The sequence below is a fragment of the Fructilactobacillus sp. X2R6C1 genome, from assembly GCF_059901295.1.
This window is the reverse complement of the sequence record NZ_JBWXUZ010000001.1, coordinates 1-57,671: the sequence shown is the minus strand read 5'-3', so window position 1 is coordinate 57,671 and position 57,671 is coordinate 1. Positions and strand designations below refer to the sequence as shown.

46 protein-coding genes (1 of these 46 running past the window's edge) are annotated in these 57,671 nt (G+C 41.8%); 25 read left to right on the top strand and 21 right to left on the bottom strand.

Going from position 1 to position 57,671, the window contains the following annotated elements; genetic code table 11:
• Together AC6UDF_RS00230 and AC6UDF_RS00225 are read right to left on the bottom strand one after the other, a co-directional pair.
• Positions 1-192, bottom strand: partial view of a hypothetical protein gene (locus AC6UDF_RS00230; protein WP_500706159.1) — the 5' portion only. Its footprint begins 366 nt before the window's first position; 192 of the gene's 558 nt are visible here — the first part of the coding sequence; it begins with the start codon at positions 190-192; its stop codon lies beyond the left edge, outside the window.
• 57 nt (positions 193-249) lie between these two features.
• Positions 250-1,515, bottom strand: a complete 1,266-nt coding sequence (locus AC6UDF_RS00225; protein ID WP_500706158.1) for a LysM peptidoglycan-binding domain-containing protein — start codon at positions 1,513-1,515, stop codon at positions 250-252.
• 402 nt (positions 1,516-1,917) lie between these two features.
• On the opposite strand from AC6UDF_RS00225, the gene AC6UDF_RS00220 reads away from it, so the two are divergent.
• The 5 genes from AC6UDF_RS00220 (at position 1,918) to AC6UDF_RS00200 (ending at position 7,530) form a co-directional block, all read left to right on the top strand.
• A complete protein-coding gene (locus tag AC6UDF_RS00220) occupies positions 1,918-2,175 on the top strand; it encodes a TetR/AcrR family transcriptional regulator (RefSeq protein WP_500723724.1) in 258 nt (85 codons plus the stop codon).
• Entirely contained in the window at positions 2,172-2,486 is a 315-nt protein-coding gene (locus AC6UDF_RS00215) for a TetR/AcrR family transcriptional regulator C-terminal domain-containing protein (protein WP_500706157.1), read from the top strand. Before AC6UDF_RS00220 ends, AC6UDF_RS00215 begins: the two co-directional genes overlap by 4 nt.
• Positions 2,487-2,630: 144 nt before the next feature.
• Positions 2,631-3,350 (top strand): hypothetical protein, encoded by a 720-nt coding sequence (locus AC6UDF_RS00210; RefSeq protein ID WP_500723722.1) that lies wholly within the window; start codon positions 2,631-2,633, stop codon positions 3,348-3,350.
• Between the two features lie 177 nt (positions 3,351-3,527).
• Positions 3,528-5,402, top strand: a complete 1,875-nt coding sequence (locus AC6UDF_RS00205) for an acyltransferase family protein (protein ID WP_500723720.1) — start codon at positions 3,528-3,530, stop codon at positions 5,400-5,402.
• A 1,129-nt stretch (positions 5,403-6,531) separates the two neighbouring features.
• On the top strand, positions 6,532-7,530 hold the full coding sequence (locus tag AC6UDF_RS00200; protein WP_500693285.1) for a LacI family DNA-binding transcriptional regulator: 999 nt from the start codon (positions 6,532-6,534) through the stop codon (positions 7,528-7,530).
• A gap of 878 nt (positions 7,531-8,408) precedes the next feature.
• Here AC6UDF_RS00200 and AC6UDF_RS00195 read toward each other — a convergent pair.
• Entirely contained in the window at positions 8,409-9,320 is a 912-nt protein-coding gene (locus tag AC6UDF_RS00195; RefSeq protein WP_500693284.1) for an alpha/beta hydrolase, read from the bottom strand.
• Between the two features lie 225 nt (positions 9,321-9,545).
• Here AC6UDF_RS00195 and AC6UDF_RS00190 point away from each other — a divergent pair, with 225 nt between their 5' ends.
• The gene (locus AC6UDF_RS00190) at positions 9,546-10,493 is read left to right on the top strand and encodes an NAD(P)H-dependent flavin oxidoreductase (RefSeq protein WP_500693283.1); all 948 of its coding nucleotides are present in this window, start codon (positions 9,546-9,548) and stop codon (positions 10,491-10,493) included.
• Positions 10,494-10,627: 134 nt separating this feature from the next.
• Positions 10,628-12,676, top strand: a complete 2,049-nt coding sequence (locus AC6UDF_RS00185) for an LTA synthase family protein (RefSeq protein WP_500723718.1) — start codon at positions 10,628-10,630, stop codon at positions 12,674-12,676.
• Between the two features lie 43 nt (positions 12,677-12,719).
• On the opposite strand, the gene AC6UDF_RS00180 is transcribed toward AC6UDF_RS00185, so the two are convergent.
• From AC6UDF_RS00180 to hdcB, 3 genes are all read right to left on the bottom strand, one after another.
• Positions 12,720-13,904, bottom strand: a complete 1,185-nt coding sequence (locus tag AC6UDF_RS00180) for an aminotransferase-like domain-containing protein (RefSeq protein ID WP_500696346.1) — start codon at positions 13,902-13,904, stop codon at positions 12,720-12,722.
• 141 nt (positions 13,905-14,045) lie between these two features.
• Positions 14,046-14,591, bottom strand: coding sequence for a GNAT family N-acetyltransferase (locus AC6UDF_RS00175; RefSeq protein WP_500696345.1), 546 nt, complete (start codon positions 14,589-14,591; stop codon positions 14,046-14,048).
• A gap of 12 nt (positions 14,592-14,603) precedes the next feature.
• Complete coding sequence (gene hdcB, locus AC6UDF_RS00170; protein WP_500696344.1) at positions 14,604-15,146, bottom strand: histidine decarboxylase maturation protein HdcB; 543 nt, start codon at positions 15,144-15,146, stop codon at positions 14,604-14,606.
• Positions 15,147-15,197: 51 nt separating this feature from the next.
• Here hdcB and AC6UDF_RS00165 point away from each other — a divergent pair, with 51 nt between their 5' ends.
• The gene (locus tag AC6UDF_RS00165) at positions 15,198-15,866 is read left to right on the top strand and encodes an MmcQ protein (protein ID WP_500723716.1); all 669 of its coding nucleotides are present in this window, start codon (positions 15,198-15,200) and stop codon (positions 15,864-15,866) included.
• 8 nt (positions 15,867-15,874) lie between these two features.
• On the opposite strand, the gene hdcA is transcribed toward AC6UDF_RS00165, so the two are convergent.
• Positions 15,875-16,810, bottom strand: coding sequence for a histidine decarboxylase, pyruvoyl type (gene hdcA / locus AC6UDF_RS00160; RefSeq protein WP_500723714.1), 936 nt, complete (start codon positions 16,808-16,810; stop codon positions 15,875-15,877).
• 261 nt (positions 16,811-17,071) lie between these two features.
• On the opposite strand from hdcA, the gene AC6UDF_RS00155 reads away from it, so the two are divergent.
• From AC6UDF_RS00155 to cydC, 5 genes are read left to right on the top strand one after another with little or no spacing between them, the layout of a single operon-like run.
• The gene (locus AC6UDF_RS00155; protein ID WP_500723712.1) at positions 17,072-18,250 is read left to right on the top strand and encodes an NAD(P)/FAD-dependent oxidoreductase; all 1,179 of its coding nucleotides are present in this window, start codon (positions 17,072-17,074) and stop codon (positions 18,248-18,250) included.
• A gap of 26 nt (positions 18,251-18,276) precedes the next feature.
• Positions 18,277-19,716: a cytochrome ubiquinol oxidase subunit I gene (locus tag AC6UDF_RS00150; RefSeq protein WP_500693275.1), complete on the top strand. Its 1,440-nt coding sequence runs from the start codon at positions 18,277-18,279 to the stop codon at positions 19,714-19,716.
• The gene (gene cydB / locus AC6UDF_RS00145) at positions 19,713-20,738 is read left to right on the top strand and encodes a cytochrome d ubiquinol oxidase subunit II (protein WP_500693274.1); all 1,026 of its coding nucleotides are present in this window, start codon (positions 19,713-19,715) and stop codon (positions 20,736-20,738) included. Before AC6UDF_RS00150 ends, cydB begins: the two co-directional genes overlap by 4 nt.
• Before the next feature lie 20 nt (positions 20,739-20,758).
• Entirely contained in the window at positions 20,759-22,501 is a 1,743-nt protein-coding gene (cydD, locus tag AC6UDF_RS00140; protein ID WP_500693273.1) for a thiol reductant ABC exporter subunit CydD, read from the top strand.
• Positions 22,494-24,233 carry a thiol reductant ABC exporter subunit CydC gene (gene cydC / locus AC6UDF_RS00135; protein WP_500693272.1) on the top strand — a complete coding sequence of 580 codons (1,740 nt, stop codon included), beginning with the start codon at positions 22,494-22,496 and terminating at the stop codon, positions 24,231-24,233. The genes cydD and cydC overlap by 8 nt, the downstream gene beginning before the upstream one ends.
• An 8-nt stretch (positions 24,234-24,241) precedes the next feature.
• On the opposite strand, the gene AC6UDF_RS00130 is transcribed toward cydC, so the two are convergent.
• Complete coding sequence (locus tag AC6UDF_RS00130; protein ID WP_500693271.1) at positions 24,242-25,219, bottom strand: polyprenyl synthetase family protein; 978 nt, start codon at positions 25,217-25,219, stop codon at positions 24,242-24,244.
• A gap of 105 nt (positions 25,220-25,324) precedes the next feature.
• On the opposite strand from AC6UDF_RS00130, the gene AC6UDF_RS00125 reads away from it, so the two are divergent.
• Positions 25,325-26,239, top strand: coding sequence for a prenyltransferase (locus AC6UDF_RS00125; RefSeq protein WP_500693270.1), 915 nt, complete (start codon positions 25,325-25,327; stop codon positions 26,237-26,239).
• A 23-nt stretch (positions 26,240-26,262) separates the two neighbouring features.
• Positions 26,263-27,183, top strand: coding sequence for a prenyltransferase (locus tag AC6UDF_RS00120; protein WP_500693269.1), 921 nt, complete (start codon positions 26,263-26,265; stop codon positions 27,181-27,183).
• Between the two features lie 70 nt (positions 27,184-27,253).
• Here AC6UDF_RS00120 and AC6UDF_RS00115 read toward each other — a convergent pair whose 3' ends face one another.
• Both AC6UDF_RS00115 and AC6UDF_RS00110 read right to left on the bottom strand, forming a co-directional pair.
• On the bottom strand, positions 27,254-28,135 hold the full coding sequence (locus AC6UDF_RS00115) for a glycosyltransferase family 8 protein (RefSeq protein WP_500693268.1): 882 nt from the start codon (positions 28,133-28,135) through the stop codon (positions 27,254-27,256).
• Positions 28,135-29,370, bottom strand: coding sequence for an aminopeptidase (locus AC6UDF_RS00110; protein ID WP_500693267.1), 1,236 nt, complete (start codon positions 29,368-29,370; stop codon positions 28,135-28,137). The genes AC6UDF_RS00115 and AC6UDF_RS00110 overlap by 1 nt, the downstream gene beginning before the upstream one ends.
• Positions 29,371-29,597: 227 nt before the next feature.
• Between AC6UDF_RS00110 and AC6UDF_RS00105 the strand changes: the two genes are divergently transcribed.
• Complete coding sequence (locus tag AC6UDF_RS00105) at positions 29,598-30,797, top strand: MFS transporter (RefSeq protein ID WP_500693266.1); 1,200 nt, start codon at positions 29,598-29,600, stop codon at positions 30,795-30,797.
• A 17-nt stretch (positions 30,798-30,814) separates the two neighbouring features.
• The gene (locus tag AC6UDF_RS00100) at positions 30,815-31,456 is read left to right on the top strand and encodes an NAD(P)H-binding protein (protein ID WP_500693265.1); all 642 of its coding nucleotides are present in this window, start codon (positions 30,815-30,817) and stop codon (positions 31,454-31,456) included.
• A gap of 82 nt (positions 31,457-31,538) precedes the next feature.
• Here AC6UDF_RS00100 and AC6UDF_RS00095 read toward each other — a convergent pair whose 3' ends face one another.
• Genes AC6UDF_RS00095 through AC6UDF_RS00080 form a run of 4 tightly spaced genes read right to left on the bottom strand, consistent with a single transcriptional unit; the run spans position 31,539 to position 34,361 of the window.
• Positions 31,539-32,309, bottom strand: coding sequence for an ABC transporter permease (locus AC6UDF_RS00095; protein ID WP_500693264.1), 771 nt, complete (start codon positions 32,307-32,309; stop codon positions 31,539-31,541).
• 18 nt (positions 32,310-32,327) lie between these two features.
• Entirely contained in the window at positions 32,328-33,086 is a 759-nt protein-coding gene (locus tag AC6UDF_RS00090) for an ABC transporter permease (RefSeq protein WP_500693263.1), read from the bottom strand.
• A 1-nt stretch (position 33,087) separates the two neighbouring features.
• Positions 33,088-33,963, bottom strand: a complete 876-nt coding sequence (locus tag AC6UDF_RS00085; RefSeq protein WP_500693262.1) for an ABC transporter ATP-binding protein — start codon at positions 33,961-33,963, stop codon at positions 33,088-33,090.
• 20 nt (positions 33,964-33,983) lie between these two features.
• Positions 33,984-34,361, bottom strand: coding sequence for a helix-turn-helix transcriptional regulator (locus AC6UDF_RS00080; RefSeq protein ID WP_500693261.1), 378 nt, complete (start codon positions 34,359-34,361; stop codon positions 33,984-33,986).
• A 247-nt stretch (positions 34,362-34,608) separates the two neighbouring features.
• Between AC6UDF_RS00080 and AC6UDF_RS00075 the strand changes: the two genes are divergently transcribed.
• Positions 34,609-35,136, top strand: coding sequence for a DUF308 domain-containing protein (locus tag AC6UDF_RS00075; protein WP_500693260.1), 528 nt, complete (start codon positions 34,609-34,611; stop codon positions 35,134-35,136).
• 27 nt (positions 35,137-35,163) lie between these two features.
• Positions 35,164-35,316, top strand: a complete 153-nt coding sequence (locus AC6UDF_RS00070) for a hypothetical protein (protein ID WP_500693259.1) — start codon at positions 35,164-35,166, stop codon at positions 35,314-35,316.
• Positions 35,317-35,378: 62 nt separating this feature from the next.
• Here AC6UDF_RS00070 and AC6UDF_RS00065 read toward each other — a convergent pair whose 3' ends face one another.
• Positions 35,379-36,227 carry a hypothetical protein gene (locus AC6UDF_RS00065; RefSeq protein ID WP_500693258.1) on the bottom strand — a complete coding sequence of 283 codons (849 nt, stop codon included), beginning with the start codon at positions 36,225-36,227 and terminating at the stop codon, positions 35,379-35,381.
• A gap of 122 nt (positions 36,228-36,349) precedes the next feature.
• On the opposite strand from AC6UDF_RS00065, the gene AC6UDF_RS00060 reads away from it, so the two are divergent.
• On the top strand, positions 36,350-36,925 hold the full coding sequence (locus AC6UDF_RS00060) for a hypothetical protein (RefSeq protein WP_500693257.1): 576 nt from the start codon (positions 36,350-36,352) through the stop codon (positions 36,923-36,925).
• Between the two features lie 10 nt (positions 36,926-36,935).
• The gene (locus AC6UDF_RS00055; protein ID WP_500693256.1) at positions 36,936-37,058 is read left to right on the top strand and encodes a hypothetical protein; all 123 of its coding nucleotides are present in this window, start codon (positions 36,936-36,938) and stop codon (positions 37,056-37,058) included.
• Between the two features lie 88 nt (positions 37,059-37,146).
• On the opposite strand, the gene AC6UDF_RS00050 is transcribed toward AC6UDF_RS00055, so the two are convergent.
• Positions 37,147-38,088: a dihydroorotate oxidase gene (locus AC6UDF_RS00050; protein WP_500693255.1), complete on the bottom strand. Its 942-nt coding sequence runs from the start codon at positions 38,086-38,088 to the stop codon at positions 37,147-37,149.
• A gap of 380 nt (positions 38,089-38,468) precedes the next feature.
• Between AC6UDF_RS00050 and AC6UDF_RS00045 the strand changes: the two genes are divergently transcribed.
• Positions 38,469-39,419, top strand: coding sequence for an aspartate carbamoyltransferase catalytic subunit (locus tag AC6UDF_RS00045; protein ID WP_500693254.1), 951 nt, complete (start codon positions 38,469-38,471; stop codon positions 39,417-39,419).
• Complete coding sequence (gene pyrC, locus AC6UDF_RS00040; RefSeq protein ID WP_500723710.1) at positions 39,416-40,690, top strand: dihydroorotase; 1,275 nt, start codon at positions 39,416-39,418, stop codon at positions 40,688-40,690. The genes AC6UDF_RS00045 and pyrC overlap by 4 nt, the downstream gene beginning before the upstream one ends.
• Positions 40,691-40,744: 54 nt before the next feature.
• Here the strand turns inward: pyrC and AC6UDF_RS00035 are convergent, their stop codons facing one another.
• Entirely contained in the window at positions 40,745-41,251 is a 507-nt protein-coding gene (locus tag AC6UDF_RS00035) for a type 1 glutamine amidotransferase domain-containing protein (protein ID WP_500695500.1), read from the bottom strand.
• A gap of 178 nt (positions 41,252-41,429) precedes the next feature.
• On the opposite strand from AC6UDF_RS00035, the gene AC6UDF_RS00030 reads away from it, so the two are divergent.
• Positions 41,430-42,059, top strand: a complete 630-nt coding sequence (locus AC6UDF_RS00030; protein ID WP_500696321.1) for a hypothetical protein — start codon at positions 41,430-41,432, stop codon at positions 42,057-42,059.
• Entirely contained in the window at positions 42,052-42,741 is a 690-nt protein-coding gene (locus tag AC6UDF_RS00025) for a hypothetical protein (RefSeq protein WP_500723708.1), read from the top strand. Before AC6UDF_RS00030 ends, AC6UDF_RS00025 begins: the two co-directional genes overlap by 8 nt.
• A 58-nt stretch (positions 42,742-42,799) precedes the next feature.
• On the opposite strand, the gene AC6UDF_RS00020 is transcribed toward AC6UDF_RS00025, so the two are convergent.
• The 4 genes from AC6UDF_RS00020 to AC6UDF_RS00005 all read right to left on the bottom strand — a co-directional run.
• Positions 42,800-43,906: an MFS transporter gene (locus AC6UDF_RS00020; protein WP_500706131.1), complete on the bottom strand. Its 1,107-nt coding sequence runs from the start codon at positions 43,904-43,906 to the stop codon at positions 42,800-42,802.
• A gap of 268 nt (positions 43,907-44,174) precedes the next feature.
• Entirely contained in the window at positions 44,175-47,141 is a 2,967-nt protein-coding gene (locus AC6UDF_RS00015; RefSeq protein WP_500723706.1) for a bacterial Ig-like domain-containing protein, read from the bottom strand.
• Between the two features lie 571 nt (positions 47,142-47,712).
• Positions 47,713-51,723 carry a mucin-binding protein gene (locus AC6UDF_RS00010; protein ID WP_500723704.1) on the bottom strand — a complete coding sequence of 1,337 codons (4,011 nt, stop codon included), beginning with the start codon at positions 51,721-51,723 and terminating at the stop codon, positions 47,713-47,715.
• A gap of 335 nt (positions 51,724-52,058) precedes the next feature.
• The coding region (locus AC6UDF_RS00005; protein WP_500723701.1) for a mucin-binding protein at positions 52,059-57,671 on the bottom strand (5,613 nt) is incomplete at its 5' end.

Sequence of the window (57,671 nt, the reverse complement as noted above, 5' to 3'; positions counted from 1 at the left end):
TTTAGAAACATTTTCAAAGGCATGATTAACTGACTGAGAAGCATTCTGAGAGGTATGTTCTCCCTTAGTTTGATTTCCCTGATTATTGGAATTGGTCGAACCCGTCAGTTTACGTCCACAGTGCGGACAAAAATCAGGGTCACCCTCAATGGGTTTGCCACAATACGGGCAAAAATGATTGTGATTTTCCATAATATTTTTAAACTCCCAAAATTGTAGTATTTTTTTTGTGAAAATTAATTATTGCAATTATGATTCAGAAACTGCCAATGCGAATGTTGCGTGAACTTTACCATTTACAACATTAACGGAAACATTTTGTAAGTTTAATGCCGTGATAAAACTCAAGGAATTTTGGATCAATGATGCATTACTGTTATCCCACAACAAATCAGCTAACTGTTGATCGGATGTAATCATGGATACATCTCCATCGACACTACCATTAATAGATAAATGACCAGCATTTGGATTTGGATCAACTTGTGGCTTGCCAAATGAAGCTACCTTAGCTTGTAAGGCAGCTCTGACACCAGCTTCATCAGGAGTGAAAGCTGGTTTTGGTGTATTGCTTCCATTATTTGTTGAGCCACCGTTGTTAGAAGGATTAGTAGGCGTAGTTGAGCCACCATTGCCAGTACTTCCACTACCATTGTTGTTAGCAGGTGGAGTCACTTGGCCGCCGTTGTTAGTGTTTCCACCGTTATTAGATGGATTGGATGGAGTCGTGCTTCCACCATTGTTGGTCGAACCATCATTACTAGTGGAACCTCCGTTTTGTGACGGGGTAGTTGAACCACCATTATTAGTTGATGGAATTGGAGTAGTGTTTCCGCCCATTGATGGTGCTACCTGACCACTGTTATTTGAGGGGGTAGTTTGATTGCCATTGCTGGTACTTTCGCCATTTTGTGATGGTGTTACTGAACCATTGTTGTAAGTTGGAGTGGTTGGGGTACTTTGACTTGTTCCGTTATTCTTTTGTGACTGAGTTGGAACTTGTGTGTTAGAATTCGTCTTACCAGCTGTTTTTGAACTAGCTACCGCTCCATTACCAGTGGTTTGACCAGCAATTTTGGCAGGAGTTTGAGCAGTTGCTGCGGAATTTTGGCCATTAACTCCGGCTTTCTGACTAGCTCCAACAACTGATTGAGCTTGAACGTCTCCAGCACCATTTTGGAGGTTGTTCCAACCGGAATAAATACTTTCGCCAGGTTTACGGGAGTTCACTGGAATCACAATCTTTGACCCAGCGTAAATCAGGTTAGCATTTTGTAAATGGTTGGCGTCGGCAATGTCCTTTACAGTACTGTTGTACTCTTGAGCGTAACCAGATACCGTATCACCCCATTGAATGGTAATAACCTTTTTGTTACTAATTTTTGATGAACTAACTTGGTTGTCAGTCGTCGTGGTTGAGGCATTCGTTGAAGCGGTGTTAGCGGTCACAAATACTCCTAATGCTAATGAACTAAGTAATAATCCTTTAAGAACGTTCTTTTTATTAAATTCCATCATTAATCTTCCTTTCAAAACCAGTTTCTAAACAGCAAAGTAACTCTTGAATTAACACGCTTATTCAAATACAACAGGGAACTACGCTATCCCATTAACTTTTCATCATCTACCTTCACCTCAAAATTAGAATCGTTAATCAACATAAAACATCCCCCCTTTTTGTATTTCCCACTCCGTTTTAGAAAAAAATTACAAAAAGGCACGAGTGGCTTTATTAAAAATTAACAATTTGTTTTATTATTTACAAACTCCCAATTTTTGAACAAGGTGTCTAAGTATTGTCATAATCGGCTTTTAGGGTTGAACATTCGTCATAAAAGTGATTATCATTTAGACATAATGTATATTATTTAACAATAATATTCTTAACTAAATCTTAATATTTGAGGAGTCGGTACCGTGATTGCTTTAAACACGAAACACTTAATTGCACAAGCATTTCTAGAGTTATCTGTCACAAAGCCACTTTATGAAATCAGAATCACCGATGTAATCCAAAAGGCTGACTTGTCCAGAGGAACTTTCTATAATAATTTCAATAGTATCGACGACATCTTGGTTTATATCGAACGTGAAGTAGATAATCCAATTATCAGTGGCCTAAAGGCCATGGCTACCCCCCCCCCAGCAATACCGAGCGTTCTCCATTTGAGTTGATTGCCGATTATTTACTACCTGCCCTATACGATAAAAGAGAGATTTTAAAAATTCTCTATAATCCCAATCTACGTGGTCATTGGACTGAATTTTTAAAAAAGCGTTACAAGGAATGGGCAATGAAAAATATTTTTAACAAATCGTCATCAAACAACAAAAATATTTCTACCAATCTTTCGTGTGAATTTTGCGTCAATATGTATCTCTCCATCATTGAAATTTGGATGACCCAACCCATTCCAGAAGACCCAGAGCATTTTAAAGTGACCTTTCTTTTCTTTGTGAATACCCCGATAACCTTAATGATTTAAAAAGGTAAGTAGCTTATGACTAAAAAAGAGCTATTTCCACTAACTTTGGAAATGGTTCTTTTGATGATTGTACTAGTTACCCCCCTATTTTGATGTATACTTATCCTTGGATTTTATATCAAATACATAACGAGGATGGTTATTATGAATATCAAGAAAATCGCTCTTTCACTTCTAGTCGGTACTACCATGTTTGCCGGTGGACTGTTTGTAACCCATCCAAACGTGGTCCACGCTGACTCAAATGTAGCGGCTGGTACTGCGCAAGGTCAAGTTGTCGTCCAATACGTCAATGCTTTAACTGGTCAACCAATTCGCACCAGTAAAGTTATCTACGGTGCGCCTAACAGCATACTTGACCTATCAAACGACGTTCCAAACATTCCCGGATACGTTGCCGGAAGCAACCGAGCTGATAACGGTAGTAACACTTATCCAGCTGCTGGTCAGTCAATGACGGTCACCATTGCGTACCAACCACTCAATAAGCCACAGCAAAGTGGGAATTATCAGGGTGGAAACGCAACATCTCCTTCAAACGGCACGACCACAAACGGACAGAATAACGGTTCAAGTGGCGGAAACGCAGCGATAAATAAAAACGGTAATTCTCAAGCAAATAATAACCAGGGACAAACCGCTAACGATAACAAACCCAATCAAGAAAATAAAACCAAGCAACAAAATAAAGAACAAACGACTAAAAATCGCAATAATCAAAATAAAACCAAAAAGGACCAGCAAAAGCAGAAGAACAAACATCATAATGACAAGAATCAAAAGGCTAAAAGAGACAAGCGGAACCACAAATCAGCCAAAAAAGATCACACTGGATGGATGATCGGTGGCATCATTGTTATCTAGTTGTTGGAATTGGAGCTTTTGTCTGGTATCGCGTAAGAAAAGCACATCATTTTAGACATTAAGTTAACTTAATCAATTGTAAGCGAAAAGACTGTCAAGTAATGTTGGTTGGCAGTCTTTTTAAGTCGGAATTAGTAAGCATTGAATTAGTAGGGAATTTTAATAATGGAAACAAATATGGCAAAAAATCGTTTTATCACTGGCTTTACAGGACTTAGAGCACTAGCAGTTATTTGTGTTATTCTCTACCATCTCAATCAAAATATCTTTAGTGGTGGCTACTTAGGTGTTCCAGTATTTTTGACTCTTTCAGGATACCTAATTACCGACCATTTAATTAACGAATATGAATCAACTGGAAATTTTCGGTATGGTCACTTCTGGTACAAAAGATTAAAACGTCTATACCCAACCTTAATCGTGATGTTATTTGCTACAGCAACTTATATCACATTATTTCAACGAAATTTACTGGCCAATTTGTGGCAAAGTGTCGTTACCAATTTAACGTACGTCTATAACTGGTATGAAATTGCTAACGGTCAATCATACTTTCAAAATTTTGCTGGGTCTGAGTCGCCCTTTACTCATTTGTGGACTTTAGCAATTGAAGGTCAATTCTACCTAATCTGGCCCCTAATTGTCGTTTTATTGTTACACGTCTTTAACAGAAACAAACATGGTCTTTTAAACAAGAAGAGCATTTTCTTTGTTGCCATTGGCTTATCCGTTTTATCAGCAATCCTGATGGCAATCTTATTTAAGCCTGGCACTGATCCAAGCCGAGTTTACTACGGGACCGATACCCGGATGTTCTCAATCTTATTGGGAGCTGCCTTAGCAATTGTGTGGCCCAGTAATCGAATCGTTAGAAATTCCGCTCAAGGCCAAAGGACCTTCTTTGACGTCGTTGGACTAATCGGTATCATTGGAATGGTATGGTTGATATTTACGGTAGGAGCTCAATCCACATTTTTGTATCATGGTGGAATGGTACTGTTCTCACTATTTACCGTTCTGATTATGTGGGCCATTCTCTCAAACATTAGTCATTGGAACTGGTTGATGACCAATCCCGTTTTTGATTGGATTGGTTCCAGAAGTTATGAAATTTATGTCTATCAGCTGCCTGTCTTTATCTTTTTCGAGGATAAATTCAAAAATGTTGCCAATCATCAGTTGTTATATGCCGTTATTGAAATTCTATTGATTATTGGTATTTCCGAGATATCGTATCGCTTTGTTGAAGTTCCATTTGGCAAATATGACTACAAAATCCTTTTTAGTAAACTAATTGAATTCATGAGTCACACTAAAATACGTGAAATCATTCTCAGTGTACTTGTAATAATCGGTGGAATTGGTATTCTTCAATCCACTACCATTAATCCTAAACAGGCTAATCACACTCAGCTTGCCAATAAAATTCAAAAGAACGCCAAAACCGAAAAAGAAAATAACAAAAATCTCGCTAAAGAAATAAAGAGTGGTAAAAAGGTTAAACGATCTACCAAAGACCAAAGCCAATTAGAAAAAAATGGCTTAACTGCCGCACAGGTAAAAGAAGCTCAAAATCTGTCCGGAACTGCAATGGGTGACTCAGTTATGTTAGCTGGTCATGACGATTTACAGAAGATTTTCCCGCGTTTCTACATTGATGCCCAAGTTTCACGCCAACCAGCCGCTGCCGTCCCTGATATTAAAAGTTTAGCCACTCAAGGACTACTAGGCAAAAACGTTGTCATTGGACTGGGGACAAACGGTAACATTTCACCGGAAACGATGAAACAAATTATGGAGATTGCTGGTCCTAAGCGTCACGTTTTCTGGATTAACGTCCACATTCCAACTGAAACTTGGCAAAATTCCGTGAATGCCATGCTGAAAGACTCGCAAAAGAAGTATAAAAACTTGTACATCATTGATTGGAATGACTATATCAACAAGCATCCGAACTGGTTATACTCCGATCAAGCCCATCCAAATAATCAAGGAGCCCCAAAATACGCAACTTTTGTGGCTCAAAATGTTTTAAAGAACGCCATAAAATAAATATAACTAAAAAGGAACCCCCCAAATCTTTCGACTTGAGAGTCCTTTTTTGGATACCTAACGTTAGAGTGTCTTACATATAATGTGACTTATTAGTTTTCGACTTATTTCGTTAGATACCACTATTCAGTAGAACTACGTAATCGTGACTTAATTTGCTTCTGACTACTTTCGTTTCTTCTTTTGCATACCAGCACCATTGACTAACCCGTCAATTCGCTCAAATGTCTCGCAGATTCCACCTGTTACTGGGAGTGTTATTGGCCGTGAAACCTGCTTAAACAATGCATTCCCCACCACCCCGCGCAAAACGAAAAAACTCCAACAATCGCTACCAAACTAATCAGTGACAGCAATCCTACTATTAAAACAATCAGGCCATAAATGCCCAATTGTCGGTGATTGATACACATCTTCCACAAGTATTAATTCCGAAATGGCCCACCCGAAAATTAACTCATTTGATATTAAAGAAACCGCCAGGATCTTTTTATCATTATGTGTTTAATATTTATTTATGTTTATATCCCTCAATACTTGTGGCCTGACATATATACATACGACAATCTAAGCTGTTGTTATTAGTTATTTTTGATTAATATGAAAAACTTTTCTCACATTCAAAACTCCCGCAAACGAAACTTGATTTATCTTTAATTATAGTGATGAAACCACCTTCTCAATCTTTAATTCCACAAGTTATTTCATAAATAACGGCCTTTTATGACGTAAAAATCTGATTGACTAAGTGGTTAAGCGTTTGCGCAAATTGTTTAAATTAAGTTGGTCAATTACAGCTAAAGTCACTCAAACTTCTTGACCCCTTCTACAAGCGATACACGTCATTCAAACTGTAAACAATTCCACTAATCTTTAAGAACGGTTAAAAATAATGGTCCCGTTGCCCGTCATACCAACACTTCAATTGATTTCATGTTTATTTTTTAAAATAAACATGTTTCTCATTAATCCTCATACAGGCATGCCCGGTTAACCGTTTTCTTAATTTTATAACAACAATAACCTTAATTTCAATCTTAATTGAGATCGTTTTGCTTTTTATAATTTTATTAGATATGATAATTCCATGCAGTTAGCAGTTATGAAATAAAATTTGAGGAAATGAGAAATGAACAAAAAACGAGTCACCATTAGAGAAGTTGCCAAACACGCCAAAGTTTCAACGGCCACCGTGTCACGGTTCTTAAACAACCATCTGAACTCGATGTCCAAGAACACGGCGAATCGCATTAAGCGATCAATCAAACACCTCGGGTACGTTCCTAACTCAATGGCGCGTGGCTTAAGCCGCCAAAACGACAGTGGGAGCATCATTGCGGTGGGAGTATCAGACATCGAGGATCCCTTTTCAATCAGGATGTTTGAGGGAATCCAGGACCAACTGTCCATTTACAAGTACATCCCCTTACTGATTAATTCCGCCAGTAAGTACAAAAACGAACGCGACCTCTTTCTAGCCTTAGATACTAGCCTCATCAGGGGCGCCATCATTCATCCCGTCAACAGCCACATCAAGGACATTGCCGAACTTTTAAAACCGCGTTTCCCCGTTATTTTGACCGATAAATCCATTAACGATGGCTTTTTTTATAATATCGTCATCAACAACTTTGCGATTTCTCAGAAAGCCGCCGCCTACTTTAAAAACAACCTGGGACTTTCCAAGTTAATCTTAGTTACTAACGCCGAAAGCGAGATGAAGGTCGTCAGAGAGCGCGTTGCCGGGATTAAATACGTCTACCCCGAACCTGATATTACAATTGTCAAGCCCGGTTATTCCAAAACGTCACTTCATCGTGCCTATCATGAAATCGTTCGCCAATTAAAAAAGCAACCCAACAGTTTGATTTTCTGTCTAACGGAAAAGTGGTTGTTAAGCTTTTTGCCCCGGTTGTTGCGTAACAACATTATTGACCGCGACAAGATTCCAAACATCACTGGATTTGTGAGTTCCAACATCGTTAACCTAATTCAGCCAAAAACGAAGTGTATCAGGACAGACGCATACACCATGGGAAAATACGCCGCGCAACTCATGTACGACATCTTAAACAAAAAAGTGGACCCAAGTAAAAAACGCTACATGGTCCACGCCAAATTTGAATAATATCTGTAACCGACTAAGTCCATGCTTAGCCGGTTTTTGTCTAATAAATAAAAAGTGCCACTTCTGAGAAGCAGCATTTTTTGGAGTTTGAAGCTATGTGTGCTCCAGAAGTAGGAAGCATTGTGAAAGTATCTTTTTTGGAGCGACTAAAGAATAACATGGCAAAATGCCTTACCAGATGTCGTTTAAACCCCACTCAAAGTAATAATGAAAGATTTACTGCCAAAACGCCACCTATCACGTTTAGTTAATCGTTTACGAAACTTATCTTAAGCCTAATCGAAGCTCAAAAAAACTTTAGACCATCGTCAAGCTCATCCGCGCCAATCACTTCAGCTGTCCTAACTCTTGTTTAATGATTATTTCAAAATCATAATTAGTCTCTTTTTATTATTTTGGTGATATACTCCTCTCATCGACTAGTTGAGAAACATTTTTATCGGACTCCCTAACTAATATAGATACTTTTTAAACCTCGATAACTCACAAGCGTCAGGCATCCAAAAACTAATATACTGTCAACTTAACTAGCCGAATCTTCCTAATTGCTCTGACTTCTTCAGCGAAGCCAGGGTTTTTTCTTTTGGATTTTTGGTAATACTTAGATTATTCTATTTAAGGGAGGAAAATAGATGATAAATTGGTTTGATTTATTCTTTATGATTGGTACTTTGTTGTTAACAGTACTTCTAATCTTACTAGGTATCTTAGTACTGTACTTGTGTATCCGCCTAGGAATAAAACTAAATAGGTTCTTAAAAACAGAAGAAGATAACCATGAAAAAAGGCATTAAATTATTAGTCATTAGTGTTATGCCATTAGCTTCTGAATCAAAACTAGCAAATTATTTATAAATATAATTTGCTAGTTTTTTTGTTTATTTAAAATACTCTTCAGCGAACGCCCTCGTCTTATTAACGTAGACCTGTCCCTCTTTGTTCAAAGAATCGGCGTGTGTCGCGTGGTTCACAATCCACAATTTCTTAGGACCGTGGTCGTTTTTATAATTGATATAGGCGTCTTTTACGGGAACAAACTTATCAGCATTGCCATGAATGATGAATAGTGGAATTTGATTATGCGCTAACGTCTGCTTCGTGTCGGCATCGTAGAAGTCGTACTTAGCAAAAATATCACCGTAGATGCGGGCAATGGGTAAGATTGGGAAGGTCGGCAGGTGAAACAACGTTCCCAGTTCATATTTCAACTCATCATAAATACTGTTATAACCACAGTCGGTAATCGCAAAGTCAACGTTGTGCGGGACCTTTGGCAAAGTAAAGAGAACGGCAGCCGCTCCCATACTGACACCAAACATGCCAAGTCGTCCATTCGGTATTTTCTGGTTAATCATGTTCATCCAGGTCACAATGTCAGACCGATCTTTCCACCCATAACCAGCGTACTCACCCTGACTGTGACCAAATGATTCGTCATCGGGTGCGAGAACGTTATAACCATCATCATGAAACATTCTAATGTAGTTATTCATTTTGTGCCCGGTACTTCCGTAACCGTGGATTACGATCATGGTCTTATTCGTCGCTTGCTTAGCTGGTAAGTAGTAAGCCGTGAGTTTTAGGCCACCCTTGTTCGTTTGGTGCCAAATCTGGGGCTTTTGTTCTTTAATCCAAGTGGTGTTAACCTTTTCGCCGACCTGCGTACTGTATCCACCCCGTTTAAACGCGAAGTTAAACAGGAAGTAGGTTCCCACAAAGATTAAAATAATCACGGTAATTACGATGGCAATTGTAACTTTGTGCCAGCGCTTCAGCTTTCTTTTTTTCATAATTTCGCTCCTTTTTGCAACACTTGCCATTATACGGGCAGAGCGATTCAAATCATGATTAATTTTTAAGCATCGCGTGGTACCGGTAACTAGCCAGCTTCAGACAAGTTACAGATTAATTTGAATGTCATTATATTAATCACAAATCGTTTTAGTTTGCTTAAAGCTAACTTTCAACTAAAATGTAAGATATAACTAACTAATAATAAGTAGGGAGTAATTAAATTGAAAACAAGTCCAATAACTAAAATGCTTGGAATTAAGTATCCAATCATTCAGGCGTCACTCAACTGGCTAACTGACGCTAAGTTTGTCGCTGCGGTCTCAAATGCTGGTGGTCTCGGGACGTTTGGCCCAAACGCTGGCAAGACTAGTCCCACTCAAGATGCCACGGAAACGTTAAAAAAGCAGATTAAAGAGGCCAAACAGCTCACCGACAAACCCTTTGCTGTCAACATGATTGTCGGAAGTGAAGATGAGTTTGATTACCCAGATAAGACCTTTAGAGCTGCTTTTAACGCTGGGGTTAACATCTTCATCATTTCTGGTGTCATCAATCCAAAACTTTTTAAAGAAATCAAGGAATCCGGTAGTACCCTAATCTTTCGCGAACTCAATCCGTCCGTTAAGGGCGCTCAAAGAGCTGAAGAATTAGGCGTCGACATCCTGATTGCCACTGGTTACGATGAAGGTGGGATCATTCCAACGACAGGCCTTGGGACGTTTACCACCATTCCACGCATTGTGGATGCCGTCTCCATTCCAGTCGTTGGCGCTGGTGGTATCACGGACGTTCGTGGTGTACGCGCTGCCTTTGCACTGGGTGCTCAGGGAGTCTACGTTGGAACTCGGTTCATTGTGACTGACGAAAACCGGACTTCAGACGATGCCAAAGAAAAAATCATCAACTCCACGGTTGATGACGTGGTCCTAGTATCTCCTAACCAACGTTCAATCAAGAATCCGCTAGCTGATAAGTGGGCCAGGGAGTTTCAAAATGGCGTCAAAGACACCTACGAACAAACCCGCAAGGCCGGTGGCGTTCGTCCTGCCATGCTTGACGGCAAACTTGATGACGGTGTCATTTCAATTGACGTTGGTATCAACAACATTCACGACGTCAAGAGTGTTCAAGCAGTAGTGGACGAAATGATGCAGGATTTTCAAAAATAAATCTTAATAAAAAGCTTCAAGTGGCGTGTCTATCAGCCATTTGAAGCTTTTTTATTCTACTTTGCTAATTCTTAATGTGATAAGATGTTTCCTATGTGATAAATTACATAAATTCTTACAAAGGAACGTTCAATTTGAAAATCATTAAGAAAATTCTCAACCTTTTTAATACCAGAATGGGCTTCTTTCTCCTGTTAGTGATCCTGTTCTGGTTCAAGACCCTCTACGCTTACTACCACGTCTTTTACCTCATCCCAGCGAGTCGCATGCAGCACATCATTTTACTAATCAATCCGCTGGCTGCGATCATCATCACGCTGAGTCTGGCGTTGTATTTCAAGCCCGCGAAGCTCTTTTATCCTTTTATCATCTTCATTGACTTCTTAAACACCGTCTTACTGTACATAAACATCGTCTACTTCCGGGGTTTTCTGGGCTTTATGACCGCCGACACGATGACAACCGGTCATTCCAACTTAAACGGTGGGTTAATTACCAGTGCGACCGCCCTTATCAACAAATGGGACGCTCTCTACTGGCTTGATTTAATCGTGATTATCCTGTTACTAGCATTTCGCGTTATTAAAATCGACAAAAAGCCTTTGAAGCTTAAGTTTAGCTTACTAACCACCCTGGTTGGCGTTCTCTTTTTGTTTCTCAACCTTTTTCTTACTCACGTCGACAATCCCAACCTGTTCGCTCAGTCAAGTACGCAAAGCAAGCAGAATGACATCGTGAAATACATCGGAATTGACAACTACACCGTCTACGACTGGACCAAGTCCATTCAGACCAACATTGCGCGCTCAACCGCCAAGAAGTCCGATTTAAATGACATTTTAGGCTTTACGAGAAAACACTACGCTGCCCCTAATCCAGAAATGTACGGGAAAGCGCGCGGAAAAAACGTGATCGTCATTCACCTAGAAAGTTTTCAACAGTTCTTGATCGACAAAAAGGTTAACGGCAAGGAGGTAACGCCTTTTCTGAATAAAATTTACCATAGTCAGTCGACCAACTCGTTTGACAACTTCTATCACCAAGTGGGACAGGGACGAACGGCCGATGCCGAAAACATGCTTGAAACCAGCACGTACGGACTTCCCGAAGGCTCCTTGTTCTCTCAGTACGGAAACGACAATACCTTTCAGGCAGCTCCCGCTATTTTGAAACAGCAGCGAAACTACACGTCCGCCGTTTTCCACGGTAACGACGCCAATTTCTACAACCGTAACAACACCTACAAACGGCTTGGTTTTCAATATTTCTTTAGTTCCAAAGATTACAACATGAAGGGCGATCGGACCGAAGGCATGGGCTTAAAGGACAAGTATCTGTTTCAAGATTCCAACAAGTACTTAGAGAACCTTCAACAGCCCTTTTACGTCAAGTACTTGACGGTCACTAATCATTTGCCATACGTTCTGGACCAAAAAGACCAGAGGCAGATGCACTTTAAGACCGCCAACACTGACAACCCTGAGGTCAATAACTACTTTGTTACCGCCCACTACCTCGACCAGTCCGTCAAAGAATTTTACGACTACCTGCATCAGACGGGACTTGACAAGAACTCAATGATTATCATCTACGGTGACCACTATGGTTTGATGGACCAGGATGAACGCAGTCTGGCACCGCTTTTAGGCGTCAAACCAAACGATTGGAACGCTTTTGACCACAGCCAAATCCAAAAAGTTCCGTTTATGATTAACATGCCCGGAACCACTGGTGGTAAAATCCACCACACGTACGGCGGTGAGATCGACGTGTTACCAACGGTTCTCCATCTTCTCGGAATTAATTCCAAACCATACGTTCAGTTTGGAACCGACCTCTTCTCCAAGCAACACGACCAGGTGGTTGCCTTTAGAAACCGTGACTGGGTCTCACCACAGTTCACCTCCACGAACGGCACGGTTTATGATAATCAGACCAAACGTCAGCTTCATCCAAGTCAGAAGCAGCAAAACCAAATCAATCAGAACCAGCACCAGGTCAACCACGAACTGGAACTGTCGGATAAGCTGAATAAAGAAAATCTTCTTCGTTTCTATCATCTCAAGGGCTTTAAGCCGGTTAATCCAAAAGATTACCACTACAACCATGAATTGAACCGGGAAAAACAACTTGAGAAACAGTTGGGCCAAAAGTCAACGAGTTTAGCTTCCCTGGACAAATAAAAATAGCACTTAACTCACATGAGTTAGGTGCTATTTTAGTCTTTTATTTATTTAATACCTGTGAAATGGCCGTTGCCATCCGTTTAATTCCTTCATCGATCTCATCGTCATTCATGTTGGAAAAGTTTAAGCGGAAGGTCCCTGGTTTTACCTTACCCGCGTAAAAGGAGGACCCAGGAACAAACACCACGTTGTTTTTTAAACAAGTCTGATACAGTTCCTCCGTGTTCACTCCGGGAACTTCAACCCAGATGAACATCCCACCTTCAGGATGACTGTGGCGCACGTTCTTTGGGAAGTACTTATCAATGCGGTCCATCATCAGATTAGCCCGATGCTCGTAGGTATCGGTAATCTTCTTGATGTGGTCGTTAATATCCACGTCATCTAAGTACTGGGACACGATGTACTGGGTTAAGTTATCCGTATGTAAATCGGCATTTTGTTTAAACAAGATGAACTTGTCCATAAAGTTTAATGGTGCATCGATCCACCCCAGACGAAGTCCCGGTGCTAGAATCTTGGAAAAAGAACTCAGATAGATTACCCCACCGTCATGGTCAAAGTGCTTGAGTGGCGGTAAGTATTTGCCAGCGTAACGAATGGCACCGTATGGGTCGTCTTCCAGAATTGGAATCCCAGCCTCTTTACCAATCTGAACTAACTTCTTCCGCCGCTCTTCCGTCATGGTCCGTCCGGTTGGATTCTGAAAGTTAGGAATCGTGTAGATAAATTTGGCCTGCGGATACTTTTTGATTAACTGTTCTAAGGCATCTGTCTCCATCCCGTCCTCGTCCATGGGAATGCCAACGATTCTGGCACCATAGGACTTAAAAACGTCGATGGCTGAGAGGTAGGTTGGATCCTCGGTCAAAACCACGTCACCAGGATTAATCAACATCCTGGAAACAATGTCAATGGCCTGTTCCGACCCCGTCACGATGCCAACGTTAGCAACCGTCGTATTAACGTGGCGTTCTTTCATAATGGCCACAATCTGCTGTCTTAGTTTTTCGTAACCAAGCGACTGCGAGTACTGCAGAACCGTTTGCCCATACTGTTCAAAAACCTGGTTTGCGGCCTTTTGGATCTCTGAAACCGGAAACAACTCGGGAGCTGGCATTCCACCACCTAATGAAATCACCTTGGGATCAGAAGCCGCTTTAAAAAGATCTGAAGTTACCGTACTAACATGAGCTGGCACGCCGCTTGCGTATCTAAATTCCATTTTAATCGCCTCACCGTACTAAACATTTGGTAGTTATTATTTAAAAGTTCACTGTAATTAAAGCATTACACTATTAGTATAGTACATTCAGCTTAAATGCGTCGCTATCACGTATCTAAATGACCTAATGCGTGCGGTGTCTCAAACCTTAGATTCGTTGGGATTTTTCACCCAATCATTTTCGTCATGGCCTACGCCGTTAATGACAATTCCATTGGTAATGACCCGTTCCAGCCGAAATCCAGCACGTTCAGTAACGTGATTACTCCGCTTATTATCAACGGCTACTTTAATGTGGATCTGAGTCAACTGATAATCACGAAAACCTAAGCCAATCATGAAGTTAAGCGCCCGGTAAACGATTCCCTTCTCGGTAAATTGGTTACCCAGCCAATAGCCAATCTCCGTGCTTTTTTGGTCATGATCAAACGAATTAAAACTGATCATCCCGGCAATTTGATCCTGATAAATAATTAATAAGTTAACTGACTTTCCTACCCGATAATGGGTTAGAGTTTGGTGTAAAAATTGCTGCTCCTGGGCAACTGATTGCATTGCATCCGCCCATGGCAACCACTTTGAAAGGATTGCGCGTGACCCCTTTACTAACTGATAGACCAATTTTGCGTCTTCTGGCTGGTCAGGAAGGCGTAACTCAATCTCACTGTCAACACGTTCCGTCCTCATTTCATCACTTCCCTACTTTCCGGCTTTTGAAATTGAGCCGTTTAAATCGTCGTATTCATTCTGACTCAGTTGGCCGATCTGCATGGCAACTCGCAAGCGGTCCACTTCTTTTCCGTGGTCAACGTTTGTGAGGTAATTACTTTCACCACGAATCGTATGGTCGTATTTGGCAGCTGTCAGCTTTCGTTTTAAAATGGACTGCGTAAAATCGTAGACACGACCATATCTGATGTGATGATAATCAAATTGGCACTGATTAATCTGAAACTTCAAGGCACCATCTGGAACGCCGCTTACAAACGTCATCTTTTCAATCATGGCTTGAGAATAGTGGCTGTCTGAGAAAGTACCAGCCACGTTTCTAAAAATCATCAATTCGTTCCCGGTGGTGACCAGGACGGTCGTCTCGGAATCTTCCTGATTAACCAGTAAGCCTCTGACCCGTTTTCTTGCCAAATGGTCCGTTAAATATTGGTCAAACTCTGAGCCAATCACCGCTTTTAATCCATGAAACTGATTTAAACCAATCCGCATTTGCGTATCCTTTCTATCCATACTTTTCTGTCACGACTTTTCTGTCACGCCTTTAACCATAAGGAGATCGTCATGAAAATCGAAGAACAACTCTTTACTAATCTAAAACCCGACGTTTCTAAACTGATTCGTTTTGGCTTTAGGAAACAAAACAACGTCCTAACGTACACCACTCATCTCCCACAAATCAACTTTTCGGTCACCATTACCGTTAAGCAAAATGGCGAGGTCAGTGGCAAAGTAATCGACGATGATTATCACGCCGAATACACTAACTTCCGGGTTGATAACCCAGAGGGCGGCTTCGCCAGCACCATCAGGCAAAAATACACTGCCATCTTAAAAAAGATTGCGCAGCAATGTTTCGACTACGCCCCAGTTAAAACGGGAACGAAGTGGCTCATCCCCGCCAATCCGAAATACTTTGACTTAGAAAAAGACTTCGCCAAAAACGGCACCATCATGTGGAAACAAACCACTCACATTCACATCGGCGATTTAGTTTACATCTACGTGACGGCACCAGTTTCCGCCATCACGTATAAGTGCATGGCCATCGAGGTGAATCAGCCGCACTACTACCACGATAAAAACATCATCATGCACTACGTTATGTTACTTCATTTGCTTACCAGATTTAATCCCAATGAATTTAACGCGGCCGTCCTAAAGAAGCATGGGGTTAAAGCCGTCAGAGGCCCACGTCACGTTCCTCAATCTTTAAGTCGGATTCTCAAATAATTATCACATTAATACTGAATATTTTGGTCTGCGACAATTGACTGGTAATTCATCTTTTCAAGCCATTTTGGTAAACTCAGGTTCTCCATGATGTTCATGTCAACGTCTGGAGTCAAAATCGAACCGCCAGGAACCGCATCAACTGGAATCGAAAAGTAGGGTCCAACGGTAATCGCGTTGCCAATCTCACCCGGTTTCATCATGACGTGGGCAAAGCCAATCCACAAACTGGCAAACGAAGTGCCCGCATCTTGACCACACTGGGCAATCGAGCGCGCGATGGCCTCTCTTCTTCTGGCCAAGAATTCGCCGAGGTCGTCCTCGTTGGGCGTGTTCCAGGTTCCAGCATCCTCAATGAACATGGAGGAATTATGAACGGGATCCTTCGCAATTGAAATGGCAATGGCGGACCAAACGCCGTAACTTTCACCCGGTTTTAGCGGGCGGTCTTCGATTGGTCGTTCGGCAGTCACGCCCTTGTTAGCACAAATAATGAAACTCCCCGGAGCTGGATAGTGCCGACGATTGTCAGCCGTTCCAAAGAATTCTACCAGCGAATCCTGCAGTGGTTTCCCATCGTAAATTGGTAGTTTCGAACCATCCCACTGGGTCACCTTAAACAACGGTTGTGCCCGATCGACTTCTGGATTTCTCAGGAGATCATATCCCAGAATGTGACCCTGAACGCCCGTGAAGCTGGAGGCCGTCATCATGTTAATCTGGCCAATGTAGGCGTTCTTACACTCGGCTCGGTCGTAAGATACGATTCCATCCAAGACGCCATCGTCCGTCTTTTCGCGGGTCCCGGCGTCAACTTTTAGGCCAGTAACATAGCCAGTCCCGAGATTTCCTGGCTCCATGTAACCCCGTGAATATTTTTGATAAGGACTAATCGCAATGCGGTCAATCCCCTCTTGATTTAAAATTTTGTCAATTTTAGCCATTTTTGGCCTCCTATAAGCGGAAAATTTATTTTGCTTTTGAGACTACGTTCATAATCGCCTAACTCAAAATCACTTGCAAGGAACATCACTTATTAATGCCCAAATGACGGTACTAAAACGATTTTATCTCCCTTTCTTATCAATCAATAAATATTTTATTAAAATTTCCTCATAAAAAGAGTGACACAATGTCAGCATTAGCGTTAAAATAATGTTAAGATTTACACAATAATAGGTGTGTATTGAAAGGAGATCCTAATAATGAAAAAAGTCTTAATACTAGGCGGTGGATTCGCTGGATTAAGGGCTTGCAAGCTTTTAGCTAAGAGTAAGGCCAATCTAGACATTACCTTGGTTAATAAAAATGCTTATCATTATGACTCGACCGGCCTCTACAAGGTCGCATCAGGAGATGAAGCACCAGAACGACTCATGTTTAGAATTACCGACATGATCAATCCTAAGATTCATTTCATAGAGGATGAAGTTATTAAAGTAAATGGTAAAGATAACACGGTCCAAACGAAAAACAACGGTGATTTAAGTTACGACTACCTGTTCAATGCGCTTGGATTTGAACCCGAAACGTTTGGCACCCCGGGTGCAGACGAGTTTGGTCTTCAGATCAGTGACATTGATAACTCAGTCGCTGACTACAAGAAGATTCAAACCACCCTGGATGCCTACGATGAGTTTAAGGATGCTAAGCTCTTGAACATCGTGGTGGTCGGCGGTGGTTTTACTGGCATCGAACTTTTAGGGGATCTCGTGCACATGGTGCCAAAATGGGCCAAAAAGTATGGTTTCAAAAAAGAAGAGTTCAAAATTACCTGTATCGCTCCGGGCTTTTTGCCAATGTTTAACAAAAAACTCGGTGACTACGCGCAACACTTCCTTGAAAAGAAGGGCGTTAAGTTCATCATGGGTGACACGGTGTCAAAGATTACGGCTGATGGTGCTTACTATGGTAAAGATGATAAATTCATCCCATCTCACTTAGTCTTCTGGACCGCTGGAGTAAAGGGATCTGACGTTATTCCCGATTCACAGTATCCAAACGAGAAACGAAACCGGGTCGTCGTTAACACGAACATGAGCTTAGACGACTTTCCTAACCAGTACATCATTGGTGACGTCTCAGCTGTTAAAGATGACAAGTCTGGTCGGATGTTTCCAACGACTGGTCAAATTTCCATCTACGAAGCGGACGTTGCCGTCAATGATTTCTTAAACAAACTAAATGGTAAACCCGCCATTAAGTTCGACTACAAATCAATGGGAACCGTTTGTTCACTTGGCCCATACAGTGGAATTGCCGAAATTTACATGTTCGGCATGACCTTTAAGTTAAAGGGATGGATTGTCCCAATCTTTAAGAACATGATCTTCAAGAAGAACGGACTTGAACTCGGAAACATTCGGACCATGTTAGAAAGTTAAATTGATTTAAGGAGGAACTATTCACAATGCTTAATTTAGGTTTAAGTGTTTTGCCGCTAGCGCGGATTCAGTTCGCTGAAACCACGATTTTCCATTTCTTCTTCGTCCCAATGTCAATTGGATTGGCATTGATCGTTGCAATCATGGAAACCTTCTATGCGGTGACCAAAAAACCAGTCTATAAGACGATGACGAGATTTTGGAGTAAGATTTTCTTACTTAGTTTCGCGGTCGGAGTTGTAACTGGTTTGATTCAAGAATTCCAGTTCGGGATGAACTGGTCTGATTACTCAAGATTTATGGGTGACATCTTCGGAGCGCCGTTAGCCATCGAAGCTCTGTTAGCCTTCTTCTTGGAATCAACGTTTATCGGGGTTTGGATGTTCACCTGGGACAAATTAAAACCCGCTTGGCACGCCCTGATGATTTGGTTGGTCTTCTTTGGTTCAGCCATTTCAGCACTTTGGATTCTATCAGCCAACAGTTTCATGCAACATCCAGTTGGTTACCGGATTGACCCTAAGACCGGACACGCTTTAATGACTAGTTTTAGCGCCATCCTGACCAACCAACAACTCTGGTACGAATTTCCCCACGTTATCTTCGGAGCCTGTGTTACCGGTGGTTTCATCGTTGCTGGTGCATCGGCTTGGATGATCTTTAGAAAAAAGTGGCCCGACTTCTTCAGAAAATCAATGCGAATTGGTTTAGTCGTTGGTTTGATTGCTGTCTGCGGTAGCTTCCTTAGTGGAGACCAACAGATGCTTTACTTAAGCCATCAACAACCAATGAAATTCGCCGCTGCTGAAGGTGAATTTGAAAACGTTAAAAGTCCAGCTGCTTGGACGGCCGTTGAATTCGCTCATACTAACGAACACCGTGCTAGTTTCAAGATTGAGATTCCATACATGATGGACATCTTGACCTACCACAAGCTAAGTGGATCGGTTACTGGTATGAATGAAACTAATGCAAAATTACACAAGAAGTGGAATAGTCAGTTTGGCAAAGATATGAACTACTACCCACCAGTAAACACTTTGTTCTACTCATTTAGAATCATGGTATTTGGTGCAATGACACTAGCTTTCTTAGCCATTTGTGGTCTTTGGTTCTCAAGGAAAAAGAAGAATACGATTGGGAAGCAGTGGTGGTTGACGCTACTGCTGACGGTTGGAACATTTGGACCGTTCATTATTAACACCTGTGGTTGGCTGGTTACTGAAAGAGGTCGTGACCCATGGGTTGTCTACGGATTACTGCCAATTGCCAAGGCGGTTTCGCCAAGTACGACGGCGGCTTCCGTGCTCTTTACCATTATTATTTACTTCTTCTTATTTGCCACTTTGGGTGTCTTCATGTTTATTTACGCACGAAAATCACTTTACAAGGGGCCTGAAGGTGTCGGCGATCACGAGAGCTACGATACCGAAGATCCATTTTCAAAGGAGGCTTTTGAGAAATGAGTTTATTACAACTTTTATGGTATTTCTTAATCGGATTACTGTTTGCACTGTTCTTAATTCTCGATGGAGCTGATTTTGGGGCCGGAATGTCAACAAGACTGCTGGCTAGTAATTACGACGAAGCAGCTTTGGTACTTCGAACGATTGGACCCCACTGGAGTGGAAACGAAGTCTTCTTGGTTGCCGCTGGTGGTTCAATGTTTGCGGCGATGCCAATGTGGTACGCCTCGTTGTTCTCCGGATTCTATCTCCTGCTGTTCTTTATCCTGGTGGCTCTAATTTTTCGGGGAGTCTCGTTTGAATTCTCCGAAAACGCAGAGACCAAAAAGGGCCGAAACCGATGGATGTGGGCCAACTTCTTCGGAAGTGTCTTCATCCCCTTCCTGTTCGGAATGCTTTTTACCGACATGATTCAAAGTTTGCCAATGGATGGTCAGGGTAACATCTACGTCACCTTCTTCGACGTTGTTAACCCACTTTCAATTCTTGGTGGAATCACGGTAACTGCTTTATGTCTCTACCAAGGCCTTCACTACATTTCCTTGCACACGGCGGGCTTAATTCGATACCACGCCTCAGCAATGGCATCCAACCTGTACTGGTTGGCTTACCCAGTGGAGATCCTAGTTGTGATTGCCTTATATTTCCAAACTAACTTTTTCGAGACACATTTGGTCTCAACTGTAGTAGTATTAGCATTAATCGTTGCTACAACTATTTGGGGTCAAATTGCTAGTGGCTCTGGTCATGAAGTACAAGCTTATCTTGCAAGTACCAGTACCCTCGCCTTACTAGTAATCCTGATCTTTATTGGTTTATTCCCTAACGTATTGGGTGCCAATGATCCAGTTCACACGATTTCAATCGCAAACGCTTCTTCATCACCATATACGTTAGTTGTAATGACCATCGTGGCATGTATCCTCCTACCGCTCATCGCGATCTACTTTACCTGGAGTTACGTCTCACAATGGCATCGCATTTCGCTTAAAGATATGGAAGATGCCAATTCTGGATATTAAAAATTAAGGATTGATAAAACATGTTTGATAAACAACTTCTATCAATTCCTGGGGTCAAAAAATTAATTGCCAAGCTAAGTATTCTAGCAGTCGTCCAATCGGTCGCTATCATTCTAGAAGCCCTTTTTCTCTCACAGGCAATGGTGCTTACTTGGGAACAAAAAAAGATAGCAGCGTTAACCATACCTGTGCTATCTTTTTTTGTTGCTTTCGCATTAAGATACCTGATCACAAGAATTGAAAATCAAATTACCGATAAATTTGCCAGTCAGGCTAGTAGTCAGTTAAAAGAACAACTCCTACAAAAAGAATTCGAACTAGGACCCGCCATGGTCTCAAACATCGGATCAGGTCACATGGTAACCCTAGCACTTGAAGGGATTGATAAGGTCGAAAACTACCTTAACCTCATCTTGCAGAAGACCATTAACCTGGCGATCATTCCATGGATCATCCTTTTGTACTGCTTCTTCGTTAACTGGCTCTCAGCGGTCGTGATGCTACTGGTCTTTCCGGTAATCATCTTGTTCATGATTATTCTAGGACTCGCCGCTCAGGCTAAATCTGACCGACAGTATTCTGGCTTTAAAGAGATGTCCAATAACTTCATCGACAGCATGCGGGGGCTTAAGACCCTCAAGCTCTTTGGCCTCAGTAAATCCTACGGAGATAACATCTATCGGGTTAGTGAAAATTACCGAAAGAGCACGATGAGCGTGTTAAGGGTCGCTTTACTATCGACGTTTGCCCTCGACTTCTTTACGACCATGTCAATTGCCATCGTGGCCGTCTTATTAGGTGTGAAATTAATTAATGGAACGGTGACCTTGCTTCCAGCCCTAATCATCCTAATTCTCTGCCCGGACTACTTTTTACCGGTCAGAGATTACGGAAATGACTACCATGCCACTTTGGACGGCAAAAATGCCCTGATTGACATTAACAAGATTCTGGATTTACCAAGTCCAACCAGCAAAATTAAACTAACCAACTTTCACAACTGGACTAAGGACAGTACCTTAAAGGTCAGTGACTTAAACTTCAGTTACGACCAAAAGGAGGACAATATCGCTGATGCCAATTTCAATCTGAACGGATTCGTTAACATCGGAATCGTGGGTCGGTCTGGCTCGGGAAAGTCCACGCTTTTAAACCTCCTTGGAGGCTGGCTGTCTCCAACCAACGAAAACGGTCATCTCCCATTCAACGTTGACGGTCAAGCAGTTGACAGTCTCGCTCAATCGGAATGGCAGAAGCACATCAGTTACATCCCCCAGGATCCATACATCTTTGCCGGAAGCATTGCCCAAAACGTCGCCTTTTATAAACCCGATGCTAAGGCTTACGCCATTAACTCGGCCATCGAAAAAGCGGGTCTGTCTAAGTTTGTCGCCAGTCTTCCCGACAAGGCGAATACCAAGATTGGCGAAGGTGGCAGAGGAATTAGTGGCGGTCAGGCCCAAAGAATTGCCCTGGCCCGAACCCTGCTTGATACCGAGCGAACGATTCTCCTGTTAGATGAACCAACCGCCCATTTGGACATTGAAACCGAATATCAACTGAAACAAACCATGGTTCCGATCTTCAAAAACCACCTCGTCATCTTTGCGACCCACAGACTTCATTGGATGAACGAAATGGACTACATTCTAGTCATGGAAGACGGCAAAATCGTTGAACAAGGAACTCAAACTGAATTATCCAACCAAAACGGAGCCTACAAGCAATTGATTAGTGAGATTCGAGGTGGAAACAATGCGTAAACTACTTAAAAACGATACGTGGATTAAACCATACCTGACCAAGTACAAGGTCCTGTTATTCTGGGTCTTCTTTCTCGGAGTCTTGACCTTTGGGTGTGGGATTGGATTGATGTTCGTTGCCGGCTACTTAATTAGTCGTTCGGCCACTCATCCCTACAACATCCTGATCGTTTACGTCCCGGTCATCTTAACGCGGGCCTTCGGAATTGGCCGACCGGTCTTTAAGTACTTAGAGCGACTAAACAGTCATAACTGGGTCTTAAAGGTAACGTCCGCCCTTCGAAAACGGCTCTACACTACCCTGGAATCATCCGCCTTTTTTTTGAGTGAGAAATTTCAGACCGGTGATTTACTGGGCGTCCTAGCCGACGACATTGACCACCTTGAAAACCTGTACCTGAGAACCATATTTCCAACCCTTGTGGCCTACATCACGGGTATCATCATCATTGTAGCCTTAGGCATCATTAGTTGGCCCTATGCCATCTTCATGTTCGTTGCGTTTACCATCATTTTGTTCTTTGTCCCACTTGCCTCTGAGGCCATGCGGGGGGCTTCTAAGGAATACCAAAAGTCGCTACTCCACCAGTCTTATGAAAATCTGACGGATTCAACCCTTGGAATCGCGGACTGGATGATTTCCGGTCGAGAAAAGGGCTTTCTTAATCATGTCAGAAAAAACGACCCGAAGATTGCCAAGTCTAACGATCAGACCCACTTATTTGAGTGGAATCGTGAATTTCTCATTAAAGTGGTCTTCGCAATCGTCATCATCGGGACCCTGCTTTGGTCTAACCTGTACTTCAAGGGGTCACAGGAACTCGTTAACTACGCGGCCGCCTTCGTCATGGGAATCTTCCCACTGATGGATGCCTTCGTCCCAGTATCTCAAGCCTTAGAAGAGTGGCCAATGTACAGTGATTCGGTGGTCCACTTGAATCAACTTTCAGACGAAGAGAGGAAACCGTACGTCTCAGACGAAAAGTTGCCCGCCCCATCTGACTTTAATTCCATTAAACTCGATCACGTGACTTTTCACTACCAAGATGATCCAAGTGACATCATCAAAGACGTCTCGTTTAAGATTGATAAACACCACAAGTTAGCAATCATCGGACCCAGCGGAGTTGGAAAGACAACCCTCTTGCAGCTTTTAACCGGAGCGCTTACGCCAACGACTGGACACGTCTTAATCAACAACATCGACGCCTACAAGTTTGAGTCTGACAGCTATAAATGGTTCAGTGTCCTGGATCAGAGTCCGTTTCTATTTGACACGTCGGTCTTAAACAACGTCCGAATCGGAAACGAAACTGCTACTGACGAAGACGTCAAAAGGGCCATCAAGGCCGTAGGATTGTCTGATTACATTGAATCACTACCAGACGGCTATGAAACGAACGTCAAGGAAAACGGAATCAGATTCTCTGGCGGACAACGGCAACGAATTGCGCTCGCCCGCATTCTTTTGCAGGACAATCCAATTGTCCTACTAGATGAACCTACGGTGGGACTGGACCCGATTACCGAAAATAACCTGATTAACACCATCAGTCGAGTTTTAAAAGACAAAACCATGATTTGGGTTACCCATCACCTTCAAGGCTTAGACGAAATGAATGAGGTTATCTTCCTTGAAAACGGCGTCATCAAAATGGAAGGAAATCCGCAAGCATTGTATAAAAATAACGCCCGTTATCGTAGACTGTACGCAATGGACGTTGGGAAATAATTATTCGGTTATTTAGAATACTGAAACAATTCCGAAATGATGGTTTTAAGGACAGCGGTACTCTCAGATTGTGGTAACTGCGCAATTAGGTCAAAAGCGTCGTCTAAGTACTGCGTATAAATCTGACGCGCCGCTTGCATTCCGCCACTGTCACTCACAATTTTAGCAATTTCTTTTAGATCAGCTTTTTTAAGCTGGTCTTTTTTTAGGATTTTTTTTAACTTCGGACCGTCAGCGGTCTTGAAAGTTTCAATGACGGGCAAGGTATACACGCCCTCACTGGCATCGTGCAGAGTGGGCTTTTCGGTTTCAACGTCTGGCTCAAAGTCCAGGAGGTCGTCTCGAATCTGAAACGCCATCCCAAAGTTCAAACCAATCTGCTCAGCAATCTGGACGGTGTTATTGTCAGCCATTGAAAGAATGGCGCCCTCCCCCATTGCCACTTTGAAGAGTTCCGCCGTCTTTCCCTGAATTGAATCAAAGTAGTCCTGTTCACTTCGGTCTAAATCATACTTACTTTCGTCTTGGGCCAACTCGCCAAACAAGACGTCCTTCATGCTTTCAACGTTGTAACGCAAATTATCAAAACTCGGGGCATAGTCCAAAAGCATTTCAAAGTATTTCGTGAACAGGTAATCACCCAGGTAGATGGCTTCGCGCTGGCCAAATTGAGCGTTTAACGTATCTTCCCCCCGTCTTAGGTCCGATTGGTCAATGACGTCATCGTGGACCAAAGAAGCCAAATGAATGACCTCAATTGAAGCGGCGGCCTGGAGGAGTTTCTCTCGCTCAACTGCTTCCGTGCCAAAGTTACCCGCGATTAACAGGAGCGCCGCCCTTAGCATCTTGCCGTTTCCGTTAATTAGTTCTTCGATTCCCCGTTTAAACTCGGCCTCAGGAACCTGAATCTCTTTACTTATGAGTGATTGAACTTGAACCAGTTCAGATTCAATTTCAGGAAATTTATTCCAAATGGTTGTTTTCATGTCTTTTCCTTTTTTATGGTAACCTTACGATATTTTCATGGTACTATAATAACAGCATTATCCTTAATAATAATAACATTAACAATGACTTTCGGAGGCAAAACAATGAAGTGGAAATACTTTTATCAACTAACCGAGATGTACACCACCCCAGTCGACGTCTTAATCCTACTGTTCTGTGCCAGCTTTTCGTACTACTTTTACGGTTCTTTTAACTGGCTGTATGCCATCTGGGCTTTCTTCATCGTGTTCTTGATGCATCTGTTTTTAAACCTACATAACAACCTGGAAGACTACGAACACGCGACCGACGTGACCGACTACAAGCACGCTACCAGTATCATTGGTAAGTACCACCTAAGTACCCGGATGATCTGGAAATGGGTCGTAATAATGGGGATAATTGTCGCCGTCCTTGGACTCACGCTCGCATACCTCACCGGTTGGCCGACACTAATCATCGGCATCATCGGCTTTGGCCTCGGACTAGCCTACTCGGCGGGTCCGAGACCAGTGGACTCCACCCCATTTTGTGAACTTGCGACCGGCATGCTCATCATGTTTTTTGACCCGCTGGTCTACGTCTATCTAGGAAGCATTCATCGCTTTCACTTTTCCTGGGACAGTATCGTCGACGTCTTTTTGGTCACCATGTTCCTGTTTGTGCTTGCCTACATCACCCAACTCGCCAACAACACCTGTGACCTAAGAGAAGACATTGGGAATCATCGCTACACCCTGGTGTATTACATCGGACCATCAGACGCAATTAAATTATTTACAATTGTTTTCTGGTTGACAATCTTAATCATACCAATTTTATCCTTCTTTGGATACGTCCCAATCATCTCAAATTTAATTATTTTGGCTTATCCGCTGGCCTGGAAGAAAGTTAAAGTTTTTCAAACCAACCAGAACAAGCAAGAAGTCTATCATCAAATCGTTGGTGGGGTGACAATGTTAATGGGGTTGTATATCATTACATACATGATCGGAACCATCATCAAAATCTTTCTTTAATTCATTTACACTGGAGGTAAATCATGACCTGGAAGTATTTTTATCAACTAACTGAGATTTACACAACACCGCTGGACGTGACGTGGCTCATACTTGCGGCTAGTTTTTCTTATTATTACTACGGCTCGTTTAACTGGCTGTATGCCATCTGTGCCTTCGTGATTGTCATCGCCCTGCACCTATTTTTAAACATGCAGAACAACCTCGAAGACTACGAACACGCCACCGACAAGACGGACTACAAGCACAGTACGAGCACCATTGGGAGTAATCATCTGAGTCTCACGATGATTCGGCACTGGTTGTACGGTTTTGCCGCTTTCATTATAATCGCCGGTTTGATCCTGAGTTACTTTACCGGATGGCCCACGCTGGTCATCGGTGTAATTGGTTTTCTATTGGGACTGGCGTACTCGGCAGGACCAAAGCCCTTAGACGCCACCCCATTCTGTGAGTTAGCGGTCGCCACGTTAATTCCGTTCTTTGTTCCGCTGATTTACATGTACATGGGAAGCATCCACCGATGGAACTTCACCCTTATGAGTGTGCTGGACGCCTTTTTGGTGACACTATTACCGTTTATCCTCTTCTTTATCATCCAACTCGCAAACGACACGTGTGACCTCGAACAAGACATTGGAAATAACCGTCATACACTAGTCGACTACATCGGGAAAAAGAACGCCATTAAGGTGTTTGACTTGGTCTACTGGCTCTCAATCATCGTAATTCCGATTCTTTCTTTGGCAGTCGGCATCGTTCCTTACTTTGCCCTACTGACCATTCTAATTTATCCCTACGTTTGGACCAAAGTCAAAGTGTTCAAATTCAATCAAAACAAGGGGGAAATTTATAACGTCATCGTTAAAAACGTTTCACTGATCGTCATGTTGTACATTTTGACGTACATGATTGGTACCATTATCATCTACCTATTTAAATAAACCAAAAGCACTTCTTTAAATAAACTAAAAGCACTTCAGAATTTTCTGAAGTGCTTTTTTAGATCTAAAACTAATGATGATTACTAACGTACCACGCTAGTTGATTCAGTAATTTATTTTGGTACTCATCATACAGACTTCTCAAGGGATGCAGATGATCCACCTTGACAATCCACGGCTTATCGAAGTTTGTGTAGTGCACAATGACGGGATGATCCAACGCCTCAATTTGAGAACGTTGCCCGTCCGTCGTCTCACTTTTGCGGTACTTGCCTTTAATAAGGTTACTTTGCACGTTGTACTTGGAGGGTAATGCCTGCCAATCACCGTTAAAAATGGCATTTAAGGCGTCCTGATCCTGAAACCGTAACATTTCTGGATGGTCATTCGCAAGTCGCCGTGCTTTTTGTGAAATACCGGCGCTACGCCATTTCTTGGTATCAATTAGTAACAGGCCGGCGTTAAAGTAATGGCCAGTTTTCTCACTGATTCCCATCTCACGTAAGCGGTCCAAATAACCAGCATTTTCAACGGCGCCAATTACTTTCCCATTTAGATCAGCGTGATAAAGTTCATCAATGTTTCCCACACAAATCATATCAGCGTCAAGATAGAGAATCCTGGGACGGTCAATTTCTTCTGGAATATCAATGCGATAGTAAGTATTGCGTTTGATGATGCTGTTTGGGGCGTCCGTGTTGGCCTTCTGGTAGCGATCCTCGTGGGGCTTTAAAAATTTCACCGTTCGACAATTTCTAAAAAGTTTCGGGAGGGTAGCAATTAAGTTCTGATTTTTGGGATTTAGATGATCGTTGACGACAAAAAACTCAAAGTCAGCGTCAGGATTGTTTAAAAGGATGGAAGTGTAATTAATCGCCAGCGGCAGTGCCATGTTGTTGTCAGTGGTGGACGCAATCGTCAGTGGATGAGCCACTTCAATTGGTTTTTTCACTAGGCCCAGTCTCCGTTACGAAAGACGGGAACGACCGTCCCATCAGCTTTAACACCGTCGATGTTCATGTCGTCAGAACCCATCATGAAATCAACGTGTTCTTGACTGCTATTTAAGCCAGCCTGGTCTTGTTCTTCCGGACTCATCTCGGTCCCTCCAACAACACTGAATGGATAAGCAGCGCCCAGGGCCATGTGATCACTGGCATTTTCGTCGTACAGGGTGTTGTAGAAGATAATGCCCGATTGTGAAATTGGACTGGGATCCGGCACCAGTGAAACTTCTCCGAGCGAACGAACTCCCGGATCTGTGGCAAGGAAGTGGTCAAGTGTCTTTTGCCCCTTCTTGGCGGTAGCCTTTACGACCTGTCCGTCCTTAAAAGTGAACTCCATGTCTTCAATCAAAGTGCCAGAATAGCTTAACGGCTTCGTCGAAGTGACGTGACCGTTAATGCGGCGTTTGTCAGGAGCGGTGAAAACCTCTTCGGTCGGCATGTTGGGCATGAACTTAATGCCATCAACACTGGTACTGCCAGCCCCTACCCAGACGTGGTGCTTGGGCAATCCGACCTCCATGTCAGTTCGTGGGGAATGGTACTGCAGTGTGTCAAACTGTTCCTCATTTAACCAAGCTGCCTTTTCTTGGAGTTGGTCCTTGTGGTCCTTCCAAGCCTGAATGGGGTCGTCGTTATCAACTCGAGCGGTTTTGAAAATCTCGCGCCACAACTTATCAACGGATTCGTCATCCGGCAAGTCAGGAAAAACCTGTTTCGCCCAGGCTGTGTCAGCGGCACCCACGACCGTCCAGGTTAAGTCGTTATTCTGCGTAGCAACCCGGACCGCGTTCGTGGCCTTCCCCATGGCCGCCGTGTTTTTGGCCACTCGTTTGGGATCGATTTTGGCAAAAGCAGCCGGGTCCTCCGACAAAACTGAGATCCGAGCGGCATGCTTATCAACGATGTAGTTGGCCTCATCAATCATGTATTGGGGAATGTTTTCCAACCGGTCGTCACTGGCATGTTCTAAAAATTGTTGCGACACAAAGGTGTCGTCCCACTTAACCATCACATCGGCGGCCCCAGCTTTATAGGCTTCTTTCACAATCATGTGGGCCAAGTCCTGGTGATGATCAGAGATATACAGAACGACCGTCTGGCCCGGTTGGACGTTTACTCCGACCTTGACAATCAATTCCGCATACTTTTTTAAATTACGATCTAATTCTTCCTTCTTCATGTAATCATCCCTTCTTCTCTCGTTGCATCCATTCTATTGATTTTTATTTTCAATTACAATTAATAAGTGTAACGCTTTGCAATCAAAATTTAACTTACGGAATGTAAGTCCGAAACCACGGCTTTTCAACTTATCTGACTTCACAATTTCTCAGAAAGGGACTGGAGCAAGCGCGTGATACCGTGCTAAAATGGATGATATTACTTAACGAAACGGGAGGGATCGACGTGTCAAAAGCTGCCAAACGAGCAATTTTCATCCTGATTATTGCGAATTTTATCATTTGTTTAGGGATGAGTCTGGTAATTCCAGTCGAACCCTTCATTAAAAACGAATATCATCTAACCACCGCTCAGATGGGAACCATGACTTCACTATACGCCTTAGCTCAGTTCATCGGATCGCCGTTTGTGGGCCGGATTTCAGACAAGATTGGACGAGCACCAATTCTGGCTGGAGGTCTAATCCTTTATTCCGTCTCGGAAATGATGTTTGCGGCATCTAACACGCTGCTGTTATTCGATATTTCCCGACTAATTGGTGGAATTTCAGCCGCCATGGTGGTGCCAACGTCCATGGCAATGGCCGCTGACCTGTCGTCTTCAGAACAACGGGCCAAGGTCATTGGCCTGCTCTCAGCCGCTTTTAGTGGTGGTTTAATCATCGGTCCCGGGATTGGTGGTGCACTCGCCAAGTTTGGGTACAAGACGCCGTTCTGGTTTGCGGGCGTCCTTGGCATCATCGCCGTCATCTTCTTTGTCATAGGACTTCCCAAGCACATCAAACAGACCAATCAAAAAAATCCCGTCATGGAGGAAGTCCACATCACCGAAAAGGGCCTGAAGTCCATCTTAAACGGGACCATGATTGCCCTTTTTGCCATGATTTTAATCTCATCATTTGGCCTGCAGGGCTTTGAAAGTATCTACACGATCTACGTGAACCAGGTCTTTCACTTTACCCTTGATAACATTGCTGTCGTCCTAATCATCAACGGGATGATTTCTCTCGTCCTTCAGGTCGTCTTCTTCGATCGCTTAGTCCGAATGCGCGGTGAACTCGGTCTCATCCGCGACTGTTTCGTTCTTAGTTCCATCTGTATCGTCTGGATTCTGTTTGCTCACAGCAAAATCGAAGTCATCATTGCCACCCTAGTGGTCTTTTGTGCCTTTGACGTGCTCAGACCTGCCATTACAACACTTCTAACTCGTTTTGGCAAGAATAACCAGGGATTAATCAACGGCTTAAACATGTCACTAACCAGTGTTGGTAACATCATCGGACCCATCTTTTCCGGGGTTCTAATGGACATTAACCCGCACTATCCCTACACGATTGTCGCCATTATTTTACTGTTTTCGGCGTTCATAACATTTGTAGTTCGTTACGAAATGCGTCACACTAAGGGCGTCAAAAGTGATGAATAGAAACGGAGGAATTGCATATGGCAAAAAAAGTACTAATCTTAGGTGCCGCGGGACAAATTCCTAGCATCGTAATTCAAAAATTATTAAAGGACACCGACGTTGACATGACCCTACTAGCGCGTAACGCTAAAAGTCGGTTAACTGTCAGTGACCCCAAACGAGAAACTGTCGTTGACGGCGACATCAATGATAATGAAACCCTGACAAGCGTCATGAAGGGCCAAGACATCGTCTTTTCGGATGTTCCCCACGCTGAGGCAATGAGTTCCGTTATCAAGTCCATGGACCAGGCAGACGTTAAACGTTTAATCGTCGCTGGTCTCCTGGACGTTGACGATACGGTCGTTGGACCATTTAAGAAGTGGAACAACGAGATGATTGGCAGTACCTACGCCGATCCCAAGAAAGCCTATAAGGAACTGCTTGATTCCGACATTGACTACACCTACTTGAAGATGACCTGGCTTTATAACGACAAGAACAACGAAAAATACGAAGTTATTCCCGCTGGTAAACCGTTTAAGGGTGCGCAAGTCACCCGGGAAGCCATTGCCAAGTTAATCATCAGCATCATCGAAGACCCAAGTAAATACCAACGTGAAGACATTGGCGTGGTTGAGCCTGGTACGGAGAATCTGTCAAAACCTTCATTTTATTAAAAGTTAAACAATATAAATACCTTTAGATGGATTTTATCAATCCGATCTAAAGGTATTTTTCGTTATTTATAAAAAATATTAATCAAAAACTTTTTCTCTGAAAAATTATGTACCCTAACACTAAAAATGTGAGTGACCATCCCAATGTTCCAATCATTAATTGACCATTGCTCAAAAGAGTTGTTAAATGATAAGTTCCGTAGTTATAGTATTGATTAGTCAAGTTCAGCATATTAAAGGGATTCCATTTTAATATATTAGAAAATGAATTACTTTTATCTACTAAATTGCCTGAGACGAATTGACCAATCAAAACGATGAGAATATTAGTTGTAATAACTACCGCATTTGAATTAATAATGCACGATGCAATAAATACCAAACTAATTATCAATAAAGATGCAACCAAATCCACTAAATTAAAAATAATCATATTTATAATTAACGGACTGTGATATTGATATAAATCTAACCAATTTATTGACAAAGAAGTAAACGGAACTAACTGGAAAATAAAAAAGCAAATTATTGAAAATAAATGTAATATTATCGCATAACTACATGCAATCAGTACTTTAGCAAAATAAACGTCAGCTTTTTGCGGAGCTTTATAAAGGATCGTTAAAATCGCATTATTCTGATACTCCATCGTAAAAAGTGTCGAACAGACAATGATTAACACTAGTGGAATAATCTGATTTGAATCGTCATTTGTCATAGCTAACAAATTATTTTGTTGATTACCAGAAGCCATCTTAACAATGACCGTATAAACGGGAATTAAAAATGGTGCAATATAAACAATTTTTCGGTGAATACTTTTATAAAATTCCTGATGTAAACAACGTAGCATAACTAGATCCCCTCCATTTTAAATCCGTTGATGCTTAAAAATAAAATACCCAACAACAAAAAATCCTAGTCCATAAATAAGCGTGCCTATTATTAACTGAACATTACTTAAATTTGAAAATAGGAAGTACTTTTTATTAGATAATTGATTAATTACATAAATCATATTCAACGGATTCCATTTTATAAAATTGACTGAAGTCGGGATGCTTTTCATGATGGCGGTTGAGATATTCGATCCTAAAAACACGATTAATAGTCCCATTGCAATTACAAACGATTCATTTTGGGTTAAACAAATAAGAAGAAAAGTAAGTGCAATCACAAAAATCATATACAATAGATAACCAATGATATTCAATAAGAGGGAAATTAAAACAGTATGTTGATCATTAACAAGCGAAAACCAGGAAAATTCTTGATTAGCTAAAAAGAATGTAAATATCAAAGTCACAAAGGAACCAAGTCCTAATAAAGTTATTCCATAAAACATCACAATCATAAACTTAGATAAATAAATCTTGAATTTATTAGATGTTTTATAAAACAGAGTACTAATAGTATGATTACGGTATTCAATGGCAATAAAATCAGACGCAATCGCAATTAAAATCACGATGGACCATTGGCCCATACCGAAGCCTTGTGTAACCACTAAATTGTCATTATTTCCCGTTATGGCACTGTAAAGCATTAAAACAAACAAAATCGCAATTCCATATAAGGGTAATCTTTGGTGAACAAATTTATAAAATTCATGTCGTAAACTGGCAATCATTCTATTGAACCCCCTCTTTCTCCAGAATTTGGACTACAATCTTTTCCAAATTACCATTATCAGGAGTCAACTCTTCAAGATAAATACTATTATCAGCCAGAATTTCTTGAATTTTATCCAAATTGCTTCGATTAATTACATAAAAATCACTTTCATCAATAAAATCAACTTTGAATTTCTTTAAGATATCTTTTGTCTTATTCATATTTCGTGTAATTAATCGGTATTTTTGATCATTAGTTTCAAAAATTTCTTGTAATGACTTACTTAAAATTATTTTGCCATTTTTTAAAATTAAAATATCCGTCATGACTTTCTGTAATTCTGATAATATATGACTAGAAATTAAAAAGGCAGTCCCATTTTGGGCATATTCCCTAATGATCTTTCTAACACTAATGGTAGCTTCAATATCTAAACCGTTCATTGGCTCATCCAAAATAACTAAATCAGGCTTATTTAATAAAGCAATTGCAATCCCCAATTTTTGTTTCATTCCAATAGAATAATTTTTAGATTTTTGGTCAATGTATGAATTCATCTGTAATAACGAAACAATATGATGCATATCTGTTGAATCTTTACTATATAGTTTAAGGTTCTCCATCCCTGTTAAAAATGGATAAATAGCTGGATTTTCAACCAACGCTCCCACTTTTTTCAGTGCAATATGGTTAGTAGTGGTGACACTTTGACCATTTAAGGAAACTGACCCCTTAAACTTTAGAAGACCTAAAATTGTTTTCATAATCGTACTTTTACCGGCTCCATTAGGACCGATTAAACCTACAATTTCACCAGATTTAACTTCAAATGAAACATTTTTCAAAACATGATTTTTCCCAAAAGAAATACTAATATCTTTTACTGAAAGCATACCAATTCCTCTCTATAAACTTAACTATGGAACATTTCTGCTACGGTAAACACAAATCCAGATACTAAAATCAAAATTAAAACAATCCACCAATATCTAGCTAAGAATTCCCACACATTATTAATCGGATGATATCTTTCGTTAACGTTTTGAGGAGAATTGTATCCATTTTGATTAGATGAATTTTTATCTGGTTTATTACCAAATAACAACACCTCTACTGGAATTTGAAAAATTTTGGCAATTTTCTCAATTGTATTTAAATTTGGAGTAGTTTCACCAAGTTCCCATTTCGAAACTGTTTGACGGGTCACATATAAATCATTTGCCAACTCTTCTTGAGAAATTCCCTTTTCTTTTCGTAATTTTTGTAATTGCTGAGCAAAAATAATTTTCATTTATGTACTCCTTTAAGTTTTATTAATTTAAATATAACGTAGACAGAAAAATAATAAAGCACTCCTTTATAAGGAATAGCACTTCTAAGGTGGAATTATGTTAATTAATGTTTGCATAGTTAGGTGCATAACTGTTCCCAAATCACACACTATCAACGTGCAGTTAGCTGTTTTTTATTTTCACCATTCCTCACAAACTACGTTATAATTGACCATGTAATAGCTTTAAATAAAGGGAGCGTTTTATATGTTTAATGAAAAAGAAAGGGGTTTTGATGGATGGGCCCTAATTGCGGGAATTATCTTTGTTGCCGCTGGACTCTTTGTCTTCATCAAGCCATTTGCCACACTGCAGGCACTAGCCGTTATTTTAGGAATCGTGGCACTCTGCATTGGCCTGTACCACTTGGTGCTTCATCATCAACTGCAAAAGAACTTTGATGTTTCGGGATACTTGATTATCATCAATGGAATTATCGATATCATCATTGGTCTGATCCTGTTATTCAGCCGATCATTTGGCTTCTACCTCATCGCCATCGCCTTTGCGATCTGGTTCATCGTTGACTCTGGTCTAAGCATCTACTCGGTAACCAAAGCACAACAGAAGTCAGCCAAACGTTACTACTGGTTAATCGTAACGGCCGGCATCATCGGAATCATCATTGGAATTATCCTATTGTTTACCCCATACCTTTCAAACGCCGTTGTTATTATCTTCATCGGGATCTACTTCATCGTTGAAGGAATTAAGTTATTGGTAATGGCATTTTAAATTAGGGATTAATTAAAAAGGATTCACATGAAAAATAATGATAAAAAAATCCAACATTTTTGGAATAATCTGTTGAGTAAAAATACGGCTCAAAAAACTAAAACTAATGATATGGGTCAAATTATTATCGATCCCGATTCAGATGACCAATCACTAATTGATTGGTATCTCAAAGGTTAAGCAAACCAAAAATGGCTTCACGTACCCAAATACGTGAAGCCATTTTCTCTTGTCAATTTTATTTAAATTAATGAGTTGCCCAGAAGCAGCATGATAAACACAAGCACGAGGTCCAAGTAAACGAAGCTACTTACGACCTGCCACTTGCCCATCGTGTAACTCGACCAAATCGAATTAATGATAATAAACACCAGTTCAATGTAAATCACCAGGGCAATCAAACTACCGCCGACCATCGTGAAACCACCAATGACGGAATGCGGACCAAGGTGAAGGTGAAACGGTCCAAATTTCAGCCAAAAAACCACGACCGCTGACTGAATGACCAACAGGACGCTCAACACCACGTTAATCCAGAACATGATGCTGTTTTTAATGAGTAAGGGTTCTAACTGCCGATGAATCAAGAAGTAGCCGATTGCCGTCAAAATCACCATCACTAACAGGGTAATTCCAATAATCTCGAGATTAGCACTCAAAAGTTGCTTATGACTCTCGGTCACGATATTAATCTTGCGTCCCGTCCACGTGATGATGTCGCATCCCAAGATGAACACCATCCAGTAGATCAACATCATCCAAAACTTAGGATACAGACTAATCGGGTGATAAATCATGAAGGCATAAACGGCGGTAAAGAACAGCACAGCTAACACAAAGTACGGTCGATTCATTACGGAAGCGGCTGCTCCACAAATCAAGGTCGAAGCCGCGAGCCACGACCACTGATAACCCTTCCCCTTTGACTCAAAGAAAGCCATTGGAACCGCCATAAAAATGAAGATTAGACCAATCTCAGCCGACAGGTGAAAAGCTTCATAATAAAGTAAGTCTAAAATGACGAAAGCATACGCTACGAATTCCAGCGATAACGTTTTGAATTGACGCGTCTTGACAAGTTTTTTTAACATGAAATTCCCCTTTATTAGTTCTTCTGGTATCTATTTTACACCCAATTAAACTCAATTTTCTAAATGTTTGTACTATCGTGAGCGTTTGGGTATGATGAAATTGAGCCCAGGAGGTTAATAAAATGGAAGACATTGATATTGATGAACTCAATCCCACCACGATGGTGGAATACTTTGAAAATGAACGGAAAAATAAATTCGACGTTGGTTACATTTTAAAACATAACGACAAGTATGCGCTGATGAGGACCATTGACCTCGAAGGTCGTCTTGATAACTACGAATTAATCGATCTGACGAAAGAAGTTCCGGTTTTTAACACGGGAACTCCGTACTTAAAACAGATGATCGAGTATCGGACCCTTGCGACCGAATATGGGCTTAAGGATACACCACAAATTAAAACAATTGAAGACCTTCCTTTTAAGAATCCACTTCAGGAGGTCCTTGATTATCTGTCACGGAGTGAAGTGAATTTTGAAGTCGTCACAATTAACAAGAAGAACCAGAAAAAAGACCGCATCGGCTACATGAAAAATCGAGAACCGTCCAATTTCTCACTGATTTCACGAGCCGTTGACGATCCGTTTGACCCCATTTTAAATGAGGAACACAAGATCAAACTCAAAAAGATCGAGATTGTGTGTTTCAATTCATGGGAGCTCATCTTTTTGACTGATCTAATCAAAAATGATTAGGAGGAGATTTATGTCCAAGTCAACTAAGATTATTATTGCCATCGCTGTTGTACTTGTAATCGTACTACTCGTCTGCATGGCGTTAGTACTGTTAATTCCCGGTCCAATTGGTGAAATTTCAAACGCAGTTTAAGGTTCAAATTAAAAAGGTGATCACGCGATTCGATCGTGTGGTCACCCTTTTCGTTAATAACAGTATTTAAAATCATTCTAGAACCAAACTAATCCTGCCGCTCCTTAAGCTTCCCCCGAAAATCAGACAACTGATGGTAGCCCTTGTGAAGCATGATATCTGTCAGTTCAGAATCCAAACGTGAAAAGATTTCATGGCCTTCCTTTAAAAGGGCCGTTCCGACCTCAACCACATCAGCACCACACAGGATTAACTCAAAGGCATCCTTTCCAGTACGAACGCCACCAGTTCCGATAATCTTGATTTCTGACTTCAAACGCTTTCTGAAAGCTCGTACATTAGCTAACGCCACGGGCTTGACGTATGAACCACCGATTCCGCCAAAACCACCCTTGGGGGAAATGACTGCTGATTCGGTGTCAGCGTCCACAATTAAGCCGTTACCAACACTGTTAATGGTGTTGATGTAGGTCAAGGGATACTGGTTCAAAATCTTACTTATGGCGTCGTATTGTTGTAGGTCAAAATACGGTGGTAACTTGAGGCCCAGTGGCTTGGTGTAAAAACTAAAAATGGCTTCCATGGCCGCGTGAACGGCCGCAAAATCGTAACCAATCTGAGGCTTGCCAATCACATTTGGACACGACAAGTTAAGCTCACAGAGACCAGTAAAGCTACTGTCTTGAATTTTTCTTAGAGCCGTGATGTTGTCACCAAGGGAGGTTCCCGAGATTGATAAATCGATTGGCTTATCAATCTGATTCTGTTCAATGTAATCAAGATAGTATGCCAGTCCCTTGTTTGGCAGTCCCATGGAATTGATACTGCCAAATTCTGTTTCAGCGTAGCGCGGCTTGGGATTTCCTTTACGTGGCTCTAACGTGGCACTCTTGGTCGTCACGCCACCAGCTTCGGATTTCAGGATTTGATTCATCTCTTCGGCGGTTTCGTCAAAGACTCCAGCGGCATTTAAAAAGGGATGGGCAAACGTTTCGTTACCGATCTGTGTTGCAATTGAAATGTGATCCATTGTAAATAACTCCTTTGGTATATAAAAAGTCACAACTACTAGTGGGCATTCAGAGAAGTTCCCATTTGTCATAGTTGCGACCGCGATTAGTTTAATTAGGATGGACAATCTTTTGGATTCTCTGAACCAATTAAAGATTGATTGTCATTATCATAACGACCCCCACCCTCAATTGTCAACTTAGAAAACCTGCCTAAAAAATAATTGACTTTCTACGTCAATTTAGTTAGAGTATTTATCAAATAAATCGAGACTACTTTAATTCAATCCAGAGAGATTGAAAAGTTAACTGGTCATGTCAAAAAGTGGGCGTGCTACGTTAATTTGTAGTAGGCCCTTTATTTATGCAATTCAACCAAGTGAAAATCTAGGAGGATCAAATGGCATATTCATACAAGCATGACTTAGTGACGGTCTCTGACATGGACGAGAAACAAGTTTTACATAAGATTAAATTGGCGCAACTCTTCAAAGAGGGCAAGTCGGTGCACCTAAACCGCCCCACCTACGCAATGAACCTCTTCTTTGAGAACAGTACCAGAACGCACACCAGCTTTGAGATGGCGGAACGCAGACTCGGAATCCAGGTCCTTCAGTTTAACGCCAACACTAGTTCAGTCACCAAGGGTGAGACCCTCTCCGACACCATCAAAACGCTTCAGGCGATTGGCGTTGACATCGCGGTGATTCGGCATCCCGAAAACGAGTACTACCGACAACTACTGGACGACAACCTGAAAATCAGCGTCGTTAACGGTGGTGACGGAAGCGGTCAACACCCGTCGCAATCACTGCTTGATATGATGACCATCTACCAGGAATTTGGCACCTTCAAGGATTTAAACGTCGGCATCATTGGCGATTTAAACCACTCCAGAGTGGCCCGTTCCAACATGGAACTTTTAACTAAACTCGGAGCGCACGTGTCGTTTGCGGGTCCCGACCAGTGGTACGACCCGCAATTTGAGGAGTACGGTAAGCATTTAACCGTTGACGAACTGGCCCACAAATCCGACATCGTGATGTTACTCAGGGTGCAAAAGGAACGCCTCGGAAAAGAACTGGCGAACTTTGACGCCACCAGTTACCACGAACAATTTGGCTTAACTAAGGAGCGCTACCAAACGATGAAGGATAACGCCATCATCATGCACCCCGCTCCCGTCAACCGGGGAATTGAGATTGATTCCGACCTCGTCGAAGCCGACAAGTCCCGAATCTTTAAACAGATGACGAATGGGATGTACATGCGCATGGCCATTTTGACCGACGTCCTCGTTAATAAGGGCATTGTGAATAAAGCAGATATTGAGGGAATTGACGAACGATGAAAATTTTAATTCAAAACGGGCAACTTTTTCAAAATCAAGCGCTCAAACGGTGTGATTTACTGTTAGATGATGGTGTTATTAAACAAATTAAACCTCAAATTGAGCCAACGCAAACCGACAGGGTCATTGACGCCATGAATAAGGTGGTACTGCCCGGTTTGGTGGACGTGCACGTTCACTTCAGAGACCCCGGTCAAACGGAAAAGGAAACCGTAAAAACCGGTAGTGAAGCGTCCGCTCACGGTGGTTACACGACCGTTTGTGCCATGCCAAACGTCATGCCCGTCCCCAATACTCCTGATAAACTAAAATCAATGATTGAACATAACCTGCAACAGGGCGTTGTCAACGTGAAACAGTTCGCCCCCGTCACTTACAACGAACGTGGTGACCAACTCGTAAACTTTGCCGAGATGAAACAGGCTGGAGCCGTGGCCTTCAGTAACGATGGGATTGGGATTCAGAGCGCCCAGACCATGTACAAGGCCATGAAAAAGATCGCTCAAACTGGATTGCCTCTGGCTGCCCACGTCGAAGACCGCTCGTTAATGAACGGCGGCGTCATTAATGAAGGATTAGCAGCTCAAAAACTTGGCCTAAAGGGCGTTCCTGAAGTGACGGAAACCAGCCAACTAGCTCGCGACCTCGAACTAGCACGCGCTAGTGGCATTCATTACCACGTCTGTCACGTCTCAACAGCGCGCAGTGTGGAACTGATTCGACGAGCTAAAGCGGATGACGTCAACGTCACCGCCGAGGTCTCTCCCCATCACCTGCTATTAGACGATTCCATGATTACCAGTGACGACCCCATGTACAAGATGAATCCGCCACTGAGAACCAAAAAAGACCGGCAAGCGTTACTAGATGGATTGCTTGACGGAACCATCGACATGATTGCGACCGACCACGCTCCCCACACTGTCTCTGATAAGGGGCATTCCTTTAACGATGCGGCTTTCGGGATCACCGGCATCGAAACGGCCTTTCCACTACTGTACACCAGACTGGTTGAAACCGGTCAGGTGACTTTGAGTCAACTATTAGAATGGATGAGTGGCAAGCCAACCGCCTCCTTCAATCTCTCAAAAGAAAACCAAATCAAGGTTGGCAATCACGCCAATTTCTCAGTCTGGAATCTCGATGCCCCGCACCAAATTACAACCAAAAACATGAAATCAAAGGGAATTAATTCGCCGTTTATTGGCAAGCAAGTCGATGCACAAAACCTTATGACCTTTGTTAACGGCCAAATCGTTTATCACTCATAATTAAAAAAATGCTTTACGTAATTAAATACGTAAAGCATTTTTACTATTGCTAGTTTAAATTAAGTCTTCAACAATGGCAGCGTTGAACTGATCCAAATCATCCGGAGTTCGACTCGTAATCAAGTGATGATCCTTTACAACCGGTTCATCTTTCACAATGGCACCAGCGTAGTAAATATCAGTTTGAACCGTCTTATAAGCGGTCATCGTGCGACCTTTAACCAGTCCCGTCTGCATGAACAATTGGGGACCATGGCAGATCGCAAACGTTGGCTTGTCAGCTAACAAGAAACTTCTCGCAAATTTAACAAACCGTGGGTCACCCCGCAGTTGATCTGGTGAAAAGCCACCGGGAACTAGCAAAGCATCAAAGCTTTCCGGCATAACATCGGCAATTCCAGCGTCAACCTTGGTCTTGTGTCCGTGTTTACCAGTGATCTCTTCGCCAGCCTTCTTATCGATGATCGTAATATCGTGACCAGCTTTTTTCAATGCTTCGACTGGTGAAGTCAATTCAACATCTTCAACGTCATTAGTTACAAGTACAGCTACTTTAGCCATTTCTTATCACTTCCTTACCTATAATTTTACATGGAATGAAATTTCAGGGAAAATATTTTGCTTAACAATTTATCACAATTTTAGAACCAATGAAACTTAACGGAAATTTGATTTACACTTCTCACGGAAAGCCGCTATAATTAACGTAACTACATTTTCCAGAATTCGAGGGTATTTTATGAACAAGTCCAAACATGACGTCAACCTAGTTTGCGTGACGGTCGCATCCTGCATCATCTTCGTCTTAGTGATCCTGATAGGATGTCTGTTAGTCTCAACTCATCACGCCAAGGCTAAAAACCAACAACTTATGACTAAGATTAGGACAACCCGGCAGGAAACCAATACGTTAAACGCCAAAAAGACCACGCAAAAAGTTCAAAAGCAGCACCAGACCGGAGTCGACATCACATCCATTCAGAAAAATAACGACCAGGTCTACCAAAAGGCCATGAAGATGGCATACATGGCCAAATCAAGCAAACAGCGTCAAGCCGTTAGTAAGCAGTTTAAAAAGGATCGTTTCGATCCAGCCTTTACTAAAACGGTTCTAAGTACCAAGGGACACAATAAAAAATACCTAAACCAAAAGATTGAGGACGTCTCCGTCAACAACGCTCGTTACGACAGCCAGTCTCAATCCTACAACTCGATGATCACCATTACCTTTGCCTCAAGGAAGAATAAGAAGCCAAACGTCTTGAATTACGTCGTTAACTACAACGTTAAGAAACGAAAGACGACCCTCGTTGGGACTTCATGGACCAGCACGTTCGTGGCGTTAGGAGGTCAAGAAATCAATGGCTAAAAACAACAAATTTCACCTCAATAAAAACGTCAGTGTTCTAGCAATCATGTTCGTAATCATTGTCGTCTTGCTCCTCGCCATCTTCACCCTGATGATTCATAATGACACCATTAACACCCAGGTTAAAACTAATCAGGCCACTCTTTCTGCCGAGCAGAAGACGTACAACCAACGGTTTAACTCCCTAAACAAGCGTTATAAGAATCGCCTTTTAAACACCGATAATCAAAAGGCCGGAAGTATTCTGCAAAACCAACACATGGCTGACACGACCTACAAGAACCTAAACGAATTCTTCCAGATTTTCTATACCTACAACAACGACGATCAATTTCTGGCACGGCCCCAAGTCCTAAGGGAAGCTGGACTCATTGGACCAAATTATGCCAGCAACCAAAGAGTCTTTGGTAAACAGGGAAACAAGCAAACCAAGGATAAGGTCAAAAGCATGGGCGTCAAGAGTAAAATGGTCGGGCTACAGATGTACGACAATCCCAACAGTCCCGAAACGATTAAAAAGATTCGCGTCATCGTCACGTACGCAACCAAGTACAACCAAAATGGCGGTGACAACGTCGACAAGCTTGGCGACGTGCTGTACAACACCAAGACCAACCAAGTCTTAAGCTATCAGCCAATTGTAACCGTGGGCCACTCATTAGTGACGAAGTGGGACCAATGAAAATAGCCTTCAGGAAATTCCTGAAGGCTATTTTTTTAAACTAATTTAACTTAATATTTTAATTTTGTTTTTTCCTCAATACTAATGGTATTAATATAAAAAATGGAATTAAATACATACTACTTAAGAAAAAAATATTATTAATGGGCAACTTTAGAAATGGGCTAATAAAGATTTGTGAAATTCCTACCCCAATATAAGACATCAAACCCACTATTCCATATCCATTATTTCTTGACGTAGGATTCTTTATTTTTGCCATTAGTGAATAATATATTCTAAATATCGACCCATATAAATATCCAAACAAAATGCCGCTAAGATACGACAATATACTTAGATTACTGTAGGAAATAATTGCCATACTAATAATCATCCCTAAAGCAATAATAGTTAACGATTCCCAACTCGAATTAAAAAAGTGTGACCCTTGAGCGATGGAATAAAAAAGCCAAAACAGGAAATAGTAAATACCAACGGATAAATGAAGATGGCTAAAATAAATCGGAAGATAACTTATTATGGTCCCATAAGAGATAGCAATGGCAGTTAGAAACAAAAGTAGAACGGATAACTTTAAAGACATAAATTTAAATGGGACATTATTCGTATGAGTATTATCAGTGATAGTTGTTTGCTTATTAGATATCACCTTTATAACAAGTATTAATAAAAGGATTGCCAAAGCAAGCCAACTAAAAAGTAAAAGTTTAACAGACGACTTATATAATAATTCCGCAATCATTGGGCCAGTTGCTGATGATACAGCAGTGGTTATATTATATAAACCGATATTTTTCCCATTTGTTTTAACATTTTGCGTTTTTGTCAAAAGGTTTAATAATATCGGAGGAATTAATCCAATTCCTATTCCCAATAGTATAGATCCCACATAATAGAATAAGAAATTTTTAAAGAAAAGTAAGAAAATAACATATGTTGCACAAAATGATATGGTTCCAAATAAAAGTCTTAACTTTATTTTCCCTACCGAATGCCATACAGAAAGTCTTACAATTAAGACACTTATTGTAAAAACAAGCAGTATCTTACCAACATCTGAATAAGATTTTGTTAATGAAAAAACAAATATGGGTAACAAAGTGGTCAACATCATAAAGAGTAAATCAACTAAAAAGTTTGAACACAATAAAATTTTATTCATGTTAATTCTCCATTAGTTAAACTTAATATGTTTTCATTAATAGGCTCATAATATAAATTGAAATAAGTATACCGCATTGTTTAAAAGTGTAAGCAACCTAAGTCCACATAATTTAATTTAGACATAATAAAGCCCCACAAGTTGGACGATAAATTCAACTTGTGAGGCTTTTATACTTTCAGGAAATTCCTGAAGGCTATTTTTTTGAACTAATTTACTTTAATTAAACAAATTTTTCAAACTTCTCGTATTTAACCATGATACCGAGTTATTTGACCCGATGTTTTAAATCATGAAGTGCCAAAGCCATTGCTGAAGCAATAAAGCCAAGACCGATTAACTCGAGAATTAACGAGTCGTTCTCACCAGTTTGTGGCAAGTTCTTGGAATTCTGCTTAGCATTCTTTTCTGAAGAATTGAAAGCCTGGTGAATGGCTTGCGTACTTTGCGGTTCGACTACTTGACTACCGTTCTGCTTCGTTGAAGCTTCTGGTGTACCGGTCTGACTGCCATTATTTGGAACTACCGCAGATCCACCATTGTTAGTTGGTTGACCTGGCATGACAGAATTGCCACTTGGTTGATTTGGAGTTACCGAACTGCCACCATTACCGTTTCCACCGTTATGACTTGGTGTAATCGGGTTAGTGCCGTTACCACCATTGTTGCTTGGGTGGTTCGGGGTTGGTGCATTCTTAGCCAAAACCGTGACCGTTACTACCAATGTGTCCCCGTTTGAAGCGGTAATGATAACTTTGTATTGACCAGGAACTTGGTTATTAACTTTCGAGGTGTCAATGCTTGTGATCGTTGCTTCCGTACCATCAGCGTTAGTTGCTCTAGCACCGTAGGCAGCGGCATTGGTAGGAACTAGATCACCAACGTGAATGGTAATTCCGTGACCTTCAAGACTCGTCTTATCCGCTAAGACGGTCACCGTTACTACTAGTTTCTTGCCATTTGATGAAGTAATGGTGACTGGATATTGACCCGGCACCTTATTATTAACCTTGGAAGTATCGACGTTAGTGATACTTGCTTCTGTACCGTCTGTGTTAGTGGAACTGGCACCATAAGCTTGTGGGTCAGTTGGGACCTGGTCGCCAACGTAAATGGTTAATCCGTGTCCCACTAACGTTGCTTCGTCATGGAGCACTGTAACCGTGACACCCAGTTTTTCACCGTTGTTGGCAGTAATCGTTACTGGATAAACGCCAGGAACTTCATTGTTTACTTTAGATACGTCAATGTTTGTAATCTGGGCTGGATTGCCGTCGTAATCAGTTGCTTGAGCACCGTAAGCTGCTGGGTTGGTTGGAACTTTTTGACCAACGTAAATCTTGATGTTGTTAGCACTTAAGCGCGTGTGATTCTTCAAGACAGTGACGGTCACGGTGATACTTTCACCGTTATCTGAAGTAATGGTGACCGGGTAATCACCAGGAACTTGGTTATTAACCTTCGAAACGTCAATCTTGGTAATTTTGGCGGGTTTCCCATTCTTGTAGGTTGCTTTAGCACCATATGCACTTGGCCACGTTGGAACCTGTCTCCCAATTCTGATGCTGGTTCCATGAGCGGCAATGCTAATCCGACTCTTAACGACCGTGACGGTGACACCTAGTGTCTCACCATTGTCAGCGTGAATCCAAACTGGATAAACGCCAGGAACCTCATTGTTTACCTTCGACACATCAATCTTAGTGATTTTAGCCGGATTGCCATCATAATCAGTTGCCTTAGCGTCATAAGCAGCTGGGTCGGTTGGAACCTGGTCGCCAGTATAGATGGTCAGGTTATGCGCACTTAAACTCGTGTGGTTAAAGAGCACGTGAACGTAGACCGTCTTGGTTAAACCGTTTGACGCACTGATAACAACCGGATAATCTCCCGCTTTAGTGTTATTGACTTTGGAAGTGTCAATCCCAGTAATTGCTGCTGGACTGCCATCTGGGTTCAGAGCGGTCGCACCATAGGATTTAGCGTCGTCTGGAACGGCTTGCCCAATTCGAATACTGATATCGTGACCGGTAACCGCATCAGCGGGAATGGGAACAACGGTGACGGTTCTATTGAGTTGCGGACCATTAGGATCACTAGTACCCATTATTATGACGTGATAAGTCCCTGGCTTGTTGGCATCTACACCACCATAGACACCCCAAATGGCCATGCTAGGCCATGTTGGGTTTCCCATAATTGCGTCATAACTATCTGGATCGGAAAAATCAATATTAGTTGGATTTCCTTGATAGACGACAAGATTATTAGCGGTAAAATTAACCACTTGGACAATTCCAGTGGTCCAAACACTTCCATCAGAAAGGGTGAAACCATATTTGTATGTTCCAGGAACCTCATTATTAACATCTGAAACATCGATGGAAGTAACCGTTAATGGAGTGCCATTTACACTAGCAGTAATACTGTAGTCAGCGGGATCAGTCGGAACTGGCTGGCCTTTCATAACATCAATGGCACCCGCCGTTATGTTATAAACCTTGTCACTTAACTGAACGTTTTTAGTCGTTTGTTTTGCTTGTTGATTAATTACCACCGGTTGGTTAGTCTGAACGTTATTAGTGGTTTTCGGTGCTTGCTTTTCTGGAGCAACTACTTGTTTATTAAAATTGGCACCTTGATTATCAGTTTTTTGACTAGCTTGATTAGCGGGTGCTGGGGCAGTCTTTTGGTCAGTTGCGTTTTGTTGGCCGTTATTTGGCTCTGGTTGAGTCGATTGATTTTTGCTTTGCGCATTGTTCTGACTAGCAGTGGCTTGGTTGTTAGTCGGTTGTGAATTTGTTTGAGCTGCTCTTTCGGTTTGACCGTTACCATTCTTCGATGACGATTGGTCCACCTGCGCAGTGTTAGTCGTCGGTTTAGATGAATCAGTTTGTCCTGGTTGAGCACTGACCATTGGAGCTATCCCAGTGGTCTGATTAGTATTAGCTTGAGCCGCATTATCCTGCGTTTGAGTTATGGCTGGATTCGACTTACTTTGATTTTCTGGTTGCGATTGAGCAGACGTCGTGACTAGGTCACCCTTTACTGGTTGACTGGACGCTGCTTTTTTAATAATTTGTATATTGTGATTATTATTATTAGATTGACCGTTGGTATCAGCGCTTGCGCCAACCGTCAATCCTCCGACGGTAGCGACGGTCACAATGGCTGCGACCATCCACCGCTTTCCGGCTTTATACATCTTGTAATGTTTCTTGGTATTGTTCTGCATAAGGTTTCCCCTCTCGTTCTAAAATACATCTTGTGAATTATCAGAATATATAGTAAAACTGCTGTTTATATATTCACAATCAACATTGTAAACATGATGATGTCGGCATTCAACCCTTTAATATGTTTCACAATATCTGTAAAATGTACTAGCAAAGAGGGGTTATAAAATAATAATTACTACGTAAAAACAGCGTGCAAAATCTAGTGACCCATGAGTTTTATCGAATTTCCGATATTTAAATTTTCTCTTACGAATGGTTAGTCAATTTATCATTGATTTACCGGTGATTATAGCTAATCTTGTCAAAAAACATTTCTTATTTAATTGATTGATTAAAATAACATGAACCTTATCCAATCGTTCACAATTTATCTACTGTCAATTCTTTTTTTGACCGATTTTGGGGGAGTAAAATTCACAAAAATATTTTCAAAATTTTTTTATTCCCGCACCAAATTAATTTTAAAAGTTTTATTAAACCCGGCTTTTGTTAAATAGCTTTCCATAAATTAGCCACAAAAAAATGGTCAACATCCATTTCATAGATGTCGACCATTCAATTTAAAGCTTATTTGGTTTCTTTTTTATCTTTAAACCATTTCCCTAATCCAAAGATACCAAGAATTGAAAGTAACATAATTCCAATAACACTTAGGAAACTGTTATCTTCTTGACCAGTTTGTGGCAACTCACCCTTCTTATTAGTGTTGGTTGCATTTTCCTTAGCTTCATTAGTCCCATGTTTTTGTGACTTAACATGGGTATTACTTTCTGAAGTAGAGGATTCTGGGGCGGTTGTTTCTGAAGAATTCGAGTTGTTCTTATTTGAACTTCCATTACTTTCAGGAACCGCATTGCCATTGTGATCATTTGGTGTCATTGTACCATTTCCACCATTGTTGTTTGGTGTGTTTGGTTCAACGTTGTTCCCACTTTCACCATTGTTTCCATTAGTTGGATTCTCTGGTTCCGTTGGGTTTCCACCATTGTGGTCCTCCGGATGATTTGGCGTTGGGCTAGTTTCACCTGTCTGTTCCTTAGAATAGATAACTTTTTCTGTTCCCATCTCATCTGGACCGATGGTTCCATTGACGACCGCTTGATCGGGAGTCATGTCGGTAACACTTGGTGATTTAACACTATAAGTATTGTCATCACTCGTCCAATCGTTCCATGTGACTTCACCAGTTACCAAATCTTTGGTTCCAGTTCGAGTGAAGTGAGCCGTAATCGTCTTTGATGGTGCTACTTGGTTACCATTTTGATCAACATAATGAATGGTAACCTGACCAGTTGTCTGATCTGTTACTGCTTGGGTATTATGCGTGTAAACAACATTTACTGAATCATACTCATTTGGAGTAATAGTTCCGCTAACTGAGTCCTTATCAGGAGTCATGTTAGCAATTTCTGGTGAGGCAACGTTGTAAGTATCACTTCCATCGCTCATCCATGGTCCCCAGGTAAGTTCACCCGTTGCAAAGTCCTTCGTCCCATTTCGAGTGAATTTAACGGAAATAGTCTTTGAAGGTGCCACTTGGTTACCATTTTGATCAACATAGTGAATGGTTCTTTGACCAATTGCATTACCAGTTACTGAAGCCGTGTCATGGGTGTAGTAAACATTAATTGTATTATTTTCCCCACGAACAACGTTTCCAATAACTTGATATTTATCGGGTACCATGTTGTAAACCTTAGGTGAATCAACATTGTAATGAGCATCATCACTCGTCCAATCATTCCAAGTAACATCATTCGTTACTAAATTCTTAGTCCCAGTCCGGGTGAAATGACCAGTAATAACCTTTGATGGTGCCACTTGATTACCACCAGTTTTGTCAATGTAATTGATGGTTGTTTGACCAGTAGCTTGCTCACTTACTTCCGTAGTGTCGTCAGCATAAGTAATATTTATTTCACTGTTATCATTTGGGTTAATCGTTCCGATAACTGATTTCTGACTAGGAGTTCTGTTAGGAACATTTGGCGATGTCACGTCGTAAGTGTTGTCAGTACTTGTCCAATCGTTCCAAGTAACTTTACCAGTTACCAAATTCTTAGTTCCAGTCCGAGTAAAGTGGGCAGTAACTGTATTCGATGGGGCAACCTGATTGCCATTTTGATCAACATAGTTAATGGTTACTTGCCCAGTGGCTTCATCCTTTAAATCTTCAGTATTATCAGTGTAAACCACTTTTGTTGAACCATTTTCGTCAGGATTGATGGTTCCACTGACTGAATCCTGACTAGGAGTTCTGTTAGGAACACTTGGTGATGGAATGTCATAAGTGTTATCGGTACTTGTCCACTTATCCCAGCTAATAACCTTATTTGTCAATGGATCTCTTTGACCAGTCCGGGTGAAGTGCGCGGTGATGACCTTATCTGGTTGGAGGGTATTACCATTTTGATCAACGTAATGAATGGTAAATGTTCCAGTGGTTGAGTCTGTAACTTCTTGACTAAGAACGACTGTGACACTCACCGTCTTATAACTCGTCAATCCTTTCGAATTGGTTGTCTTATAAGTCACGTTATAGACACCAGCCTGCTTGTTAGCAATGGCTTCTCTTAAAGCGGCATCATCGGAGATTTCAACTTTATCGCTGGTTCCGTCTTGAACATCACTTGAACTTACACCATCTAACAGGTAACTGTCCAAATTATCAATGTTGAAGGTGTCAGCATTTAATGACTTATCACTGGCCGTGATGGATGGGAAGAAACCTTGTTGGTCATTAGTTTGGTAAACAAAACCCATGGGAATACTATTATTTCTCGAAGTTCCCTGATCATCATGATAACCAAAGTTAACGGAATATCTGCCACCAGTATTTGGAGCAATAAAATTACCAGTAAACTGTAAGTATTGAATGGTTACCCCATCTGGGAAAGTAATCGATAATCTAGCATGGTTCGCATCAATTTGGTCAACTTGAACCTGAACGCCAGGCAAAACCTGTCTTAACTGATCTAACGTAATCCACTGACCAGCATACTGTCCGGCCCATCCAGGTGTATAAGGAGTTCCTGCCTTAGGAATTCCAAACCGAAGTCCGTTTAAATCAAACGAAGCCCCGTCACCCTGAATGTCAACGGTCCAGGTTCTGCCAGTTAGGTTATTTAGATTAGGGTCTGGATCTTGATTGGGATAAAGGATATTAGTAAAGCTAGGTTGATCACCCTTGGCTGGATCATAGATTGCATCACCATAAGTAGGAACTGAAATCGGATTATTAGCAGTAGGTCCATCATAATTTGGACCAACACCAGCAAATCCAACTCCACCTATTCCTGCTCCCAAGTTGGGTGCCTGAACACGGTCAGGTGATGGTTGATTATTATTAGAAGCAACGTATCCATAGTAAAATTTGTTTATCAAATAAGTGGAATTACCCTGCTGAAACTCAGTTGAAAAGTTAACTCCAACTAGTGGAACAGTTGGGTCAGCTTGAAACGGAATGTTCAAAGTAAACGAGAACGAACCCGTTGTAAAAGCAATATTCTTATCGAAAATGTAATAAGCTTGACCCGTGTTAGGATCAAATTCTAAGTGACCATATTCCGATCCACCAGTCATTGTAATTTTATTCCAATCAATAACCTTTTTCATCATGACATCACTACCCGGATCAGTACTGTTGGCAATGTTAAAGACGATTCTGTCACCAGCATTGATGGTAGCGTCAGCATCGGTAATATTAATGTCGGTTCGAACTGACATACTCCCAAACTGGTTAAAGTTAGTATTGTCCGGAGATGCGTCACTTGTGATGTTGATACCTTTTGGTAACGTACTACTGTCACTAGTGGTATCAGCATTCATTTGTTGATTACTTCTTACAACATCAGGATTAGGCTGATTGGCCCTTTTGGCGTCATCATTTTTAGCCTGCTTAGTATCATCTGGTTTGGCTTGGGTATCAGTTCCTTGATCCTTCTGATTATCAGTTTTTGTCTGATCAGTTTGTGAATCGGATTTAGCTGTTGCATCATTTTGGTTTGATGAATCCTGGGTCTGATTTTGATTATCAGAAGTATCACTTGGTTGGTTCTCAGTCTGCTTCTTTACATCACTGGACTGGTCAGTCTTCGATTGATCAGTTTTACTATCTTGTGATGATTGCTCAGTTTTCTGGTCCTGAGGTGCTTGATTAGAATTATTCGTGGATGATTGTGATTCTTGTTTACTATCATCCTGTTTCGACTGGTCATTTTGCGTCTGAGTTTGTGAATCAGTCGCTGGTTGAGTTGCTTGATCCGCCTGCTTTTGCGAATCAGCTGTTTGACTCTGGTTATCCTTTGTCTGACCATCTGTTGCACTGACAGCTTGGTCTGAACTACTTGGGTTCGCATCATTTTGACTAGATGACGTAGTACCCGGTTGCGTCGCCGTACTCGTCTGGTCTGCTTTTTGTTCAGACGGAACGGCTCCTGCATTGGCCTGCGTTGAAGTGGTGTCAGCACTTGCCCCAAGCGTCATTCCACCGATTGTAAAAGTGGTGACAAGGGCAGCAACCATCCAACGTTTCCCAGACTTATACATCTTAAAACGTTTCTTTGAATCCCTAAACATAAATAAACACTCCTTAGTACCCTGGCGGTTACAAAATAATAAATCACAAACTATACTTATTATTCATTATTACGGAGACTCATTATACATAAAAAATACGATAACTCAATCATCTTGTTTAGCAAACTCGTCAATTAGTTAGGTAATTTCAGTTGTGAATTTTTAAGCCTAAATCTCACTATGCTAGTGCCGACACGTTTTCAGCAATTTATTCATTTCTTAATAAATTGCTGAATTTTTTAATTATTAAAAATATATAAAAAAGGCTAACACCCAAAATGGATATTAGCCTTTAAACTTATTAATCTCGCTTAATCTTTAAATCACAAACTGACTTACTTGGTTTCTTTTCGGTCTTTAAACCATTTTCCTAAGCCAAAGAAGCTGAGAAGTGACAGAAGCATGGTTCCGATCAGGCTTAAGAAGCTATCAGAACTTTGACCAGTTTGTGGTAACGTCGTCTTCTTTTCAGACTTTTTAGCTGGCTTAGCTGCTGGAGCTTGCTTTGCTTTGGGCTTAGCTGGTTGAGCCGGTGCTTTAGCAGGAGTTTGTGGGGCCTGCTTTGCCTTCGGAGTTTCCGGTTGTGCGGCCGGAACTTCCTTTGGTGCACTTGGCTTAGTTGGTTCCGGTTGTGCTGAAGGTTTCTCTGGTTTATTTGGAGCTACCGGAGTTGATGGTTCAGCATTCTTCACATAATGAATTGGGGTATCTTTTCCTAAATCATTGTGATCAATCGGATATGGTGTGCCAGGGACCAACTTGTTCCCGTTCTTATCAACTGGAGTGTATCCAGGAATGTCAGGGATAATTGGATTACCGGCATCACTTGGGTTGTTTGGATCATTTGGATAAACGATCGGGTGACTGCCCGGAACATCAGGAACTAAGTGACCTAAGGCGTAGTAAACGACCGTTACTTCGGAGTCGTTAGAATCAGCGTTAACCGTTGCTTGTCCAACTGAAGCAGTGTTGGTGTAGTAACCATTGATAACTGGCGAGTTAACCCCACTCAAGACGTCACTCTTAGTCGTCCATGCACTGTAAGTTACCTTACCAGTAACTTGATCAAACGTTGCCGTTCTAGTAAAGGTAGTTGATTGAACCACATCATCAGCTAACTTGTTACCATTCTTATCAACGTAGTGAATGGTTCTAGTAACGTTCTTAGTGAGATCAGTCTTACTAGTTCCGTCAGGATACTTTGGTCCAGTTGGGTTGTTTGGATCCACTGGTTGACCTGGAGTTCCTGGATTGTCTGGCGTAACTTCCTTAGTCTTGTGTTTGAGCACAACCGTAAAGGTTGGGCCATCAGTATTAAAGGTAAAGCCATCCGCAGGGTATCCGTCGGATACTAATTCATATCCTTGCGCTTCTAGTTTAGCGATTTCATCTTTCGTACTGTAATCGGCCTTGCTACCAAACTTACCGTTAACGGTATCACTAGTGATAAGGGCATTACCTTTATCCTGATCCACGTAATTAATGTGAACGACTTCATCGTTAGCGTTGTAGGTAACCGTGACACTTGAATCTGGTGTGTCGGCCGTTGCAGTTTCAGAACCAACACTTGCCTTATCAGGTGTGTATCCCGTAATGGTTGGGGAAACAATTGAACCGAAGACAGCGTTCGTTGACGTCCAGTTACTGTAAGTTACCTTACCCGTTACTTCATCAAAGGTGGCCGTTCTGTTGAACGTAACCGTTTCAATGCGATCATCTGAAGCCTTGCTACCATCAGCGTAAACGTAGTGCACCGTTCTGGTAATGGTCTTAGTCAAGTCGGTCTTGCTAGTACCATCTGGATACTTCGGTCCCGTTGGGTTGTTAGGATCCACTGGTTGACCTGGGTTTCCTGGGTTATCTGGCGTAACTTCCTTGGTCTTGTGTTTCAAAACAACCTTGAAGGTTGGGTTATCAGTATTGAAGGTGTAACCATCACCTGGGAAGCCATCGGATACTAATTCGTATCCTTGGGCTTCTAGTTTAGCGATTTCGTCCTTCGTACTGTAATCCGACTTAGAACCGAACTTCCCGTTCAAGCCATCAGTATGAATAACCTTGTTACCATTGTCTTGATCGATGTACTCAACTTGAGCCTTTTCATCGTTGGCGTTGTAGGTAACCGTAACAGATCCGTCCGGTGTGTCAGCAGTGGCAGTTTCGGAACCAACACTTGCCTTATCTGGGGTGTATCCCGTAATTTCAGGAGAATCAATTGAGCTAAAGACCGCATTCTTAGTAGTCCAGTCGCCGTAACTGATAATCTTGCCGGTTACTTGATCAAAGGTTGCAGTTCGAGTGTAGGTAACTGTCTCAACTTGATCGTCAGCAGCTTTACTACCATCAGCGTAAACGTAGTGGATGGTTCTTGTAATGTTCTTAGTCAGATCATTTACACTAGTTCCATCTGGGTACTTCGGTCCAGTTGGATTATTTGGATCAACTGGTTGTCCCGGTTGACCAGGGTTATCCGGTGTAACCGTCTTCATCTTGTGTTTCAAAACAACGGTAAAGGTTGGATTGTCAGTGTTGAAAGTAAAGCCATCCGCAGGGTATCCGTCGGATACTAGCTCGTAGCCCTGAGCTTCTAGTTTAGCAATTTCGTCCTTCGTAGTGTAACCAGACTTACTACCAAACTTACCAGTTAAAGCATCGCTATAAATAAGCTTGTTACCTTCGTCTTGGTCGACGTAGTTAACTTGTGCTTTTTCTTCGTTAGCGTTGTAAGTAACGGTAACACTTCCGTCAGGTGTATCAGCGGTGGCAGTTTCAGAACTAACACTAGCTTTATCAGGGGTGTAGCCCGTAATGGCTGGTGAATCAATTGAGCTAAAGACCGCATTCTTAGTAGTCCAGTCGCCGTAGCTGATAATCTTGCCAGTAACTTGGTCGAAAGTTGCCGTTCTTGTAAACGTAACCGTTTCAACTTTGTCATCGGAAGCTTTGCTGCCATCAGCATAGACGTAGTGAATCGTTCTGGTAATGTTCTTAGTCAGGTCATTTACACCAGTTCCATTAGGATAATGAGGTCCATCTGGATTATTTGGATCCACTGGTTGTCCTGGGTTGCCAGGGTTGTCCGGCGTAACCGTCTTGGTCTTATGCTTAAAGATAACTTTGAAAGTTGGGTTGTCGGTATTAAATTCATACCCATTTGGATAACCGTCAGTGACTAATTCGTAACCTTGAGCTTCTAGTTTAGCGATTTCATCTTTCGTACTGTAGCCTGACTTAGAACCAAATTTACCAGTTAAGTTATCAGTCGTGATAACCCGGTTGTTGTCATCTTGATCAATGTACTGAACGTGAGCCTGTTCATCGTTAGCAGTGTAGGTAACCGTATCAGTTGAATTCTCTGAATTAGGGGAAGTGGTGAGTGAACCAACCGTTGCTTTATCAGGAGTGTATCCTGTAATTTCAGGAGAATTAATTGCACCAAAGACGGCATTCTTAGTAGTCCAGTCGCCGTAACTGATGATCTTACCAGTAACCTGGTCAAAGGTTGCCGTTCGAGTGTAGGTAACCGTCTCAACTTGATCGTTAGCGGCTTTACTACCGTCAGCGTAAACGTAATGAACCGTTCTGGTAATGTTCTTAGTCAGATCATTTACACCAGTTCCATCTGGGTATTTTGGTCCAGTTGGATTATTTGGATCAACTGGTTGTCCCGGTTGACCAGGGTTATCCGGTGTAACCGTCTTGGTCTTATGTTTAAAGATAACTTTGAAAGTTGGGTTGTCGGTATTAAATTCATACCCATTTGGATAACCGTCAGTGACTAACTCGTAACCCTGACTTTCTAAATCAGCAATTTCAGCTTTAGTAGAGTAATCCGACTTAGAACCAAACTTACCGTTTAAGCTATCAGTTTTAATAACTCGGTTGCCGTCGTCTTGGTCAATGTATTGAACACGAGCCTGTTCTTCATTGGCATTGTAGGTAACGGTTACAGATCCGTCTGGCGTGTCGGCTGTGGCAGTTTCGGAACCAACACTTGCTTTATCTGGAGTGTAGCCCGTGATTGCTGGAGAATCAATTGAGCTAAAGACAGCGTTCGTTGAAGTCCAGGCACTGTACGTTAACTTGCCAGTTACTTCGTCAAAGGTGGCCGTTCTGGTGAAAGTAACGGTTTCTACTTGATCATCAGCGGCTTTACTACCATCAGCGTAAACATAGTGAACGGTTCTTGTAATGTTCTTAGTCAAGTCATTTACGCCAGTTCCATCAGGATACTTTGGTCCAGTTGGGTTATTTGGATCAACTGGTTGACCTGGTTGTCCCGGATTATCTGGCGTAACCGTCTTCATCTTGTGTTTCAAAACAACGGTAAAGGTTGGATTGTCAGTGTTGAAAGTAAAGCCATCAGCAGGGTATCCGTCGGATACCAACTCGTAGCCCTTAGCTTCTAAAGTGGCAATTTCATTTTTGGTTGAGTAACCAGATTTACTACCAAACTTACCAGTTAAGTCATCAGTATGAAGAACGGCATCACCGTTATCTTCGTCAACATAGTTAACTACGGCTTTTTGTTCGTTTGCATTGTACGTAACGGTAACACTTCCGTCAGGTGTGTCAGCTGTGGCAGTTTCAGAACTAACACTAGTCTTATCAGGGGTGTAGCCCGTGATTGCTGGAGAATCAACTTGTCCAAAGACAGCGTTCGTTGAAGTCCAGTTACTGTAAGTTAACTTGCCAGTTACTTCGTCAAAGGTGGCCGTTCTGTTGAAAGTAACGGTTTCTACTTTGTCATCTGCGGCTTTACTACCATCAGCGTAAACGTAGTGAATAGTTCTCGTAATTGACTTGGTTAAGTTATCTTTACTAGTTCCATCAGGATATTTTGGTCCCGTTGGGTTATTTGGATCAATTGGTTCACCTGGGTTTCCTGGGTTGTCAGGGGTAACCGTCTTCATCTTGTGTTTAAAGATAACTTTGAAAGTTGGGTTGTCGGTATTAAATTCGTACCCATTTGGATAACCATCAGTGACTAATTCGTAACCTTGGGCCTCTAAGCTGGCAATTTCGTTCTTTGTACTGTAATCAGACTTAGAACCGAACTTACCGTTTAAATTGTCAGTTTTAATAACCCGGTTACCATCATCTTGGTCAATGTATTGAACGTGAGCCTGTTCATCGTTAGCAGTGTAGGTAACCGTATCAGTCGAGTCGGTTGAGTCGGCAGTAGTAGTTAGAGCACCAACGGTTGCCTTGTCAGGAGTGTATCCTGTAATTTCGGGCGAATCGATTGAATCGAAGACCGCGTTCTTAGTAGTCCAGTCGCCATAACTGATAATCTTGCCAGTAACCTGGTCGAAGGTTGCCGTTCGAGTGTAAGTAACCGTCTCAGTACGATCATCGGAGGCTTTACTACCGTCAGCGTAGACGTAGTGAACCGTTCTTGTAATGTTCTTAGTCAAGTCATTTACACCAGTTCCATCTGGGTACTTTGGTCCAGTTGGGTTATTTGGATCAACTGGTTGACCTGGTTGTCCCGGATTATCTGGCGTAACCGTCTTAGTCTTATGCTTCAAAACAACGGTAAAGGTTGGATTGTCAGTGTTGAAAGTAAAGCCATCAGCAGGGTATCCGTCGGATACCAACTCGTAGCCCTTAGCTTCTAAAGTGGCAATTTCATTTTTGGTTGAGTAACCAGATTTACTACCAAACTTACCAGTTAAGTCATCAGTATGAAGAATGGCATCACCGTTATCTTCGTCAACATAGTTAACTACGGCTTTTTGTTCGTTTGCATTGTACGTAACGGTAACATTTCCGTCAGGTGTATCAGCGGTGGCAGTTTCGGAACCAACGGTCGCCTGATCAGGGGTATAACCGGTAATGGCTGGTGAATCAACCGAACTAAAGACATCATTGTCAGATGTCCAAGCACCATAAGTTATCTCACCAGTTACTTCATCAAAGGTGGCGGTTCTGTTGAACGTAACCGT

What these genes read in the sequence shown, in the direction of transcription:
- AC6UDF_RS00030 (WP_500696321.1), top strand. Translation starts at nt 41,430, where the DNA reads ATGAACAAGTCCAAACATGACGTCAACCTAGTTTGCGTGACGGTCGCA.
- AC6UDF_RS00065 (WP_500693258.1), bottom strand. Translation starts at nt 36,227, where the DNA reads ATGTTAAAAAAACTTGTCAAGACGCGTCAATTCAAAACGTTATCGCTG.
- AC6UDF_RS00100 (WP_500693265.1), top strand. Translation starts at nt 30,815, where the DNA reads ATGGCAAAAAAAGTACTAATCTTAGGTGCCGCGGGACAAATTCCTAGC.
- cydC (WP_500693272.1), top strand. Translation starts at nt 22,494, where the DNA reads ATGCGTAAACTACTTAAAAACGATACGTGGATTAAACCATACCTGACC.
- hdcA (WP_500723714.1), bottom strand. Translation starts at nt 16,810, where the DNA reads ATGGCTAAAATTGACAAAATTTTAAATCAAGAGGGGATTGACCGCATT.
- AC6UDF_RS00050 (WP_500693255.1), bottom strand. Translation starts at nt 38,088, where the DNA reads ATGGATCACATTTCAATTGCAACACAGATCGGTAACGAAACGTTTGCC.
- pyrC (WP_500723710.1), top strand. Translation starts at nt 39,416, where the DNA reads ATGAAAATTTTAATTCAAAACGGGCAACTTTTTCAAAATCAAGCGCTC.
- AC6UDF_RS00095 (WP_500693264.1), bottom strand. Translation starts at nt 32,309, where the DNA reads ATGCTACGTTGTTTACATCAGGAATTTTATAAAAGTATTCACCGAAAA.
- AC6UDF_RS00150 (WP_500693275.1), top strand. Translation starts at nt 18,277, where the DNA reads ATGCTTAATTTAGGTTTAAGTGTTTTGCCGCTAGCGCGGATTCAGTTC.
- cydB (WP_500693274.1), top strand. Translation starts at nt 19,713, where the DNA reads ATGAGTTTATTACAACTTTTATGGTATTTCTTAATCGGATTACTGTTT.
- AC6UDF_RS00155 (WP_500723712.1), top strand. Translation starts at nt 17,072, where the DNA reads ATGAAAAAAGTCTTAATACTAGGCGGTGGATTCGCTGGATTAAGGGCT.
- AC6UDF_RS00060 (WP_500693257.1), top strand. Translation starts at nt 36,350, where the DNA reads ATGGAAGACATTGATATTGATGAACTCAATCCCACCACGATGGTGGAA.
- AC6UDF_RS00045 (WP_500693254.1), top strand. Translation starts at nt 38,469, where the DNA reads ATGGCATATTCATACAAGCATGACTTAGTGACGGTCTCTGACATGGAC.
- AC6UDF_RS00080 (WP_500693261.1), bottom strand. Translation starts at nt 34,361, where the DNA reads ATGAAAATTATTTTTGCTCAGCAATTACAAAAATTACGAAAAGAAAAG.
- AC6UDF_RS00130 (WP_500693271.1), bottom strand. Translation starts at nt 25,219, where the DNA reads ATGAAAACAACCATTTGGAATAAATTTCCTGAAATTGAATCTGAACTG.
- AC6UDF_RS00210 (WP_500723722.1), top strand. Translation starts at nt 2,631, where the DNA reads ATGAATATCAAGAAAATCGCTCTTTCACTTCTAGTCGGTACTACCATG.
- AC6UDF_RS00025 (WP_500723708.1), top strand. Translation starts at nt 42,052, where the DNA reads ATGGCTAAAAACAACAAATTTCACCTCAATAAAAACGTCAGTGTTCTA.
- cydD (WP_500693273.1), top strand. Translation starts at nt 20,759, where the DNA reads ATGTTTGATAAACAACTTCTATCAATTCCTGGGGTCAAAAAATTAATT.
- AC6UDF_RS00070 (WP_500693259.1), top strand. Translation starts at nt 35,164, where the DNA reads ATGAAAAATAATGATAAAAAAATCCAACATTTTTGGAATAATCTGTTG.
- AC6UDF_RS00090 (WP_500693263.1), bottom strand. Translation starts at nt 33,086, where the DNA reads ATGATTGCCAGTTTACGACATGAATTTTATAAATTTGTTCACCAAAGA.
- AC6UDF_RS00075 (WP_500693260.1), top strand. Translation starts at nt 34,609, where the DNA reads ATGTTTAATGAAAAAGAAAGGGGTTTTGATGGATGGGCCCTAATTGCG.
- AC6UDF_RS00055 (WP_500693256.1), top strand. Translation starts at nt 36,936, where the DNA reads ATGTCCAAGTCAACTAAGATTATTATTGCCATCGCTGTTGTACTTGTA.
- AC6UDF_RS00120 (WP_500693269.1), top strand. Translation starts at nt 26,263, where the DNA reads ATGACCTGGAAGTATTTTTATCAACTAACTGAGATTTACACAACACCG.
- AC6UDF_RS00020 (WP_500706131.1), bottom strand. Translation starts at nt 43,906, where the DNA reads ATGAATAAAATTTTATTGTGTTCAAACTTTTTAGTTGATTTACTCTTT.
- AC6UDF_RS00195 (WP_500693284.1), bottom strand. Translation starts at nt 9,320, where the DNA reads ATGAAAAAAAGAAAGCTGAAGCGCTGGCACAAAGTTACAATTGCCATC.
- AC6UDF_RS00175 (WP_500696345.1), bottom strand. Translation starts at nt 14,591, where the DNA reads ATGAGGACGGAACGTGTTGACAGTGAGATTGAGTTACGCCTTCCTGAC.
- AC6UDF_RS00010 (WP_500723704.1), bottom strand. Translation starts at nt 51,723, where the DNA reads ATGTTTAGGGATTCAAAGAAACGTTTTAAGATGTATAAGTCTGGGAAA.
- AC6UDF_RS00205 (WP_500723720.1), top strand. Translation starts at nt 3,528, where the DNA reads ATGGCAAAAAATCGTTTTATCACTGGCTTTACAGGACTTAGAGCACTA.
- AC6UDF_RS00165 (WP_500723716.1), top strand. Translation starts at nt 15,198, where the DNA reads ATGAAAATCGAAGAACAACTCTTTACTAATCTAAAACCCGACGTTTCT.
- AC6UDF_RS00110 (WP_500693267.1), bottom strand. Translation starts at nt 29,370, where the DNA reads ATGAAGAAGGAAGAATTAGATCGTAATTTAAAAAAGTATGCGGAATTG.
- hdcB (WP_500696344.1), bottom strand. Translation starts at nt 15,146, where the DNA reads ATGGATAGAAAGGATACGCAAATGCGGATTGGTTTAAATCAGTTTCAT.
- AC6UDF_RS00085 (WP_500693262.1), bottom strand. Translation starts at nt 33,963, where the DNA reads ATGCTTTCAGTAAAAGATATTAGTATTTCTTTTGGGAAAAATCATGTT.
- AC6UDF_RS00225 (WP_500706158.1), bottom strand. Translation starts at nt 1,515, where the DNA reads ATGGAATTTAATAAAAAGAACGTTCTTAAAGGATTATTACTTAGTTCA.
- AC6UDF_RS00035 (WP_500695500.1), bottom strand. Translation starts at nt 41,251, where the DNA reads ATGGCTAAAGTAGCTGTACTTGTAACTAATGACGTTGAAGATGTTGAA.
- AC6UDF_RS00015 (WP_500723706.1), bottom strand. Translation starts at nt 47,141, where the DNA reads ATGCAGAACAATACCAAGAAACATTACAAGATGTATAAAGCCGGAAAG.
- AC6UDF_RS00180 (WP_500696346.1), bottom strand. Translation starts at nt 13,904, where the DNA reads ATGGAATTTAGATACGCAAGCGGCGTGCCAGCTCATGTTAGTACGGTA.
- AC6UDF_RS00125 (WP_500693270.1), top strand. Translation starts at nt 25,325, where the DNA reads ATGAAGTGGAAATACTTTTATCAACTAACCGAGATGTACACCACCCCA.
- AC6UDF_RS00200 (WP_500693285.1), top strand. Translation starts at nt 6,532, where the DNA reads ATGAACAAAAAACGAGTCACCATTAGAGAAGTTGCCAAACACGCCAAA.